Source organism: Streptomyces sp. NPDC047525, from assembly GCF_040643025.1.
Classification (GTDB): Bacteria; Actinomycetota; Actinomycetes; order Streptomycetales; family Streptomycetaceae; genus Streptomyces; species Streptomyces durmitorensis.
In genome coordinates, this window is the sequence record NZ_JBEYTL010000021.1 from 1 (window position 1) to 57,671 (window position 57,671).

The window sequence follows — 57,671 nt, forward strand, 5'->3', positions numbered from 1 at the left end:
ACTCTATCAGACTCTTTCGTGTCCGATTTTCCTCGGTGCCTTTCAGGTTTCCGCTCCGGCCTTTCGGCTTTCGCGTTTCCCTTTCCGGCGGTTCCAAACTCTATCAGGACTTTCTCGGCTCCCTGACCACTCGACTGCGAGCACGCAGAAGCGGACCCAGGGATTAGGATCTGACTTGATAGATGCCGCCGAGTCCGGACGCTTGATCGCGTCGCTTGCCTCAGGCAGGAGTCCGACTGTACATGGGGCGTTGGGCGGGCGCAAATCGTTTGTGCAGTGCCCCTACTCAGTCATCCGGGACCTCTCGCGCGGAACCGGGACTTTTTATGACTTACTCTTCAGAACAGTGCGTCGTCCAGGACAGGCAGTGACGGCGGCTACGAATCTCCACCCCCTGGGAGGCTTGCCATGACCAGCGTGACGTCCCCGCTTGCCGGACGCGCCATTGGGCTCTCTGCAGTACCGGACCCCGTCTTCTCCGGCGCGATGGTCGGACCGGGCACCGCCATCGACCCCGTGCGCGAGCCCTCCGAGGCTATCGCCCCCGTCGACGGCATCGTCGTCTCGCTCCATCCCCATGCCTTTGTGGTCGTCGACGACCAGGGGCACGGCGTGCTGACGCACCTGGGCATCGACACCGTCCAGCTCAACGGCGAGGGCTTCGAGCTGCTCGTCAACAAGGGGGACACCGTTCAGCGCGGTCAGGCCATCGTGCGCTGGGACCCCGCGGCCGTCGAGGCGGCCGGCAAGTCTCCGGTCTGTCCGATCGTGGCACTCGAGGCCACTGCCGAGTCCCTCTCCGGCCTCGTGGAGGATGGCGACGTAAAGGCTGGGGACTCTCTCTTCAGCTGGAAGTGACGTCATCGCCGTCCCTGACGGCAGCTAGGACATCCACCGCGGCGGCTGGGCCCGTCGCTCTATCGGAGACGGGTGAAATGGAGACAACGCTGCGAGGCGTCGGCGTGAGCCACGGGGTGGCGATCGGCGAAGTTCGGCACATGGGGACGGCGGTGCTCGAGCCGCCTGCCAAGCAGATTCCCGCGGAGGAAGCGGAGCGCGAACAGGGGCGCGCCCGCCAGGCGGTGGAAGCTGTGGCTGCCGATCTCAATGCGCGCGGCAATCTGGCCGGTGGCGAGGCACAGCATGTGCTCGAGGCGCAGGCCATGATCGCCCAGGACCCCGAGCTCATGGCCGACGTCGACCGGCGCGTCACCGTCGGCAGCTCGGCGGAGCGCGCGATCTACGACGCGTTCTCCCACTACCGCGAGCTGCTCGCGGGCGCCGGCGAGTACATGGCCGGTCGCGTCGCTGACCTCGACGACGTGCGGAATCGTATCGTCGCCCGGCTTCTCGGGGTTCCGATGCCCGGTGTGCCGGACAGCGACGAGCCCTACGTCCTGATCGCGCGCGACCTCGCGCCTGCGGACACGGCTCTGCTCGACCCCGCGCTGGTGCTCGGCTTCGTCACCGAGGAGGGTGGGCCGACCAGTCACAGCGCGATTCTCGCGCGGGCGCTCGGTGTGCCCGCGATTGTCGCTCTGCCGGGTGCCGGTGAGCTGGCCGAGGGCACCGTGGTCGCCGTGGACGGCAGCACCGGTGAGATCTTCGTCGAGCCGAGCGCGGAGAAGCGCAGCCAGCTCGAGGCCTCGGCCGCCGAGCGCAAGGCCGCGCTCGCCGCTTCGACCGGTCCCGGTGCGACGTCCGACGGGCACAAGGTGCCGCTGCTCGCCAACGTCGGCGGTCCCGCGGACGTGCCGGCCGCGGTGGAGGCCGGGGCCGAGGGTGTCGGTCTCTTCCGGACCGAGTTCCTCTTCCTCGACGACAGCACCAAGGCGCCGTCGGAGGAGAAGCAGGTCGACGCGTACCGCAAGGTGCTCGAGGCCTTCCCCGAGGGGCGCGTCGTCGTACGTGTCCTGGACGCGGGTGCCGACAAGCCGCTCGACTTCCTGACGCCCGGCGATGAGCCGAACCCGGCGCTCGGCGTGCGTGGGCTGCGGTCGCTGCTGGAGCACCCCGACGTGCTGCGTACACAGCTGACGGCGCTGGCCAAGGCCGTGGAAGGGCTGCCGGTCTACCTCGAGGTCATGGCGCCGATGGTCGCCGACCGCATCGACGCCAAGGCGTTCGCCGACGCGTGCCGCGAGGCGGGGCTGCAGGCGAAGTTCGGTGCCATGGTGGAGATTCCGTCGGCCGCGCTGCGGGCGCGCTCGATTCTCCAGGAGGTCGAGTTCCTCTCGCTCGGCACCAACGACCTCGCGCAGTACGCCTTCGCGGCCGACCGTCAGGTGGGCGCCGTGTCCCGGCTGCAGGACCCGTGGCAGCCCGCGCTGCTCGACCTGGTCGCGCTGTCCGCCGATGCGGCACGGGCCGAGGGCAAGAGCTGTGGTGTCTGTGGCGAGGCTGCGTCCGACCCGCTGCTCGCGTGTGTGCTGACCGGTCTCGGCGTCACCTCCCTGTCGATGGGTGCGGCGTCCATTCCTTACGTGCGGGCGACGCTGGGCAAGTACACGCTGGCTCAGTGCGAGCGTGCGGCGGCCGCGGCGCGTGCCGCGGACAGCGCCGAGGAAGCGCGGAAGGCCGCGCAGGCGGTGCTGTCCGGCGAGTAGCAGGAATCAGGTGTGTGAGGGGCGCTCCATCCGGCATGGGTGGGGCGCCCCTCGGCGTTCAGTGCCGGTGCCCTCCGTCGGGTGCGTCGTCCCCGATGGGTGGTGCGGCGCAGTAGTCGACGCCGGATTCCGGGGCGACGAGGTCTCCTGAGACCGCGTCGGTGCAGTAGGCGTCGAAGACCTCGGCGGCGGTGAGGGGCAGCAGTCGCTCGCCGTGCAGGCGCCAGCCCTGGACGCGGTCGGGCCTGCCGTCCGCGGTGGTGCGCATGACCAGGCCCGCGGCGCTGTGGGTGGCGATCCCGACGGCGAGGACCGTGGTGAACTCCAGGGCTTCGGTCTCGTCGAGCTCGGCGTTGCCCTCGGTGTCCTGCGCGGCGTGCAGTGCGGCGAGGAGTGTCTCCGGGGTGGCGGGCACGCTGCAGACGAGGTGGCGGGTGCCGGGTCCTGAGGTGTCGAGCAGTTGGACGAGCAGGTCCGCGGCCCGGCCGAAGGCGGCTCGGCCGATGTCCTCGCCGCAGACGGCGCAGGTGCCAAGGCGGGCCAGGAGCATCGTCGCGTACTCCCAGGTGGCCTGGCGGACCGCCTCGTCGACGAGGTCGGGGAGGAGAGCGGAGAGGGGCTGGCCGTCGTACGGCACGGTGGGTCCGATGGCGGCGAGCTCCGCGGTGAAGCGGGTGCGGCTTGCCGGGGCGTCCGGGTCCAGGCCGGCCTCGGCGCAGTATTCCTCGTACTCCTCCGGGTCGAAGAGCGCGATGGCGGTGTGCCCGCCCTCGGAGGCGAGTGACCTGAGGAGGCCTTCGGCCTGCCGGAGGTAGGTCTTGTGGTCGTCGAAGGTGAAGGTGCGGTAGCGGCGCATCGCCGCGAAGTCGTCCTCGTCGGCCAACAGGCCGATGGTTCCGGCGACTTCGCGGCGCAGTGCGCGTCGCATGGTGGTGTGTTGGGTGCGAGCCATGATTCCCCCTGCGATCCGTCGATCAATGCTCACTCAGAGTAATGGGGAGCACTGACAACGGCCGCTGGGCGGGGAATCAGGAGCGCTTGCGGGCCAGTTCCTCGTAGAAGCGGAGCAGGTCGAGGTTGTCCACCGAGCCGGGGTTGACCGCCTTGTCCAGTGCGGTGCCCTGGAGCAGCCGCTTGACCGGGACCTCGATGCGCTTGCCGGTGAGGGTGTGCGGGATGCCGGGGACTTCGATGACCTCGTCGGGGACGTGGCGCGGGGAGAGCTGTGCGCGGATCGTCTGCTTGATGCGTTCGCGGAGGCCGTCGTCGAGGGTGGCGCCGGGGGCGAGGTGGATGAAGAGGGGCATCCAGTAGCCGCCGTCGGGCTGTTCGACGCCGATGACGAGGGATTCGCGGATCTCCGGGAGGCGTTCGACGGCTTCGTAGATGTCGGCCGAGCCCATGCGTACGCCTTGGCGGTTGAGCGTGGAGTCGGAGCGGCCGTGGATGACGACCGAGCCGTGCGAGGTCACGGTGATCCAGTCGCCGTGGCGCCAGACGCCGGGGTAGGTGTCGAAGTAGCTGTCGTGGTAGCGGCTGCCGTCCGGGTCGTTCCAGAAGTGGATCGGCATGGACGGCATCGGGTTGGTGACCACGAGCTCGCCGACCTCGCCGATCAGGGGCTTGCCCTGGGGGTCCCAGGCCTGCAGGTCCGTGCCGAGGCCGGGGGCCTGGAGCTCGCCGATGTGGACGGGCAGGGTCGGTACGGCTCCGGCGAAGCAGGAGCAGACGTCCGTGCCACCGCTGACCGAGGCCATCCAGAGGCCGCCGGGGGTGTCCTCGAACTCGTCGTGCAGCCAGCGGAATCCGTCGGGCGGCAGCGGGGAGCCCGTGGTGGCGACGCACTGGATGCTGGAGAGGTCGAAGTCGCGGGCCGGGTGCACGCCCGCCTTGCGGCAGGCCATGACGTACGCCGCCGATGTGCCGAAGAGGGTGGCCTTCGTGCGTTCGGCGATGCGCCATTGTGCGCCGGTGTCGGGATAGCCGGGGCTGCCGTCGTAGAGGACGATCGTGGTGCCGGTGAGGAGGCCGGAGACGAGGAAGTTCCACATCATCCAGCCGGTGGACGTGTACCAGAAGAAGCGGTCGTCGGGGCCCAGGTCGCAGTGCAGGCCCAGCTGCTTGAGGTGTTCGACCAGGATGCCGCCCTGGGACTGGACGATGGCCTTGGGCAGGCCCGTCGTGCCGGACGAGTAGAGCACCCACAGGGGGTGGTCGAACGGGACCGGTTCGAAGACGGGGGCCGTGTCCGATGCGGTGAGGGCGGCCCATTCCAGGGCGCCTTCGGGGGCTTCGGTGCCAAGGAGCGGGATGTGGACGACGGCGCGCAGGGTGGGCAGTTCGCGGCGCAGCTCGGCGACGGCGTCGCGGCGGTCGTGCTCCTTGCCGCCGTAGCGGTAGCCGTCGACGGTGAACAGGACGACCGGTTCGACCTGCTGGAAGCGGTCGAGGACGCTGCGTGCGCCGAAGTCCGGGGCGCAGGAGGTCCAGACGGCGCCGACGGCCGCGGTGGCCAGGAGGGCGACGACGGCCTGGGGGATGTTGGGGACGTAGCCGCTGACGCGGTCTCCGGGGCGCACGCCGAGTCCGCGCAGCTCCGCAGCCAGGGAGCCGACTTGGCGGCGCAGCTCACCCCAGGTCACGGTGGCCGGCTCATGGGTCTCGTCAACATGCAGGAGGGCCGGGTCGCTCATGCGCGTGGGGTCTTCGGCGGCGCGCAGTGCGTGTTCGGCGTAGTTGAGCGTGGCTCCGGGGAACCACTCGGCGCCCGGCATCGAGCGGTCGCCGAGTACGCGCGCGTAGGGCGTGGAGAACCGCACGTCGAACCAGTCGGTGACCGCTTTCCAGAACGTGTCCAGTTCATCCACGGACCAGCGGTGCAGTGCCGCGTAGCCGCCGTCGGCGGGTGCTCCGTGGTGTTCGGCGGCCCAGGCCTGGAAGCGCGTGACCTGCGCGGCGGCGATCCGTTCCTGGTCGGGCTGCCAGAGCGGCGAGGGGTTCGCTGAGGACATTGGGGCGGCTCCCGGGCTGTACGCGTCGTATGCGTGTGTGGTGCGCGCGTGCTGGATTGTGCGCGCGACACGGCTGACAGGGACGATGCCACGTGATCGATTTCGACACCAGGGTGTGCCTCACACAGTCGGCGTGGCGACTATGTGCCGTCACCCCAGGTGAACGGCAGTTGAACGATCCACACGCGCGGCTTCTTCGGTGGCAGGGTGAGCAGCATGAACGGTCGTGACCTGGTGCGTTCGATGAAGGCTGTCAGCTTGGTCGGTACGGCGCAGGGGTTGCGTGCGGTGCGGTCATCTTGGCGCAGGCGGCGGGCGGACGCGGTCGGGCTCGCCCCCCGGGGTGTCGAGCGCGCGCGGATGCCCGGCCCGGTGACGGGTGTGGAGCCGGGGCCCGGTGGCGGGGTGGTGCGGTTCGCCCGTTCCGAGCTGCGGGTGCGGGTCACGACGGGCGGGGCCATCTTCTGGGGCTGGGACGGTGCGGAGCCCGATCCTTCGTACGCGCTCGTCAGCGGGAGTCCCGAGGCGGACCCGCGGGCCGTCCTCGAACCCGACAAGGAGGGCGGCTGGCGGGTGGTGTCGGAGCGGGCGACGGTGGTCGTCTCGCGGCTCGGCGCCGTGGAGCTGCGCACGCCCGGTGGTCTGATGCTGCGCCGTGATCTGCCGCCGCGCTGGTGGGAGCCGGTCGACGGGGGCGCGGGGCACTGGTCGCAGCGCTCGCAAGTGGCGGCGGACGCGCGGTTCTTCGGGCTGGGGGGCCGCGCGCGGGGGCCGCGGCTGCCGAACGGGACGTACCGCATGTGGAACACCGATCCGGGGGGTTCGTTCGGGCCGGGTGACGGTCCCTTGTACATCACCATGCCCGTGCAGCTCGTGGTGGCCGACGTCGGCTGTCATCTGGTGTTCCACGACAACACGTGGGACGGCTCCGTGACGGTGCGCGAGGGCGAGGAGGGCGCCGGTTCCGGGCACGACAGGGCGGGCGCGTGCGAGGTGCGCATGGACGGGGGGCCGCTGCGGTGCTGGGTCATCGTGGGCACCCCCGCGCGCGTGCTGCACACCTGGGCCTCGCTCACCGGTCCGCCCGCGCTGCCTCCCACGTGGGCGCTCGGGCACCATCACGCGCGGTGGGGCTTCGGCGGTGAGCAGGAGGTGCGGCGGATCGTCGCGGGATATCGGGAGCGGGGGCTGCCGCTGGACGCCGTCCATCTGGACATCGATCACTACGAAGCGCACCAGGTGTTCACCGTCGACAAGGAGACCTATCCCCATCTGCCGCAGCTGGCCGACGAGTTGCTCGCCGACGGCGTGCGCCTGGTGTCGATCGTGGACCCCGCGGTGAAGGCCGAGCCGGGCAATGAGGTCTACGACAGCGGCAGGGCGACGGACGCCTTCGTGCGGGACGCCGCGGGGCGGACGGTGCACGGGGTCGTCTGGCCGGGCCAGGCGGTGTATCCGGACTTCACGGACGCGCGGGTGCGGGCGTGGTGGGGCGGCCTCTACAAGGAGCGGCTGGCCCAGGGGTTCGCGGGTTTCTGGCACGACATGAACGAGCCGGTGTCCTTCGCCGCCTTCGGGGAGCCGACGCTGCCCCGCTCGGCCCGGCACGCCCTGGAGGGGCGCGGCGGCGACCACCGTGAGGCGCACAACGTGTACGGCCTGGGCATGGCCCGTGCCGGGTACGAGGGGCTGTGCGAACTGCATCCCCAGGAGCGGCCGTTCGTCTTCTCGCGCTCCGGGTGGGCGGGAATGCAGCGCTACGGAGGGACGTGGTCCGGGGATGTGGCCACGGGGTGGCCGGGGTTGCGTGCGTCCCTGTCGCTGGTGCTCGGCCTGGGGCTGTGCGGCGTGCCGTACTCGGGTCCTGATGTGGGCGGGTTCGACGGGAGCCCGTCGCCGGAGCTGTATCTGCGGTGGTTCCAGCTCGGTTCGTGTCTGCCGCTGTTCCGTACGCATGCCGCGCTGCGGGCCGGGCGCAGGGAGCCCTGGGAGTTCGGTCCCGATGTGCTCGAGCACGCGCGCGTGGCGCTCGTCGAACGCAGGCGGCTGCTGCCGTACTTCGTGACGCTCGCGCATCTGGCGCGGCGTACGGGTACGCCGTACGTGCGGCCCTTGTGGTGGGGCAATCCTGAGGACCGTGCGCTGCGTGACTGCGAGGACGCGTTCCTGCTGGGGGACTGTCTGCTGGTGGCGCCGGTGTTCGAGCCGGGGGCCGTTCGCCGTACGGTGCGGCTGCCACCGGGACGTTGGTACGACACGGCGACCGGCCAGGCGTACGAGGGCCCCGCCCATGTGCTCCTGGAGGCGCCGCTGTCCCGGATCCCGGTGCTCGCGCGGGCCGGCGCGGTGCTGCCGGTGCGGGGAACCGACGGCGGGATCGAGCTGGAGGTGTGGGCGCCCGCCCCGGGGCGTACGGGCGGCGGCCTGGTGGTCGCGGACGCGGGTGACGGCTGGGAGGAGCCGGAGATCGAGCGGTTCACCGCGCGGTGGGTCGGCGGTCGCGTGGTGGTCGAGCGGGACGGCCGGGACGGCGAGGAGGCCGCGGGTGAGGTCGGGCTGCCGGTGACGGTGCGGGGGCTGCCGCAGCCTCAGATGTAGCGCCCTTCGAACCAGGCGCGCACCACCGACGTGTGCAGCGGGAAGGCCAGTTCGGCCGGGCGGTGCAGCAGGTGCCAGCCTTCGGTCTCGTCCGTCGGGGCGGGGTCCGGCAGCTCGGCCACCGGGCGCTCGGGCAGGACCCCGAAGAGCAGCAGGTATCCGTCGGGTGCGCTGAGCGCCTCCGCGAGGCGGACGTCGCGGCTCGCCGCGCTGATGCCGGTCTCCTCCTTGAGCTCGCGGACGACGGCGTCCCGCCAGTCCTCCCGGTCGTCGATGAACCCTCCGGGCAGGACCACTCCCCCGCGCGCGGGGGCGATGGTCCGGGTCACGACGACGAGGGCGGTGCCCTTGGTGTCGTACACGGGCTGCACGGCCACCGCTACGGGCAGCGGATTGCGGTAGGCCACCGTTCCGCAGGCCGCGCAGGTGCGGGGCCAGGCGGAAACGTGCTCCCCGTAGGGCGTCCCGCAGCTCGAACAGTGGGAGCCCGGGGCGGGGTCGGCGTGGTGCTGTGATGCGGACACGCCGCGGACTGTATCCGATCACCCGTCCGATCACTCCGGTGACGGTCTTTCCCTCCGGGGCCGGATCCTGATAAATGCAGGGTTCATGACAGGACTTGCCCCCGCCCTGCGGAATCTCGCCGTCACCGCCACCGCCCTCGTGGCCGTGGCCGCCGCCCCCGCGCCCGCCCACGCCAAGCCCGAGCCCAAGGCGCCGGATGAGTACGTCGCGTTGCGCGACGTCGACCCGACGATCATCCAGGAGATGCGCTACGTCACGCCGCACAACTTCGTGGGCGAGCCCATCGACGGCTACAAGAAGCCGATGTGCATCCTCACGGAGCCCGCGGCGAAGGCACTGCACAAGGCTCAGCGCACGCTGCTGCGCAAGGGCTACTCCCTGAAGGTGTACGACTGTTACCGGCCGCAGCGGGCAGTGGACCAGTTCGTGCGCTGGGCCGAGGATCTCGGCGACGTACGCATGAAGGCCGAGTTCTATCTCCATGTCGACAAGTCGCGGTTGTTCGAGGACGGCTACATCGCGGCGAAGTCCGGGCACAGCCGCGGCTCGACGCTCGATCTGACGGTCGTGAAGCTGCCCGCCCTGCCGACACGTCCGTACGTTCCCGGCGAGGAACTCAAGCCCTGCTTCGGGCCCAAGGCCGAGCGGTTCCCGGACAACTCCGTGGACATGGGGACGGGCTTCGACTGTTTCGACACCCTCTCCCACACGGACGCCCCCCGGATCACCGGGAAGCAGCGCGCCAACCGCGATCTGCTGCGGGGCGCGCTGACCAAGGTCGGCTTCGCGAACCTTCCTGAGGAGTGGTGGCACTTCACGTACAAGCCCGAGCTCTTCCCCGACACCTACTTCGACTTTCCCGTGACGCGCCGCTCGCTGGGCGGGAAGTAGCGAGTGCCGCACTACTGACGCGATCCGGTTGCCCGTGGCACACTTCTGACGTTCCGTCAGATCCAGTGTCGTGGAGGAGCCTTGTCGCGTACGCGTACTCCCGTGGTGGCCGACTGGTTCGCCGGGGAGGGAGACAACTTCCGCCTTCTGGGCACACGCTGCTCGGCCTGCGCCAGTGTCTTCTTCCCCCGCGAGGACGGCTTCTGCCGCAATCCCGGCTGCTCGGGCGGTGACCTCGACGAGGTGCCGCTCTCCCCGCGCGGCCGCGTCTGGTCGTACACGGACAGCCGCTACCGGCCGCCCGCGCCCTACGCCTCCGATCCGGAACTTCCCTGGCAGCCCTACGCGTTGATCGCAGTGGAGCTGGAGGCGGAGCGCATGGTGGTGCTCGGCCAGGCGGTTCCGGGGGTCACCACCGCCGATCTGGAGGTCGGCATGGAGGTGGAGGTCGTCCCCGGCGTGCTCGAAGAGGCCGATGAGGCCGACGGGGACTCAGCGACGACCTGGACGACGTGGCACTGGCGGCCTGTGGGGGTGGGCGCATGACCGGCGAGGTGGCGGTGCTCGGCGCGGGCATGCACCCGTGGGGCAAGTGGGGCCGGAGCTTCATCGAGTACGGGACCGCGGCGGCCCGCGCGGCGCTCGCCGACGCCGGGGTCGAGTGGCGCGACGTGGGCTCGATCGTCGGCGCGGACACGGTGCGCGGCGGCTATCCCGGATATGTCGCCGGGGCGACCTTCGCCAAGGCGCTCGGCTGGCAGGGCGCGCGGGTCACGAGCGTGTACGCGGCGTGCGCGTCCGGGGCCCAGGCGATCAACACGGCACGTACGCAGATCCTCGCGGGCCTCGCCGACGTCGTCCTGGTGGTCGGGGCCGACGCCGCGCCCAAGGGGTTCTTCCGGCCCGCGGGAGGTGACCGGCACGACGACCCCGACTGGTTGCGGTTCCGCGTCCTGGGCGCCACCAACCCCACGTACTTCGGCCTGTACGCCCGCCGCAGGATGGCGGTGCACGGCGACACGCTGGAGGACTTCGCCCAGGTCAAGGTGAAGAACGCGGCGTCGGGGGCGCTCAATCCGAACGCGCGCTACCGAAAGACCGTCACCGCCGATGACGTGGCCGCATCGGCCGTCGTCGCCGACCCCTTGCGGCTGCTCGACATCTGCGCGACCTCCGACGGCGCCGCGGCGCTCGTGCTCTCCAGCATGGAGTTCGCGCGGCGCCGCGGCGCGACCAGCCCCGTGCGCATCCGGGCCGTGTCCACGGTGACGCCGACGTATCCGACCACCGTCCTCGACCTGCCGGACATCGCGACGGACTCCGCGGCCGCCGTGGACCCGGCCGACGGGACGTTCCGCGCCTCCATCGCACGCGCGGCGTACGAAGAAGCGGGCATCGGGCCCGACGAACTCTCCTTCGCGGAGGTCTACGACCTGTCGACGGCGCTCGAACTGCAGTGGTACGAGGACCTGGGCCTCTGCGGTGAGGGAGAGGGGGCCAAGCTGCTGCGGGAGGGCGCGACCGCTCCCGGCGGGCGCATACCGGTCAACCCCAGTGGCGGGCTCGCCTCCTTCGGAGAGGCCGTTCCGGCTCAGGCCATTGCCCAAGTCTGCGAACTGACCTGGCAGTTGAGGGGCACGGCAGGGTCGCGTCAGGTGGCGGGGGCGCGCGCGGGCATCACCGCGAATCAAGGTCTCTTCGGGCACGGTTCCTCGGTCGTCGCCGTGCGCTGAGTGCTGTCACCGGTCCTGTACGGCTTGTCACGGGGGAAGACCGGGGGTGTGTCGTGGGGGAAGCGCTCACGCCGGTTAACCGTTGCCGTCCGCGACCTTGACGCTCCATCACCACCGGTGAACACTTCCGGTGTCAGTCGGCATCGCCGCACTTCGGCTCCGCGCCATTCAGGGCCCCTGTACGCGCGAAGGGTCTGCACGAAGGGCCTGTTCAGCGGGTCATCCCCCTCTGGGCGATTCGACTGCGACGGCACGCTCGCCATGGAAGCCGGGCGGGGCGCGGGACACCCCTGCCTTCGGCTGAAGTCACCGGGCACGGCCAGGCAGTAGTCGTGGAACGCACCCAGCACGGAGTAGCCGGGGCCACCCGCCCCGGGCGAGGCCCTAGGAGCCGCCATGTACTCGAATGGGGACATCTTCGTCGGTGAGATCATCGGCACCGCGATCCTGATTCTCTTCGGCGCCGGCGTATGTGCCGCCGTCACCTTGAACTATTCGAAGGCCAAGGCCTCCGGATGGATCGTCATCGCTTTCGGATGGGGCTTCGGCGTGATGGCGGGCGCGTACACCGCCGCGCCGCTCTCCGGCGGTCACCTCAACCCCGCCGTCACGCTCGGCATCGCCGTCGACACGGGCGAGTGGGGCAAGGTCTGGGTCTACGTGCTCGGGCAGATGATCGGGGCCATGCTCGGCGCCGCACTCGCGTATCTCGTCTATTTCGCGCAGTTCAACGCCAACGTCCCGCGCGGCAAGACGAACGACGGCCGGAGCGTGGACCAGCCGACGCCCACCCTCGGCATCTTCTCGACCATCCCCGAGATCCGTAACCCGGTCGCCAACCTCCTCACCGAGGTCATCGGGACCATCGCCCTGGTGCTTCCGCTGCTCGCCTTCGGCCTCAACAAGGGCCTCGGCGAGTCCGGCACGCTCGTGCTGATCGTGGCGTTCCTGGTGGTCGGCATCGGCCTCTCGCTCGGCGGGCCCACCGGCTATGCCATCAACCCTGCCCGTGACCTGGGCCCGCGCATCGTGCACACGTTCCTGCCGATCCCGAACAAGGGCACGTCCGACTGGAGTTACGCCTGGATCCCCGTGGCCGGGCCCCTGGTCGGCGGAGCGCTCGCAGGCCTCATCTACCACGTAGCCTTCTGACTCAAGGGGTAGCCATGCCGGACAACTCCGAGAAGTTCGTCGCCGCCATCGACCAGGGCACCACCTCAAGCCGCTGCATCATCTTCAATCACGCGGGCGAGATCGTCGCCGTCGACCAGCGCGAACACCGCCAGATCTTCCCGAAGCCGGGGTGGGTGGAGCACGACGCCACCGAGATCTGGTCCAAGGTGCAGGCCGTGGTCGCGGGAGCGATCGCCAAGGCCGGGCTCCGCGCCGACCAGGTCAGCGCGCTCGGCATCACCAACCAGCGCGAGACGACGGTCCTGTGGGACCGCGCCACGGGCAAGCCCGTGCACAACGCCATCGTCTGGCAGGACACGCGGACGTCGGCGCTCTGCAACGAACTGGGCGGCGCGGACGGCCAGGACAGGTTCCGGGAGCAGACAGGGCTGCCCCTCGCCAGCTACTTCTCCGGGCCCAAGGCGGCCTGGCTGCTCGACAACGTGCCCGGTCTGCGGGCCCGCGCCGAGCGCGGCGAGATAGCCTTCGGCACGATCGACTCCTGGCTGATCTGGAACCTCACCGGCGGCACGGAAGGCGGCGTGCACGTCACGGACGTCACCAACGCCGGGCGCACCATGCTGATGAATCTGGCCACCCTCCAGTGGGACCAGTCGATCCTGGCCGCGATGAACGTCCCCGAGGCGATCCTGCCGGAGATCAGGTCATCGGCCGAGGTCTACGGCACGGCGGTGGGGCAGCTCTCCGGAGTGCCGGTCGCCTCCGCCCTCGGCGACCAGCAGGCGGCCATCTTCGGGCAGGCCTGCTACGAGACGGGGACGGCCAAGAACACGTACGGAACCGGCAGCTTCTTGTTGCTCAACACCGGCAACCGGCCCGTCCCCTCGAAGAACGGGCTGCTCACCACCATGGGCTACAAGATCGGCTCCGATGCGCCCGTCTACTGCCTGGAAGGCGCGATCGCCATCACCGGCGCCCTGGTGCAGTGGTTCCGCGACCAGCTCGGCATCATCCGCAGCGCCGACGAGATCGAGCCCCTGGCGGCGAGCGTGGACGACAACGGCGGCGCGTACATCGTGCCGGCGTTCTCCGGCCTCTTCGCGCCCTACTGGCGCTCCGACGCGCGCGGGGTCGTCACCGGGCTCACCCGGTACGTGACCAAGGCGCATCTGGCGCGTGCCGTCCTGGAGGCGACCAGCTGGCAGACCCGTGAGGTCGTCGACGCCATGTACCAGGACTCCGGGGTGCAGCTGCGGACCCTGAAGGTGGACGGCGGCATGACCAAGAACAATCTGCTGATGCAGCATCAGGCGGACGTCCTCGGGGTGCCGGTGATCCGGCCGAAGGTCTCCGAGACGACATGTCTGGGCGCCGCGTACGCCGCCGGTCTTGCGACCGGCGTGTGGAACGACCTGGACGAGCTGAAGGCGCACTGGCAGCAGGACGTCGAGTGGACGCCCGCGATGGACACGGAGTCCCGCGAGCGCGAGTACCACAACTGGCACAAGGCGGTGGAGCGGAGCTTCGGCTGGCACGAGGACGGCGCGAGCTGAGCCGAGGGCCTGGCCGAGGATGACCACGGCCCGTACCCCGGTCGGCGGGGGTACGGGCCGTGGTTTTTCAGGTGTTCACGCACTCAGGTGTTCACGCGCTCGGGTGTTCACGCTCTCAGGTGTTCACGCTCTCAGGTGCACGCGCTCAGGCGCTCACGTGGTCGCGGGCTCCCTGGCCGCGGCGGCGGTCGCCATCGCGTGCTGGACCACTCCGATGAGCACTTCCTTGACGGACTGCCGCTCGCGCGCGTCGCACATCACCACGGGGACGCCGGGGTCGAGGTCGAGCGCCTGGCGCACGGCGTCGGCGGGGTAACGGGACGCGCCCTCGAAGCAGTTGACGCCCACGACGAAGGGTATGGAGCGGCGCTCGAAGTAGTCGACGGCCGCGAAGCAGTCCTCCAGGCGGCGGGTGTCGGCGAGGACCACGGCGCCGAGCGCTCCGGTGGCCAGCTCGTCCCAGAGGAACCAGAAGCGGTCCTGGCCCGGGGTGCCGAAGACGTAGAGGACCAGGTCCTCGCGGAGCGTGATCCGGCCGAAGTCCATGGCGACGGTGGTGGTGTGCTTGCCCGAGACGCCGCTGGTGTCGTCGACCGGGCGGCCCGCCTCGCTGAGCAGCTCCTCGGTGCGCAGCGGCTTGATCTCGCTGACGGCGCCGACGAGGGTCGTCTTGCCCACGCCGAAGCCGCCCGCCACCAGGATCTTCAGCGTGACCGGCTCGACGGGGGCTTTGCCGCGCTCAGAACGCTTGAAGATCATCGCTCGCTTCTCCTGGATCGGTTGCGTCAGTGGTGTCGCTGGTTGCCGGGGTGTCGCGCGGGGCCGGACCGTATCCGCCGCCGCCCGGGGTTTCGATCACGAGTACGTCGCCGGGGCCCGCGTCCGCGAAGTCGCTGCCGTCCAGCGCCTGGACGCTGCCGTCGGCGCGCTCCACGCGGCCTGTGCCGAGCGCTCCGGGGCCGCCGCCCGCCATGCCGTACGGCGCCACCCTGCGGTGCTGCGAGAGCGTGGACACCGTCATCGACTCACGGAAGCGGATGCGGCGCACCGCTCCGTCCCCGCCGTGCCACGTACCGGTGCCTCCGCTGCCCCGGCGCACCGAGAACTCTTCGAGCAGCACCGGCAGGCGGAATTCGAGCACTTCGGGGTCGGTGAGCCGGGAGTTGGTCATGTGGGTCTGGACGACGGACGCCCCGTCGAAGCCGTCGCCCGCCCCGGATCCCGAGGCCACCGTCTCGTAGTACTGGTGGCGGTCGTTGCCGAAAGTGACGTTGTTCATCGTCCCCGAGCCCTCGGCCTGGACGCCCAGGGCGCCGTACAGGGCGCCGGTGATGGCCTGTGAGGTCTCGACGTTCCCCGCGACGACGGCCGCAGGCGGCTCGGGGGCGAGCAGGGAGCCCGGCGGCACGACGATGCGCAGCGGGCGCAGACAGCCGTCGTTGAGCGGGATGTCCTCGGCCACCAGGGTGCGGAAGACGTACAGGACGGCGGCGTTGACCACCGCGAAGGGCGCGTTGAAGTTCGTGGGGAGCTGCGGGGACGTACCGGTGAAGTCGACGGTCGCCGAACGGGCCTCGCGGTCCACCGACACACGGACCCGGATGACGGCTCCCGAGTCGGTCGGATAGGCGAACTCGCCTTCTTCCAGGGCGTCGATGACGCGCCGCACCGCTTCTTCGGCGTTGTCCTGTACGTGCCTCATGTACGCCTGGACGACGTCGAGCCCGAAGTTCTCGATCATGCGGGCGACTTCGTCGACGCCCTTCTGGTTGGCGGCGATCTGGGCGCGCAGGTCGGCGAGGTTGGTGGCCGGGTTGCGGGAGGGGTACGGGGCGTCGGTGAGCAGGCTCAGGGTCTCGGCCTCGCGGAAGCGGCCGCCCTCCACGAGCAGCCAGTTGTCGAAGAGGATGCCTTCCTCCTCGATGGTGCGGCTGTTCGCCGGCATGGAGCCGGGGGCGATGCCGCCGATCTCGGCGTGGTGCCCGCGCGAAGCCACGTAGAAGAGGATCTCCTCCCGCGAGGGATCCTGCTTCCCCGGGGTGTCCTGCTCCCCCGAGGTGTCCTGCTCCCCCGGGGTGCCGAAGACCGGCGTGATGACGGTGACGTCCGGGAGGTGGGTTCCGCCGTGGTAGGGGTCGTTGACCGCGTAGGTGTCCCCGGGGCGCATGCCGCTGCCGCGGCGCTGGATCACCTCCTTCACGCTGGTGCCCATCGAGCCCAGGTGCACGGGGATGTGCGGGGCGTTGGCGACGAGGTTGCCGTCCGGGTCGAAGAGCGCGCAGGAGAAGTCGAGCCGCTCCTTGATGTTCACCGACTGGGCGGTGGACTCCAGGCGGGCGCCCATCTGTTCGGCGATCGACATGAAGAGGTTGTTGAAGACTTCCAGGAGGACGGGGTCGGCAGCGGTGCTCGCCTCGGAACCCTCCGGCACCGCCACGCGTTCCATGACCAGGTGTCCCTCGCGTGTCATGGCCGCCTGCCAGCCGTCGTCCACGACCGTCGTGGCGCCTGCCTCGGTGATGATCGCGGGACCGTCGACGGTCTCGCCGGGCGGCAGCTCGTCGCGGCGGTGCAGGAGCACGTCGCGCCAGGCGCCGCCCGTGTGCAGGCTGACGGTCTGCGGATCGCCTCGGCGCGTGGCACCGGCGAGCACGGAGAGGTCGGGCTGCTCGGTCAGACCGGTGGCCTCCACGGAGAGGGCTTCGACGACGACAGGGCGGTCCAGGGTGAAGGAGTAGGTGCTGCGGTGCCGTTCCTCGAAGACGCGGGTCATGCCGTCCGGCTCCGTGAGCTCCACGGTGAGCGTGGTGTCGGTGCCGTCGTAGCGCAGCTGGGCACGGCGTGTGACGCGGATGCGGTCCTCGGGCACGTCCTCGGCCAGGAGTTCGGCGCGGGCCGCTTCCTCCAGGTCGTCGGCGGTCTTCAGGACGCGGTCCATCGCGGAGGGTTCGAGGCGGGCCTCCACGGACTGCTCGCGCATCGCGGTGGTGTCGGCGAGGCCGATGCCGAGCGCGGAGAGCACCCCCGCCATCGGCGGTACGAGGACGGTGCGGATGCCCAGCGAGTCGGCGACCATGCAGGCGTGCTGGCCGCCCGCGCCGCCGAACGTCGTGAGGGCGTAGCGGGTGACGTCGTGGCCCTTCTGGACCGAGATGCGCTTGACGGCGGCCGCGATGTTGGCGACGGCGATCTGCAGATAGCCCTCGGCGACCTGCTCCGGAGTGCGGTCGTCGCCGGTGTGCTCCCTGATGTCGCGGGCCAGCGCGGCGAAGCGGTCGCGCACGAGCTCCCCGTCGAGCGGCTGGTCGCCGTCCGGACCGAACACCCGGGGGAAGTGGGCGGGTTGGATGCGCCCGAGGGCGACGTTGGCGTCGGTGACGGTGAGCGGTCCGCCCCCTCCGTAGCTCGCCGGGCCCGGAGTGGCGCCCGCCGAGTCGGGGCCCACGCGGTAGCGGCTGCCGTCGAAGTGCAGCACGGAGCCGCCGCCCGCCGCGACGGTGTGGATGTCCAGCATCGGCGCACGCAGCCGCACGCCCGCGAGCTGCGTGGTGAACACCCGCTCGTACTCGCCCGCGTAGTGCGACACGTCCGTGGACGTGCCGCCCATGTCGAAGCCGATGACACGGTCGAAGCCCGCGCGGTGCGACATGCGGGCCATGCCGACGATGCCGCCCGCGGGCCCGGACAGGATCGCGTCCTTGCCGCGGAACGTGCCCGCTTCGGTGAGGCCGCCGTTCGACTGCATGAACATCAGCCGCACGCCCCGGAGTTCGTCCGCGACGTGCTGCACATAGCGGTGCAGGACGGGTGACAGGTAGGCGTCGACGACCGCCGTGTCGCCGCGCGGGACCAGCTTCATCAGCGGGCTGACCTCGCTGGAGAGCGAGACCTGCGGGAAGCCGGTGCGCTCGGCGAGCTCGGCGACCGCCCGCTCATGGGCGGGGTGCAGATGGCTGTGCATGCAGACCACCGCGACGGCCCGGATGCCGTCTTCGTAGGCCTGGCGCAGCGGCCCGGCGAGCTGTTCCCGGTCGGGTGCCCGCAGGACCTCGCCCTCCGCGGTGACGCGTTCGTCCACCTCGATGACCCGGTCGTACAGGAGCTCCGGCAGGACGATCTCGCGGGCGAAGATGTGCGGACGGTTCTGGTAGGCGATACGCAGGGCGTCGCCGAAGCCGCGGGTGATCACCAGGGCGGTGGGCTCGCCCTTGCGCTCCAGGAGGGCGTTGGTGGCGACGGTGGTGCCCATGCGGACGGAGTCGACGGGGACGTCCGCCGTGTCGCCCGGGACACCGGGGGCGGCGCCCAGGAGTTCGCGGATGCCCGCGACGGCCGCGTCGGCGTAGCGGGACGGGTTGTCCGACAGGAGTTTGTGCGTGAGCAGCCGCCCGTCGGGACGCCGCGCGACGATGTCCGTGAAGGTGCCGCCCCTGTCGACCCAGAACTGCCAGCCAGCCACGTCTCTCCCCGCTTCCGCGCTGTTCAGAGCGCCCGGAGGCCGTTGATCACGTCGCGCAGAATACTCTCGTCCGGCAGTTCCGCGGGGGGTACGGGACGTGTCACGTGCACCAGTTCGTCGTCGACGAGATCGCCGATGAGCACGCGGATCACGCCGATGGGGAGGTCCAGCTCGGCCGCCAGTTCGGCGACCGACTGGGGGCTGTCACGGCAGAGCCCGACGATGTCCACGTGCTCCGGGGACAGCGTCCGGTCCGCCTCGGGGTCACCGGCACGGGCCTCCGCGATGACCACCGCGATCAGGTCGAGGCGGTGCTGGGCCGGACTGGTGGTCCGGCCGCGCGTCATGGCATACGGCCGCACCACGGGCCCGGCGTCGTCGTCGAACCAGCGATGCGTCCCCTGTGTCCCTTGCCCGTCTTCGCTCATACCCTCCCGCTACCCTCCCGTGGCCAGGTCGGTGCGCGGCGCCGTACCCAGATGCACACCCACCCTCTTGACCAGCAGCGTCATTTCGTAGGCGACCAGACCTACGTCGGAGTCCGCGTCCGAGAGGACGGCGAGACAGCTGCCGTCACCCGCGGCCGTGACGAACAGGAAGGCGTCGTCGAGCTCGACCACGGTCTGGCGGACCCTGCCCGCCTCGAAGTGGCGTCCGACGCCCTTGGCGAGGCTGTGGAAGCCGGAGGCGACAGCCGCGAGGTGTTCGCTGTCCTCCCTGGTCAGATCCTGCGATACGCCGGTGGGCAGGCCGTCGCCGGAGAGCACGAGCGCCTTGCGGATGCTGGCGACCCGCTGCACCAGGTCGTCGAGGAGCCAGTTCAGCTCTCCCGTTGCCCCGGATGCGGCGGTACGTGCGTCGGCCTTCGGTGCGGTCATCGACCGTCCCCCTCAGATGTCGTTCCTGGTGCTGTGCCGTCCTGGGCGTCTTCGCCCGCGGCGTTCTCTTCACGGCCGCGCCGCCAGCCACGCTGGAGCGAAGCCATCCGGCTGCGGACCTCGTCGGCGTCGCGCTCCTCCGGCCTGGTCGTGGCCGGGGCCGAGTCGCGTTCCGTGCGTTGGTCCGGCCCGTCCTTCAACTGTGGGGCGAGATTGGCCTGGCGGACGCGCCGGGGCAGTCCGCCGGGGGCGGTGGTGGGCGCCGGCGCCTGGGCGGCGCGGGGCTCGGTCTCCGTACGAGGAGCGTCCGTACGCGTGGACTCCGTACGCCGGCTGCGCCTCGGCAGGTCCGGCGGGGCGTCGGCGGCGGTGACGTCGCGGTGCGGCGGGGAGAGGTCGGGCCAGGCGGACTGCGGCTCGGGGCGGCGCGGCAGGTCGATGGGCTCGGCCGCGGTGCCGCGGTCCCGGTCCACGGCGCCGCCCTGAGGGCGTCCCGCGGGGGCCTGGGAGCGCGCGGGGCGCTCGGGGCGCTCCGGTGCCGCGTCGTCGTCCTCCGCAGCGCCTCGCGGCCTGTTGTGCGTCACGGGGCGACCGTGCGAGGAGACCAGCTTCGGGGTCCTGCGGCGGGGCAGCTCGACGGGGTCCGCGGGGGGCGCGTCGTCGACGGGGTCGCCGAAGCCTCGGCCGTTGCCATTGCCGTTGCCGCCGGCGCTGCTGATGCCGCTGCCACTGCTTCGCGAGGGCAGGTCGCCGGGGCGGGTGGGCTCGCGCTCGCCCGTCTCCCGCTCGTCGCGGGCCTGCTGGTGCTGTTCGTCGCCCTGGACGCCGGCCGTGCGGCGGCGCGGGCGGAAGAGTCCGCCGCGTTCGCTGTCGTCGTCGCCGAGGTCGCCGAGTGCGCCCGGGAAGGGGTCGAGGCCCGCCATGCCGACCGGTGCCTCCAGCTCGACGGGACCGTCGAGGAGGGACGCGGGAAGACCCGGCAGCTGCACGGGCACCTGGCCGAGCGCGGCCTGCTTGTCGCCCGCGGCGTCGCGGCCCAGGGCCTCCTTGGGCTGGGGCCGGTCGAGACGGAACCCGATGCCGTTCGTGTCCGGTACGTCGTCCGTGAGCAGCGTCTCGGGGATGAACACGACGGCGGTGGTCCCGCCGTACGGGGAGGGCTGCAAGGAGACACGCACGCGCTGGCGCTGGGCGAGGCGGCTCACCACGAAGAGGCCCAGGCGGTCAGTGTCGGAGAGCTCGAACTCCGGGGTCTCCGCGAGGCGGAGGTTGGCGTCGAGGAGCGCGTCGGCCGCCATGCCGAGGCCCCGGTCGTGGATCTCCAGGGTGAAGCCGTTGGCGACGTGCTCACCGAGGACCTGCACCGCGGTGTGCGGGGGCGAGAACACCGTGGCGTTCTCCAGGAGTTCGGCCATCAGGTGGGTGAGGTCGGCGACCGCGGGCCCGGTGACGGCGATGCGCGGCAGGCGGCGCACCTCGATGCGTTCGTAGTCCTCGACCTCGGCCACGGCCGCGCGGACGACGTCCATGAGCTGGACGGGCTTGCGCCACTGCCGGGAGGGGGCGGCGCCGGAGAGGATCACGAGGCCCTCGGCGTGCCGCCGCATGCGCGTGGTGAGGTGGTCGAGGCGGAAGAGGTCGGCGAGTTCGTCGGTGTCCTCGGTCCTGCGCTCCATCGTGTCGAGCAGGGTGAGCTGCTTGTGCAGGAGGACCTGGCTGCGCCGTGCGAGGTTGACGAACACCTCGGAGACGCCGCGGCGCAGGTCGGCCTGTTTGACGGTGGCCTCGACCGCGGCGCGCTGCAGGGTGTTGAGCGCCTGGCCGACCTGGCCGATCTCGTCCTTCTCGTACGTCAGACGCGGTGCCTCGGTCTCCACGTCGACCTGTTCGCCCGCCGCCAGGCGGCGCAGCACGCCGGGCAGCCGGACGCCGGACGCCTCGTGGGCCTCCAGGCGCATGCGGCGCAGGTCACGGATGAGGCTGCTGCCGATCCGTACGGACATGAAGACCGAGAACAGCAGGGCGAGCAGACCGAACACGCCCGCCACGGCGACGCGCACGATGACGCCGACGGCCACCGGCTCGACGCGGTCCTGGAAGCGGTCGCCCGCCGCCTTGTCGCGCTCGGCGAGGTCCTTGAGCGCCTTGCCCGAAGCGGCGTCCCAGCGTGCCGACGTGATGGCGCGCGGGGTGCCGGGCGAGGACTCGACGACGGCCTTCTCGGCGGCCCTCAGCTCGGTCGTCTGCGCACCGTTCCAGTAGCGCTCGTAGCCGGCGCGTTCGTCCTCGGGCAGCTGCGCGAGGTTGACCTCGTACAGCAGCGTGCGCTGGGCCCTGAGATCGGATATCTCCCGGATCTCGGTCTTGGTGAGCCGGCGCGCGACGAGTGCGGAACCGAGCAACGCGTCCTCGCGGGAGAGCAGTTCACGCGCGCGGGTCACGCCGACGAGCGCCCGGCCCTGCTGGTCCATCGTCACGTCGTCGAGACCGTGGAGGGTCATCAGGAAGCCGTAGCAGGGGTCGATCAGCTTCGTGTACATCTTCAGCGCGCCGGCGCGGGTGATCGTGCCTTCCTCGACCGTGCGGCGCAGCGACTCGATGCCCTCGAAGGAGTCGAGGAGGGAGGCGAGGCGGTCCGCCGACTGTCCGGTGACCTCGTCCCGCACGTCCGGGTGCGCGGCGTTCTCCACGACCTTGGCGACCATGTCATCGGTGGCCGTGCGGCTGCGGCGCAGGGCCGCGAGCGCGTCGGAGGCGCGGGGGTCGGCGAGATAGACGAGGGTCTGGCGGCGTTCCTGCTGGACGACCCGGGCGGTGTCCTCGATCGGGTACCCGATCTTGTCGACGACATTGGAGACGTCGATGAGGTCCTTGGCCGACTGACCTGTGAGGTAGGTGGCAAAACCCCACATCGCGGTCAGGGAAATGAGCGGCACCAGCAGCAATGCCACGATCTTCCGGCGGATGGACTTCCCGCGAAAGCGCATGGCCTCCCCCAGATCGGCCCCCTGCGGCCGCGCTATGGCCAGGGGCACACATGTGCGTCAACAAACGGCGTGAGCCTACTACTGACCCAGGAGCAACTCGAAGGCACGTCCGGATGGATTTCAGCCGTGACGCAAAAGGGACGTCCCCAGTTGTCCCTCCAATTCGGGAGATTGCATCCCGCGTGTGGCACATGCCACTCGGCACATTCCTCCTTGCCCATCCCCCCAGTTGGCCGGATCTCTTCGCTATTCCGAACCGGGCGGGAATCTTCCGGGCCTCTCGTACGTCCTTCAGTACGGGAGTTGGGGACAGCGGACGCCAGGGGACCGCATGCCGTACCCAGGTGACATAAAGCCGCGTATACCGGGCAGCCACTGGGGAGTCGGGTCCGCCGACATCTCATCGAACGGCCCGTGGGGCACCGGGGGAGTGACGAGTTGATGGGCACGGCAGAGCGCCGGAGGACGACCGGGGATGAGCACGAGACATCCAGGCGTCAGTCCGGCGAGGACCGCAGGGAGTTGTGGGTCGAGGAGCCGGCGCGCAGGCGGCGCCTGCCCGATCCGGTGCGTACGGCCGCGGTGCGAGCCGTGATCATCGTGGCGCTGACCCTGATGCAGGCGATGACGGCGTTCCTGTGTGCGCTGGCCGGATCCTGGCTGTCCTTCCCGATGGTGCTGAGCAGCGTGGCCAGCACCGTGGTCGCCACCTGGGGCGTTCTCGACGTCTGGGTGACCCGCCAGGTGTGGAACCAGCGGCATGGCGTGGTGTCGGTGCCGAGCAGCACGGCGCGTCAGCTGCGGCGCGAGCGGCGCCGGGCCCGTCGGCAGGCCCGGACGGCGGAACGGAGCGAGGAACGCATACGGCGGCGTGGCGGAGCCGGCCAGTTGTCGCACTCCTAGGGGCACTCGACTGTCGCACCCCTAAGGGCACTCGGCCCGCCGGGAGCACACCGGCGCGGACACCCGCACCGGCGGACACCCGCGCCGGGAGTCAGGCCGCGACAGGCACCGCCGCCAGCAGCCCGCGCCGCATCCGCGTGAACGGGCGCGGCCGGTCCACCGCGAGAACCGCCGTGGTGTGCCCCTCCCTCTCGTACGCGGCGAGGAAACTGCCTTCCTCCGGTGAGCCTTCGATGAGGCGCACGGAGTCGTCGGCGCGCCGCCGCCCCGCGAACTGGATGCGGGAGCCGTACTGATCGGACCAGAAGTACGGCAGCGGGCGCACGGTCTCGGCGGTGTGGCCGGCCAGCAAGTTGCGTACGGCGACGCGGGGTTGCTCCGTGGCGCTGGTCCAGTGTTCGGCGCGTGCGGCGCCCACGCGGGCGACATCGCCCACGGCGACCACGTGCGGAATGGCGGTGACGCAGCCGTCGTCGCAGAGCACGCCGTCGTCCAGGGCGAGGGTCGAGCCCGCGAGCCAGCCGGTGTTGGGGGTGGCGCCGATCCCGACGACGACCACGTCGGCGGGGAGCATGCGGCCGTCGGCGAGCTCCACCGCGCGCACGGTCGCGTCGCCGTGCAGCGCGGCGACGCCTGTGCCCGTCACGAGCTCCGCTCCCCCGCGCGCGTGCAGTCCGGCGCACACCGCCGCCATGTCCGCGCCCAGTTGCGGGAGCAGCGGCAGCGGGGCGGCCTCGACGACCGTCACGTCGTGCCCGAGCGCCACGCACGAGGACGCGGTCTCGGCGCCGATGAAGCCGCCGCCGATCACGACGACCCGCTGCGGCCACGCGGCGAGGTCCGCGCGCAGGGCGCGGGCGTCGTCCAGGGTGCGCAGGGTGTGCACCCCCGCCAGGGACGGGCCCGGCAGGCGGCGCGCGGAGGCCCCGGTCGCGATGACCACCCCGTCGCTCGCGACGGTCCTGCCGTCCTCCAGGAGCACGGTGCGGCCCCGCGCGTCCAGGGCGCGGGCACGCACCCCGAGCAGCCATTCGGCGGCGAGTTCGTCCGTCTCCTCGGCGTCGGACAGGGCGAGTTGGTCCTCGTCCGCCTTGCCGGTGAGGAAGTCCTTGGACAGCGGCGGCCTGTCGTACGGTTGGTGCGGCTCGTCGCCGATGATCACGAGCCGTCCGTCGTATCCCTGGGAGCGCAGCTCGCGCGCCGCGTAGAGCCCGGCGAGCGAGGCGCCCACCACGGTGATGGTCCTCATGCGGCGGAACCCTCCTCGGCCACGAGGTGGACGTGGATCGTGCCGTCGTCGACGCTCACCCGGTGGGTGCGCACGGCGCGGCGGGCGGGCAGACAGGTCGGCCGCCCGGTACGGAGATCGAATGAGGCGGCGTGGAGCGGGCATTCGACCAGACAGCCCTCGAGCCACCCCTCGGAGAGAGAGGCGTCCTGGTGGCTGCAGGTGTCGTCGATGGCGTAGATCTCGCCGTCGGCGTTGAACACCGCGATGGGCGGTGTGGTGTCGACACGGACGGATTCGCCCGCGGGGAGGTCTTCAAGGCGGCAGACGGGAATCATTGGGCCCCCCTCTTGATCTCTCTCGGCCCGGTCCTGACACCTTCTCGGCCCAGGACCCTTCGGTAACATGATGTTTCGCATGGCGCACGAGGGAGCGCTATGCGCAACAGAATCCGGTCGGGAAGCCCACCGCGTCAAGGGCTTCCCGAAGATGCGGCTTCAACAGGCCGCGAGGTGGTGAGAGTTGAGATATGACCGGCACGCGGAAACAGCCTGATCAGAACGAGGATCCGCGCGAGGACCGACCCGAGGACCAGCCCGATTCGCGCGAGAAGCAGCCGAAGGCGGCCCCGGGATCTGTCCAGTCCGTGGACCGCGCGGTCAGCGTCCTGGAGATACTCGCCCGGCTCGGCGAGGCCGGGGTCACCGAGATCGCCGATGAGTTGGGGGTGCACAAGTCGACGGCCTTCCGGCTGCTCGGCGTCCTGGAGAACCGGGGCCTGGTGGGCCAGGCCAAGGACCGCGGGAAGTACTTCCTGGGGGCCGGCGTACTGCGCCTCGCGGGGGCGGCGGCAGTGCGTCTGGACATCTCCCAGGAGGGCGGCCCGGTCTGCCGCGACCTCGCCGACGAGCTGGGCGAGACGGTCAACATCGCGATCCTGGACGACGACGCCGCGGTCAACATCATGCAGGCCCGCGGCCCCGCGTCCGTGACCGCGCAGAACTGGCTGGGCAGACGCACCCCGCTGCACGCCACGTCGAGCGGCAAGATCCTGCTGGCCCATCTGCCGACGACGCTGCGCGAGGGCCTGGTCGCGCGGACACTGCCGCGCCTGACCGAGCACACGGTGACCGGGACGGTGGCACTGCGCGGCGAACTGGAGGCCGTGGTCGAGCAGGGGTTCGCCATCGCCGTGGAGGAGCTGGAGGTGGGTCTTGCCGCCGTCGCCGCGCCGGTGCGCGCGCACGACGGCAAGGTGATCGGGGCGCTCAGCGCGTCGGGGCCCGTGTACCGGCTGACCGAGGACCGGCTCACCGAGCTCGCCAAGCGCACGGTCGCCGCGGCCGTGGAGCTGTCGCGGCGGATGGGCTACGGCTTCTGACGGGGCGCCACCAGACGCCTGACACGAGGGCGGAGCCAGGGATTCCTGGCTCCGCCCTCGTCGCGTTTCCGTCTGCGCCCCCGGTCGTGTGTCGATCGCGTTTCGCTGTGCCCAGGCGATTTGCCAAGGGTTAACTCCCACCCCTTGACGGCCTCTTGATGGCGTTCCCACTATGTCTCTCATAGCGCAACCCGTCGTGCAGTGCGCAACAGAAGGAGTCTGGCCGTGCCACACGAGGTCCGTGCCGTCGTCGCCATGAAGAAGGGCGCACCCGTCGAGGTGCAGACGATCGTCGTGCCAGATCCCGGACCGGGAGAGGTACTTGTCTCCGTGCAGGCCTGCGGGGTCTGCCACACGGATCTGCACTACCGGGAAGGCGCGATCAACGACGACTTCCCGTTCCTGCTCGGCCACGAGGCCGCGGGCACCATCGAGGCCATCGGCGCCGACGTCACCGATCTCGCCCCCGGCGACTATGTGGTCCTCGCCTGGCGCGCCCCCTGCGGAGCCTGCCGCTCCTGTCTGCGCGGCCGCCCGTGGTACTGCTTCGACTCACGCAACGCCGCCCGGCCCATGACCCTCCTGGACGGCACCCCCCTGAGCCCCGCCCTCGGTATCGGCGCCTTCGCCGAGAAGACCCTGGTCGCCGCGGGGCAGGCCGTGAAGGTCGACCCGGCGGCCCGCCCCGAGGCCGCCGGGCTCATCGGCTGCGGCGTGATGGCCGGCTACGGAGCCGCCGTGAACACCGGCCGGGTCGGCCGCGGCGACACCGTGGCCGTCATCGGCTGCGGCGGCGTCGGCAACGCCGCGATCGCCGGGGCGTCGCTCGCGGGCGCGCGCCGCGTCATCGCCGTCGACATCGACGAGGCCAAGCTCGACGGGGCGACCCGGTTCGGCGCCACGCACACCGTCAACTCCCGTGGCACGGACCCGGTCGACGCGGTCCGGGAACTCACCGGCGGTTTCGGGGTCGACGTCGCGATCGACGCGGTCGGCACCCCGTCGACGTACAAACAGGCCTTCTACATGCGCGATCACGCGGGTGTGCTGGTCCAAGTGGGCGTGCCCGACCCCGAGATGACGATCGATCTGCCGCTGATCGACCTGTTCTCGCGGGGCGGCGCCCTCAAATCGTCCTGGTACGGCGACTGTCTGCCGACCCGCGACTTCCCGATCCTCGTCGACCAGTACCTCAGCCGCAGGCTCGACCTCGGCGCATTCGTCTCCGAGACGATCACGCTCGACCGGGTCGAGGAGGCGTTCGGCAGGATGCACCGCGGTGAGGTCCTGCGTTCGGTGGTGGTCCTGTGAGCGGCCACGCGCCCGCACCCGAGCCCGACGCACCCGCATACGAGCCCACACCCGAGCCCGCCGCCCCCGCACCCCGCGTCGTCGTCATCGGCGCCGGCATCGTCGGCTGCTCCCTCGCGGACGAGCTGACCGCCCGCGGCTGGACCGACGTCACGGTCCTCGAACAGGGTCCGCTCCCCGCCCCCGGCGGCTCCACGTCGCACGCCCCCGGCCTGGTCTTCCAGACCGGACCGTCCAAGACCCTGACCGCCTTCGCGACGTACACGGTGGAGAAGTTCGGGGCCCTGGAAGTGGACGGCCTGTCCTGCTTCAACCCGGTCGGCGGCCTCGAACTCGCCACCACGCCCGAGCGCTGGGCCGACCTGCACCGCAAGGCCGGGTACGCCGCGTCCTGGGGCATCCGCGCGGAGCTGGTCGGCCCCGCCCGGTGCAAGGAGATGTGGCCGCTCGTCGACGAGAGCAAGATCCTCGGCGGCCTGTACACCCCCGACGACGGACTGGCCCGCGCCGTGCTCGCCTGCCGGGCGCAGATCGAGCGAGCACGCGCGCGTGGCGCGCGTTTCCTCGACCGGCACACGGTCACCGGCATAGAGCAGGAGGCGGGGCACGTCACGGGCGTCGTCACCGACCGGGGCACGTTCCCCGCCGATCACGTCGTGTCGGCGGCCGGCTTCTGGGGTCCGGTGATCGGGCGCATGGCCGGCGTGGACATCCCCCTCCTCCCGCTCGCCCACCAGTACGCGAAGACCGGGCCGCTGCCCGAGCTCGCGGGCGTCAACGACCCGCGCACGGAGGCTTCGAAGCCGATCCTCCGCTTCCAGGACCGTGATCTGTACTTCCGTGAGCACACCGACCGCATCGGCATCGGCTCGTACGCCCATCGTCCGCTGCCCGTGGACGCGTTCACGGTCCCGGCGTACGACGAATCCGCGGAGATGCCGTCCTCGTACCCCTTCACCGAGGGGGATTTCGCGCCGAGTTGGGAGGACTGCGGCTGGCTGCTGCCCTCCTTGCGCGGCACCGACGTGGCGGAGGGCTTCAACGGCGTCTTCTCCTTCACCCCGGACGGGATGCCGGTCCTCGGCGAGTCCCGTGCGCTGCGCGGCTTCTGGCTGGCCGAGGCGGTGTGGGTGACGCACTCCGCGGGCGTGGCCAAGGCGGTCGCCGAGTGGATGGTCGACGGGCGGCCCTCCGTCGACGTGCACGACTGCGACCTCACCCGCTTCGAGGACGCCCAGCGCTCCCCCGCGTACGTCGCCGAACGCGGCGCCCAGCAGTTCGTGGAGGTCTACGACGTCCTGCACCCCCTGCAGCCCATGGAGCAGCCGCGGCCCCTGCGGGTCAGCCCCTTCTACGCCCGGCAGCAGGAGTTGGGGGCCGTCTTCCTGGAGGGCGGCGGCTGGGAGCGTCCGCACTGGTACGAGGCGAACGCCCCGCTCCTCGCGGACGTCGAGGTCCCCGGACGCGACGCCTGGTCGGCCCGCCACTGGTCGCCCATCGCGGCGGCGGAGGCGAGGGCGACCCGCGAGAAGGTCGCCCTCTACGACATGACTCCCCTGCGCCGCCTGGAGGTGTCGGGCCCCGGTGCGCTCGCCTTCCTGCAGCGCATGACCTCCAACAACCTGGCCAAGAAGCCCGGTGCGGTGACGTACACCCTCCTCCTGGACGAGGCGGGCGGCATCCGCTCCGACCTCACGGTGGCCCGGCTCGCCCCGGACCGTTTCCAGGTCGGCGCCAACAGCCCGGCCGACCTGGACTGGCTCCTTCGCCACGCCCCCGACGACGTGCATCTGCGCGACACCACGTCGGGCACCTGCTGCATCGGTGTCTGGGGCCCCCTCGCCCGCGACCTCGTCCAGCCGCTCACGCGCGACGACTTCTCGCACGAGGCGTTCGGCTACTTCAGGGCCAAGGAGACCTACATCGGCCAGGTACCGGTGACGGCGATGCGCCTGAGTTACGTCGGTGAGCTGGGCTGGGAGCTCTACACGAGCGCCGACACCGGTCTTCGGCTCTGGGACACGCTCTGGGATGCGGGGCAGCGGCACGGCGTGATCGCGGCCGGGAGGTCGGCGTTCAACAGCCTGCGCCTGGAGAAGGGGTACCGCGCGTGGGGCCATGACATGACCGCCGAGCACAACCCGTACGAGGCGGGTGTCGGCTTCGCCGTCCGCATGGACCGGGGCGACTTCGTGGGCCGTGCCGCGCTCGAACGGCTCGGCTCGCCCACGCGGAAGCTCACCGCGCTGCTGCTCGACGATCCGGCCGCCGTGGTCCTCGGCAAGGAACCCGTCTACGTCGACGGTGTCCCTGCCGGGTACGTCACCAGCGCCTCGTACGGCTACACGCTGGGCCGCTGTGTCGCCTACGCGTGGCTGCCGCCCCTGGAGGCGGGCACGGGCGTGCACATCGAGTACTTCGGCGAGAAGGTCTCCGCGACGGTCGCCGAAGAACCGCTGTTCGACCCGAAGATGACCCGCATCCGCCGCTGAAGCCGCTTGAGGAGTACGCCACCGTGACGACGACCCCTGAGGCCCCGTCAGCCGCCAGCCTGATGACCACGCTGCCGGGCCACTTCTACACCGACCCGGAGATCTTCCGCCAGGAACAGGAGCGCGTCTTCGAGTCGCTCTGGTTCTGCGCGGTGCGCGCCGCCGACCTCGACAAACCCGGCGCCTTCCGCACCGTCCAGATCGGCCGCGAGAGCGTCCTTGTCACCCGCTCCCGCTCCGGAGAGCTGCGCGCGTTCCTCAACATCTGCCGCCACCGCGGCGCCCGGCTGTGCACACAGGAGTCGGGCGAGGTACGCCGCGCCCTCCAATGCCCGTACCACGCCTGGACGTACGACCTCGACGGCAAGCTGATCGCCGCGCCGAACCTGGTGAAGATGCCCGACGTCGACCGCACCGCGTACGGCCTGGTCAAGGTCGCCCTGCGGGAGTGGCTCGGCTACGCCTGGGTGTGTCTGTCCGACGAACCGCCCTCCTTCGAAGAGAGCGTCATCGGTGCGGCCGTGGAGCGTCTGGGCGACACGGCATCCATCGAGCACTACGGAACCGAAGGACTCGCCCTCGGCAAGCGCGTCACGTACGACGTGCGCGCCAACTGGAAGCTGATCGTCGAGAACTTCATGGAGTGCTACCACTGCGCGACCATCCACCCCGAACTGACCGACGTCCTGCCGGAGTTCGCCGACGGGTTCGCCGCCCAGTACTACGTGGGGCACGGCGCCTCGTTCGGCGAGGAGGTCAGCGGCTTCACCGTCGACGGCAGCGCGGGCTTCGACCGCCTCCCCGAGGTAGCCGATGACCAGGACCGCCGCTACTACGCGATCACGATCAAACCCACCGTCTTCATCAACCTCGTCCCCGACCACGTGATCCTGCACCGGATGTTCCCGCTGGCCGAGGACCGCACGGTCGTCGAGTGCGACTGGCTGTACGCACCTGAGGTCGTCGCGTCCGGCGTCGACCTCACCAAGTCGGTGGAGCTCTTCCACCGGGTCAACGAGCAGGACTTCGAGGCCTGCGAGCGCACCCAGCCCGCGATGGCGTCACGCGCCTATCGCGGGGGCGGGGTGCTCGTGCCGACCGAGCACCACATCGGGCAGTTCCATGAGTGGCTGACCGCCCGGCTGGGCCATGAGTGACCGCGGGGCGGCTCAAGAGGTGGCGGTGGAGGCGGCAGGGCGCTTGTACATGCGCGTCGCCGTGATCTCCCCGTGCACCGTCTCCTCGGCCGGGTCCTGCTGCGGCAGGCCCGGCCGCAGGTGCTCCTCGACGCTGATGTACTTCAGGCCCGCGCGCAGGTCCGCGTCGTTCCGCAGGCGGATGACCAGCGGGAACTCCGCCAGCGCCGTCGTGTCGAACAGGCCGGTGGTGTACAGCAGCTGCACGCCGAGCGCGTCCGACACGGCCCGCTGGAGCTCCAGGAGATACGTGGCGTTGGCGCGCCCGATGGGGTTGTCGAGGAAGAGCGTGCCGGCGTGCCGGTGCTTGTCGCGGCCCCGGTCGTTGCTGCGCAGGGCGGCCATCGTGCAGTACAGCGCGATGGCGGCGGTGAGCAGCTGACCGCCGGAGAAGACGTCGCCCATCTGGCCGACCGGCACCCGCTCGGCGCGCAGCACGGCGTCCGGCTTGAGGATCTCCACGGCGATGCCGCGCGGCTCCAGGGCGGCTTGAACTCCGCGCAGCAGCAGGGACATCCCGTCCCGCCGCATGTCGGAGTTCTTCTTGACCGCGGCCCGCGTGGCCTCGTCGATGACCTCGCCGAGGCGCTCCGTCAGGGTCGCCTGGTCGGGTTCGTCGAAGCGGACGCGCAGGAACTCCTGGCCCGACCACTCCCCCAGGCCCTCGGGCAGCTGCGACAGGCGCTGGGCGGAGCGGAGCGTGGCGAGCGAGGACTCCACGAGCCCGCGCAGGCGGTCCACGATGCTGTCGCGGTTGCGCTCGAGCTGCTCCAGCTCGTCGGTGAGCACGCGCAGCCTGGGCGCGAAGGCGTCGGCCCACTTCTTGGCGTGCTCCGGCAGCGCGGACGCGGGCAGTTCGCGGATCTGCTGGCGTGCGGGGGTGCGCACCTGCTCGTAGCGGGTGGAGTTCGCGTGGCGTACGAGGATGTCGCTGGCCTCGCGGACGGCGGCCTCGGCTGCGGAGAGGTCGGCCGCGCAGCCCCGCAGGGAGCGCCGGGCCTCGGAGGCGGACTGGCGGGCCTCTTCGAGGGTGCCGGGGTAGGGCTCGGGCTCCTCGGCCGCCGCGGCGCCCTCGGTGTCCTGGTGCTGATCACGCAGCAGGTCACGCAGGAGGGCCGCCGTCTCGTCGAAGCCGCCAGCGGCGTCCTCGGTGGCACGGTGAGCCTGGAGGAGAGTGGCGTGCGCTTCCTTGGCCTGGCTCAACGCATCGGTGTGGGCGGCCAGTTCGGTGGTCGCGGTGCGCAGCAGGGTCTGCGCCTGCTCGGCGTCGGCGGGGACGAGGTCTTCGGGGAGCTCGGTGTGCGCGTCGCCGTCCTGCGGTGCAAGGCGCTCGGCCTCGCCGCGCAGCCGTCCGAGCTGCTCGCTCGCGGTGGAGGCGCGGGTCTCGATGAGCTGGACCTGGGCCTCCGCGCGCGCGGACGCGGCCTGCCGGGACGGGCCGTCGGAGCCGTCCGTGCCCTCAAGGAGCAGGGCGGCGCGGGTGCGGACCTTGTTGCTGAGCCGGTCGAGCTCGGCGAGTGCGCCGCTCTCGTCGCTCTCGGCGCGGGCCTGTTCGGCGCGCAGATCGGCGCCGACGCCGACCTTTTCGTAGAGCTGGGACGCGGCGCGGTAGGCCTCGCGGAGGGCGGGCAGCGAGGTCTTGGGGGCGCCTGTGTCCTCGGGCAGGTCCTCGGGAGCGCCCGCGATCTCGGCGCGCTCGGCACGCAGGGCACGCGCGGTGCGGCGGGCGTCGTCGGCGGCGCGCTGGGCGGCGCGGCGGTCCTCGTCGGCGGCGCGGGCGCGGTCAAGGCAAGTCTGGGCGCGGGCCTCGGACTCGACGGCGTCGTCGGCGAGTTCGCGCAGCTTGGTCTGCCAGCCCGCGCGCTCGCGCAGGCGGAAGGCGAGGCCCGCGAGGGCGTCGGCGACGCGACGCGCGCGCTGGGCGGCCTCCTGCCGCTCGTCACGCGCACGTGCCGCTTCGGCCGCAGCCTCGTCGGCCTCGGCACGGACCGTGCGGGCCTCGGCGAGCTCGGCCTCGGCCTCTTCGGCGAAGGCGCGGGCGTTGCGTGCGGCGACGGCGAGCTCTTCGATGCGCCCGGCCGGGCAGCCGCCGCGCCAGGAGGCGAGCCGCGCGGCGAGCTCGCGGTCCTTGGCGAGGCGGACGGCGAGCGCCCTGATCTCCTCGTCGCGCTGGGCCGCCCGCGCGCGGAGCGTCGTCCGCTCCTCGTCGGCGGCGTGCTCGTCGTGCATGGCGGGGTTCGGCGGTACGAGGAAGACGTCCTCGCCTTGCGCGTCCGTACCGGGGGTCGGCGCGAGGAGGGCGGCCGCGGTGCCGACGGCGACCGCGGAGCGGGGCAGCAGGGCGGCGCCCGCGAGGGCTTCGCGGGCCCGTGCGTGGGTGGCGGGGTCAGTGATGACCACGCCGTCGACCAGCTCGGGCCTGGCGGCGAGCACGCGCGCGTGGTCGGTGGGGTCGACGGCCTGCGCGAGGTAGCGCCAGCCGGGCAGTGCGGGGATGCCGTGCTCACCGAGGAACTCGACGGTGGCCAGGACGTCGGGTCCCGGCGGAAGGAGGCCGCCGTCACCGAGGGCGCCAAGGATCCGGGAGTCGTCGGCGGCTGCGGTGCGCAGTTCGAAGAGCTGACGCTCGGCGGAGGCGACCCCGTCCTCGAGGAGCGTGCGCAGGTCGTCGGCGCTGCGGTCCAGCTCGACGAGGGAGAGGGGGCCTTCGCCGAGGGGGCGGGTGGTGGTGCCGGTCTCCCCGTCCGCGCCGGAGGCCGCGGGGCCGCGGGTGTCCGGGTCCGCACCGGCCGGAGCCGCGCTGTTCCTGGGCAGCGGCACCCCGCCCAGGGAGCTCGCTCCCGGCAGGCCGAGCAGCTCGGCGAGGCGCTCGTCCTCGGCGATCGACTCAGCGGCGCGGCGTTCCGCGTCGTACGCGTGCTCGGCGGCGTCCGCCGCGTCCGAGGCGCGGGCCGCGGTGAGCTCGGCGCGGGCCTCGGCCGCGGCCGCCTCCTTGGCGTGCTCGGAGGCGCGCAGGGACGTCTCGCGGGCGGTGTCCCAGGCGGTCACCGTGGTCTTCTCGGCATCGCTCGCGGCCAGCGCCGCGCGCGCCGGGTCGGCGTCCGGCGCGGTGTCGTCCAGCCAGCCCGCGCGGACCGCCTCCGTGGTCTCCTGCTCGACCTCGGCGAGGCGCTGGCGCAGGTGTCCGGCCTCGCTGCGGGCGCGCTGTGCCTCCGTCGCGGCGACGGTGGCGTCGCGGTGGGCGGCCTCGCCGGTCTCCTGGAGCGCGGCGGAGCGCTCCTCCTCTTCGTTCGCGAGGGACTCGGCGCCTTCGGCCGCGGTGTGCAGGACCCGGACGAGATCGCCCGCCGCCTTGGAGCGTGCGGCAAGGGCGGGCGCCGCGTCCCGCTCGGCCTCCAGGATCGCGGAGGCCACGCGCGCGGAGCGGTCGGCTGCGGCGCGGTGGCGCAGGACGGCTTCGGCCGCCTGCCAGGCGGAGTGCAGCTGGCGTGCGTCCGCGAGCTCGCGGCGCTGCGCGGCGGCGGCCTTCTCGGCGACGGTGAGCGCCAACGAGGCGTGCCGGAAGGCGAGTTCCGCGGAGATCAGCGCGGACCTGCCGCGCGCCTCCTCAGCCGTGGTGACGGTGTGCGCGGCGGCGGTGACCCGCTCGGAGAGCTCCCCGGCGCGGCCCCGCTCGGCGACGCCTCGCGCGGTGAGGCGGCGGGCGAGCGTCCGGGTGCGCCGCTCGGCTCCCGCGTGCACGTCACGCGCGCGTGAGCGTGTGTCGGCGGCGTCGACGATCCGCCCGAGCAGATCGACGGAGCCCGCGGTGAACTCCCGCTCGGCGATGAGTTCGGAGCGGCGGCCCAGCTTGTTGCCGAAGCCGTGCACGAGGTCGGCGAGGCCGTCCGTGTCCCGTGTGTCCGTGACGGCGCGCAGCAGCAGGTCGGTGAAGTCGGAGTCCTTCTTGACCGCGAAGAGGCCGGCGGCCTCGCCCTCGTCGGCGTTCATCTCCCGCTGGTAGCGGAAGAGTTCGGGGTCGAGGCCCAGGTCGCCGAGGTGCTCGATCCAGCGGTCGTGGATCTCCTCCCAGTGCACTTCGAGGTGGGGGTACGCCTTGCCCGCCTCGGTCAGCGCGTCCCGGAAGCCCTTCATGGTGCGCCGACGGCCCTGCGCGCCCGACACGCCCTCCACGGACGGCCGTACGGCGGTGGACTCGGCGACCGGCAGCGAGTCCAGGCTCATCCCGGGGCCTGGCCGGAAGGAGTACCACGCCTCGGCGAACTTCCGCGGGTCGTTGGAGACCTGCCGCCCGCGCCATTCGCTGACCTTGCCGACGACGACGCACTCACCGGTCAGCGTGTGCTGCCACTCCAGGGCGACGTGCCCGCAGTCGTCCGCGAGCAGGAACTTCCGCAGCACTCCGGAGCTCGCGCCGCCCAGCGTGTTCCGGTGGCCCGGCAGCATCACCGAGAAGATCAGCTTGAGCAGGACGGACTTGCCGCCGCCGTTCTCCAGGAAGAGCACGCCCGCGGGTGCCGGGCGGCGCGGCGGCCCGGTCGGCTCCTCCTCGAAGAACTCCGCCTGGGCGGGCGCGGGGTCGGGGACCTCCGCGCCGACGCCGCGCAGGTCAAGCACGGTGTCGGCGTAGCGCGCACCGGCGGGGCCGATGGAGTAGAGGCGGACCCGGGACAGCTCGTACATGGCGGCGGACTCTCGTCGTAAGTCGTGCGGAACAACAGGAAGTTGCGGGTGACGCCGGGGCGTCGGGGGTGGGTCGGGACCTCAGGAGTGGAAGGGCAGGCCCGCGTCGGCGGCCAGCTCCAGATCGTCGGTCTCGTCGGGGGGCAACAGGGTCGCGGACCCGTCCGTGACGGGCACGACGCCGAGCTCCAGGAGCTCGGCCATGGCGGCGCCGCCCGCCATGTCGCGCACCTGCAACTGATAGCGGGCGGTGGTGCGGTACGTGCCCCCGGAGTCGTCGCCCGTGCGCTGCAGGAACCCGGAGTCGGTGAGGAACCCGACGGCCTTGCCGATGATCCCGGTGGTCGACCCGGCGAGGCGGCGGGCGTCCTTGGTGGCGCCCGTCGAGCTGCGCCGTGCCCAGATCCGCCAGGCGGCTTCGAGGCCGGGGGTTTCGGTCTGCGGGTCGGTGTTCTCGCCCTGCTCCTCGGCGCGTTCCTCCAGGCGGTGGCAGGCCTGGCGCACGAAGGCGTCCACGCCGTTGACCGTGACCCGGCCGATGTACCCGTCGTCGGCGAGGTCCTCGGGGCGCGGGAACGCCAGGGCGGCTACGGCGAGATGGGCGAGGCCGTGCAGGAAGCGGTCGGTGGAGTCGGCGGCGGTCCTGCGCGCGTAGTCGCCCATGCGGACGGCGAACACCGAGTCCTCGGCGGCCGTCACGGCCATCCCCGCGCGCGGGGACACCTCGAGGACGACGAGGCCGAGCCCGGCGGCGACGGCGTCGGCGAGCCGCGCGAACGGCGGGTCCTCGCGGTACCGGCGCAGCAGCTCGGCGTACTCCTGGTCGCGGGCGGGCTGGAGCTTGGGCTGGAGCCCGAAGGAGACGAGGCGCGCGGCGTCGGCGGCGTCGGCCGGGGTGACGGCGGCGGGCGCGGCGGGCGCCGCCGATGCCTCCGGCTCGACCCACGCGGTGTGCTCTGCGGGGTGCTCGGTCACGGCTTGTGCTCCTTGCGGCGGTCGTGCTGGTGAGTCCTGAGAGGGGCGGGAGTGTTCACGCGGCCTCCGTCCGGCCGGCCGCCATGCCGGCGGCGTCGAGCAGTGCCGTGCCCACGATGAGGTCGGCGCCGCCGAATTCCGGGTCGTCGAGTTCGGTGCCGTCGTCCACGGCGAACAGGAGCTTCTCCTCGCCCTGGCGGTAGGCGGTGCCGACCGGCGGGCTGGCGGCGTGCACGGCGAGCAGGGCGACCAGGTAGGGCAGTTCGGTGTCGCGTCGGCGGGCGTCGGCGAGCAGTCCGGACAGGCGCCGTGGCGCGTCGGCCGGCAGGTCGAGCAGCTCCATGGCACCGGCGAGCTGCTCCTCGCTGAAGCGGCTGTCGTCCGGCGTGGCGATGAGGTCGGGCTCGGGCATCTCCACGCCGAGGTGCTCGCGCTCCTGCGGCGGCGTGAGCAGTATGTCGACGAGGTCTCCGACGCGGACGGAGACGGGGGTGCGCAGTCCCGTGCCGCGCGCGAAGAACGCGTTCGTCACGCGGCTGGCCTGCTCGACCGGGAGCGGCAGGAGCGGCGCGAGCAGCTGGCCGTACAGATCGAGTCCGGTCTGCGAGGTGGGCGCGGCGAAGGCCTGGCGGTCCTGCTCGGCACGGAACAGGGGCCCCGCGTCCAGGAGCCGGGACTGGAGCTGCGTGTGGCGGCGGATGCAGTCCTTGACGATGTCGACCAGCTCGGCGGCGCGGCGCTTCTGCTCGGGGTCCTCGGACTCGTCGCGTGCCTTGCGGATGTTCGTCAGGATCGCGTTCTCGTGGCGATAGCGGTCGGCCACGTGGTCGAGCGCCTCCGCGATCATGTCGGGGACGGCCTGGAGCCAGTCCACCGCGCGGACGTTGCGCCGGGTGGCGTCCAGGGCTCTGCGGAGCGTCTCCGAATACTGCACCGTCCGATACCGCGCCTGCTCGGCGGCGAGCTGGGCGTCGGCGAGGCGGCCGCGGCTGATGAGCACCTCGAGCTTCACCTCGGCGGCGATCTGGGCGCTCGTGACGTCCGTGTCGAGGGCGCCCACGAGGACGTTGACCGCCTCGTCCGTCGTACGGAGGTAGACGCTCCCCCCGTACCCGGGGACCTCTTCGATCAGCTTGAAGTCGTAGTCCCTGCGCACATAGGTGCCGTCGGGCGCGAACGTGCCGTACACCGCGCGGAAGCCGCGGTCGACGCTGCCGACGTTGATCAGGTTCTCCAGGACCCAGCGGGCGACGCGTTCGTGCTCGGCCACGGGGCGCCGGGGTGCCTGGGCTCCGACGCGCGGGAGCAGTCTGGCCACTATCTGCTCGTGGTCGGCGCCGGTGTCGAAGTCCATGTTCAGTGTGACGAGGTCGATGGCGGAGAGGGCCACTTCCGCCATCGCGTACACCGAATACTCGCCCGCGAGGTTGGCCTTGCGCACGTCCAGGTCGTGCAGCGGGGCCGTGCAGGCGAGCGCGCGGAGCCGCCGCGCCAGGCCCTCGTCGGCGGCCGGGCCCAGGGCGGGCCTCGGCCCCGCGCTGAGCTGGGGCGGAGCGGTGTCCGAAACGGCAGGCGAAGTCACGGTGCACAGACTAGATCCTCGGTCTGACAACGGTCGAAACGGCGCAGATCTGACAGCGCCGGCCGAGGCCCGCCCGGGGCTCAGGAGCCCGCCCGCTCGCCCTCCGCCACGCGCTGGCCGTAGGCCTCGACGAGGCCGCGCCGCGAGTCGTCCAGGTAGACCGCGAGGAGCTGCTCGGCCTGCGCGGCGTCGCCCTCCTGGAGGGTCTGCAGGATCTGCCGGTTGCGCACGAGGTACGGCTCGTGCAGCCGGCGCGGATCGTCCACCACGTGGAAGGCCAGGCGCAGTTCGGCGAAGACGCTGCGCATCACCTCGTCGGTGCGGGCACTTCCCGCGAGGGCGACCAGTTCCCGGTGGAAGTGGATGTTGGCGGTGGAGACGCCCTTCCACTTCCGCTCGCGCGCGGCCTTCGTGCCGTCGGCGACGGCGCTCGCGAGACCGTCGAGCGCGAAGGGCGGATCCCCGAGTCCGCGGACGACCGCGCATTCGACGAGACGCCGGGTGCGGTAGATGTCCTCCACGTCCTCAATCGTGAGAACTCGGACAAATACCCCACGGTTGAGCTGATGGACGAGCAGCCGTTCGTGCGTGAGGAGGCGGAAGGCCTCGCGCAGCGTGTTGCGCGAGACACCGAGCGCACCGCCGATGCTGTCCTCCGACAGGCGCACGCCGGGCGGGAAATAGCCCTCCGCGATGCGGCTCCGGAGGATGTCGGAGACCCGCTCCGCGGTGCTGGTGCGCCCCAGGAGCGCACGGTCGTCGGCCAGTCCGCGCGCGTCAGCCATTCCCTCAGCCATGCCCGGATTCAATCGCAGATGCAAGAACGAAACAACATGGGTATTGAGGGATCGTTCAACGATCCTCTACCTTGTCGGGCACGGCACTGTCCCCGCCCGTGCCGAACGCCCTGCCCGCACCGCACCACCCCTGCCCGCTCCGCACCCTCCGTCCCCCCTCTTGCGAGGTGCCCATGAGCACTCCCCCTCCGCCCCAGGCCCTTTCGACCGACACGCCTCCCGTGGACGGCGAACCCCCCAACGACGACGGCGCGTTCGGCTGGCTGCGCGCCCTCGGCCCGCGCGGCCGCCGCGCCTTCGGCGGCGCTTTCGGCGGCTACGCCCTCGACTCCTACGACTACTTCACGCTGCCTCTGAGCATGGTCGTGATCGCCGCGTACTTCGGCCTGGACAGCGGCCAGACCGGCCTGCTCACCACGGTCACGCTGGTCGTCTCCGCGATAGGCGGCGCGATCGCCGGGGTGGTGGCGGACCGGATCGGCCGGGTCAAGGCACTGATGATCACGGTCGTCACGTACGCCGTCTTCACCGTCGCCTGCGGCTTCGCGCCCAACTACGAGACCCTGCTGGTCTTCCGCGCCCTCCAGGGCCTCGGTTTCGGCGGCGAGTGGGCGGTCGGCGCGATCCTGGTCGCCGAGTACGCCACCGCCAAGAACCGCGGCCGCACGCTCGGCGCGATCCAGAGCGCCTGGGCGATCGGCTGGGCGCTCGCGGTGATCGTCTACACCGTGGTGTTCCAGTTCGTCGACGAGGACCTCGCCTGGCGCGTGATGTTCTGGACCGGCGCGCTGCCCGCCCTGCTCGTCGTCTACGTACGACGCAATGTGCACGACGCCCCCGACGCGGCCGAGGAGCGCAAGAAGAGCGCGAACAAGGGGTCGTTCACCGCGATCTTCAAGCCCGGTCTCCTGCGCATCACGCTCTTCGCGGTCCTGCTGTCCACCGGCGTACAGGGCGGCTACTACACCCTGGCCACCTGGGTGCCCACGTACCTGAAGACCGAGCGCGGCCTCACCGTGGTCGGCACGGGCGGGTACCTCACGTTCCTGATCTCCGGGGCCTTCATCGGCTACCTGGCAGGCGGCTATCTCACCGACATCCTCGGCCGCAAGCGGAACATCACGCTCTTCGCGTTCCTCTCCGCGGCCAGCATCCTGGCGTACACGAACATCCCGGACGGGGCCAACGGCCTTCTCCTTGTGCTCGGTTTCCCGCTCGGCTTCTGCATGTCGGCCATTTTCAGCGGCTTCGGCTCGTTCCTCAGCGAGCTCTATCCGGCGGCCGTGCGCGGCACCGGGCAGGGCTTCACCTACAACACCGGGCGGGCCGTCGGCGCCGTCTTCCCCACGATGGTCGGGTTCCTGGCCGACAGCTGGGGCGTGGGCGGCGCACTGATCTTCGGGGCGATCGGCTACGCGCTCGCCGTGATCGCCCTCCTCGGGCTGCCCGAGACACGCGGGAAGGAGCTGGTGTGAGCTCCATGACCACGGCGCTGCACAGCCCCGAGAAGGCCCGCGCGCTCTTCCGTTCGGGCGCGAGCGGGACCACCGCGGGCTGGGCCGCCGGCCACACCCAGGCCAATCTGATCGCCGTGCCCGCCGACTGGGCGTACGACATGCTCCTGTTCTGCCAGCGCAACCCGAAGCCCTGCCCGGTGCTCGACGTCACGGACGCGGGCTCCTGGACCACGCCCCTGGCGCCCGGCGCCGATCTGCGGACGGATCTGCCGCGCTACCGGGTGTGGGAGGACGGCGAGTTGGCCGACGAGCCCACCGACGTGGTCGACCGGTGGCGCGGCGACCTGGTGTCCTTCCTCATCGGCTGCAGCTTCACCTTCGAGTGGGCGCTGTCGGAGTCCGGCGTCCCCATGCGCCACGTCGAGCAGGGCCGCAACGTCTCCATGTACGTGACCGCACGCCCCTGCCGCCCGGCGGGACGGCTGCGCGGCCCCATGGTGGTCTCCATGCGCCATGTGCCGCCCGAGCACCTCTCGGCGGCGATCAGGGAGACCTCCCTGCTGCCCGCGGTGCACGGAAGTCCGGTGCACTGCGGCGACCCGGCGGGGCTCGGCATCGACGATCTGGACCGGCCCGACTTCGGTGATCCGGTGGCCGCCGAGCCCGGTGACATCCCGGTGTTCTGGGCGTGCGGAGTGACGCCGCAGGCCGCCGTGATGGCGTCGCGGCCGCCATTCGCGATCACGCACGCGCCGGGCCAGATGTTCATCACCGACGCACGTGACGAGCAGTACCGGGTGGCCTGAGCGGGCCACCCGGACGGAAACAGGAGAACCACCCGCATGACCGATGCCGTGATCGATCTCAACGCCGACCTCGGTGAGGGCTTCGGCCGCTGGCGCCTGACCGACGACGAGGAGCTGCTCTCCGTCGTCACCAGCGCCAATGTGGCCTGCGGCTTCCACGCGGGGGACGCGGCCACCATGCGCCGGGTGTGCGAGCAGGCCGCCGCGCGCGGCGTGCGGATCGGCGCCCAGGTCTCGTACCGCGATCTGGCGGGCTTCGGACGCCGCTCCATGGACGTACCGGCCGACGAGCTGGCGGCCGAAGTGGCCTACCAGATAGGCGCCCTGGAGGTCTTCGCGCGGGCGGCCGGCACGCGCGTGTCGTACGTGAAGCCGCACGGCGCGCTCTACAACCGCGTCGTCCGCGACGAGGAGCAGGCGCACGCCGTCGTCGAAGGCGTCCTGCTCGCGGACCACACGCTGCCCGTCCTCGGGCTGCCCGGATCACGCTTCCTGGAGGTGGCCGACAAGGCAGGACTTCCCGTCGTCACCGAGGCGTTCGCGGACCGCGCGTACACCCCGCAGGGCACCCTCGTGCCGCGCGGCAGCGACGGCGCCGTCATCACGGAGGCGGACGCCGTCGTCGAACGCTCCGTGGGCATGGCCCGGTCCGGGACCGTCACCGCCCTGGACGGACAGCGCATCGACGTCCGCGCGCGCTCGCTGTGCCTGCACGGCGACACCCCGGGGGCGGTGGCCCTCGCCCGGCAGGTCCGGGCGCGCCTCGCGACGGCGGGCGTCCGGGTGGAGGCCTTCGCGTGAGGGTGCTCCCGGTCGGCGACCTGGCGCTGCTCGTCGAACTCGCCGACGGCGACGAGGCGCAGGCGCTCCACGCCGAGCTGCTGCGCCGCAGGGCCGCGGGCCTGATCCGCGTACGGGAGATCGTGCCCGCGGCCCGCACGGTGCTCCTGGACGGCCTCGACGACCCGGGCCGCGTCGGCGCGGAGCTCGCCGCCCTGGAGATCCCGCCGCTGTCGGCGCGCGACGAGGACGTGCGCGAGATCCCGGTCCGCTACGACGGGCCCGACCTGGCGGACGTGGCGGCGCACTGGGGTGTGCCGGTGACGGAGGTCGCGCGGATCCACTCGGCGGCCGAATTCCGGGTCGCCTTCTGCGGGTTCGCACCCGGCTTCGGCTATCTCACCGGGCTGCCGGAGCACTACGAAGTGCCCCGTCGGGCCACCCCGCGTACGAGCGTCCCGCCCGGCAGCGTCGCTCTGGCGGGGCCGTACACGGGCGTCTATCCGCGCTCCTCACCCGGCGGCTGGCAGCTGATCGGCACGACGGACGCCGTCCTGTGGGACCACGCGCGCGTGCCTGCCGCGCTGCTCACCCCGGGTGTGCGGGTGCGCTTCGTTCCCATGCCGTCCGCGCCCACGCACTCCGCGCCCCTGTCGGAGGCACGATGACCGACCGTGCCTTCGCCGTCGTGCGGGCCGGGGCGCTGACCACGGTGCAGGACCAGGGCCGCCCCGGGCACGCGCACCTCGGAGTGCCACGCTCGGGAGCCCTCGACCCGGCCGCGGCGCGCCTCGCCAACCGCCTCGTCGGCAACCCCTCCGACGCCGCCGTCCTGGAGACCACCCTCAACGGCTGCTCGGTGCGGCCCCGTTGCGCGGTGACGGTGGCCGTCGTGGGCGCGCCCTGCCCGGTGACGGTCGACGGCCGCCCGGTGGCGTGGGGTGCGCCCGTGCGGGTGCCGGCCGGTGCGCTGCTCGACGTCGGAGCGGCCGTCTCCGGAGTACGTTGCTACGTCGCGTTCGGCGGCGGAGTGAGTGTCGACCCGGTGCTCGCCAGCCGCTCCACGGACCTGCTCTCCGGGCTCGGCCCGCCGCCCCTCGCGGACGGAACCGTGATCCCTCTGGGGCACGCTGCCGCGCCCCACACGCGCGTGGACACCGTCCCGCACCCGGCGCCACCGCGTGAACTGATCCTGAGGGTGACGTCCGGGCCCCGCGCCGACTGGTTCACCGCATCGGCCGTGCGCACGCTGACCACGCGCGCGTACCGGGTGTCCTCGGCGAGCAACCGCATCGGTCTGCGCACCGAAGGGCCCTCCCTGGAGCGGGCGTTCACCGATGAACTCCCCAGCGAGGGCATGGTCCTCGGCGCCGTCCAGGTCCCGCCGGACGGCCGGCCCGTGGTCTTCCTCGCCGACCACCCGACGACCGGGGGCTATCCGGTGATCGCGGTGGTCAGGGAGGCGGATCTGGCCGGGGCCGCGCAGGCGGTGCCGGGCACGCCGGTGCGCTTCGTCCCGGCGGGACGGCGCTGAGGCCGCCCACGGACTCCTACGCCGCGCCCGGCTGCTCGGCCGCGCTGAGGGCGGCGAGCGCCGCCGTCACCGCGTGGGTGGCGCTCAGGTCGAGCCGGGCGCTGCTGCCCCGCACCTGGTGACGTACCTCGTCGGCCGCGAGGGTGAGCAGCTGGGGCAGCAGATCGGTGCACCGGCGCGCCACCCAGCCGGTCCCCGCGGTGGCCAGCCACAGCAGGCTCGCCGACCGGGTGGGCGACGGCAGTTGGGGCTCGCACGAGGGCGGGCTGCCCGCCGCCAGGCCACGCGCCGCGAGCAGCGCGTGGAAGCGGGCGGCGACGAGACGGTGGCCCCGCTCGCCCGGATGCAGCCGGTCCGCGCTCCACAGGGTGCGGTCGGTGACCCACTCGTCCTCCGCGAGGTGCAGGTGGACGGCGCCGTACCGCTCGGACAGGGCGTGCACGACGGCGTTGACCGCCCGTTGCCGCCGGGCGAGGGGGCGGGCCAGCGCGCTGGGGAGGCCGAGCATGGCCCCCGGGTCCGGGAGGCAGGCGGTGAGCAGGTGGGCGCCGTGCCGCGCGGCGGCGGCGTAGACCTCGTCGAGGCGTGCCGCCACGGCCCGGATGTCGAAGGTGCAGCGGAGGGTGTCGTTGACGCCGACGATGACGGAGACCAGGTCGGGCCGCAGCTTCAGCGCCTCGGGGAGCTGCCGGTCCAGCACGTCCGCGCTCTGGGAACCGCTGACGGCGAGGTTGTGGAACTCGACGGCCCCGCAGGACGGGGCGAGCAGCGCGGCCCAGCCTCGCCACCCCTCCCCCACGGGGTCCCCGATGCCCTCGGTGAGGGAGTCACCCATGGCCACGAACCTCAGCGGCTTCACGAGGCACGTCCCTCGTGCGGCGCCACCCCGTGGACCCCTCCGCCCGGCACATCAGTACCCCGCACCAGGGTTGGGCCCACCCTTCCCCCAAGCTCTCGGCTCCGCTCGAGCAGGGGAGGCCCCATCGCCCTGCGGGACGCCTGCCCACGACTGAGGCCACCGGATCCCGCCGCATCATGGGCCCCCAAGAACGCCCCCACCGCCCCCTCCCACCCAAAGCACTCCGCACGCGCGCGTGCCGCTTCCCTGCGTGGGCGTTCGGGGCGCGCGAGCAAGGTCTGCACGGCCGTCGCGAAGGCCTCGGCGCTGTCCGTCGCCGCCGCGCCCGCACCGCCCACGATCTCCGGCAGCGCCGACGACGCGCTGGCCACCACCGGCGTACCGCACGCCAGCGCCTCCAGGGCCGCGAGCCCGAACGTCTCGCAGGGCCCCGGTGCCAGGCAGACGTCGGCCGTGGCCTGCAGCGCCCCCAGGGCCGCACGGTCCGCGACGTGCCCCAGGAACGTCACCGGCAACCGCCGCTCGCGCGCCCGCAGTTCCAGGCGCGTACGCAGCGGGCCGTCCCCCGCCACCACGAGCACCGCGGACACGCCCCGGCCACGGAGCACCTCCAGGGCGTCCAGTGCCATGCCCGGCCGCTTCTCCACGGAGAGCCGGGAGCACAGCACAAGAAGCACCTCGCTCCCTCCCGCGAAGCGGGCACGCACGCGTGGATCACGCAGCCCCGGACGGCTGGCCGCCAGGTCGACCCCGAGTGGCGCACGGACGACGTTGCGCGCCCCGATGCGGACGAACTCGCGCTCGGCCCACTCCGTGGTGCACACGACCCGCGCGTACGCGTGCGCGGTACGGGAGTTGAGCGCGTCGGCCGCACGCAGGGCGGCCTCCTGGGGCACGCCCCAGGACCTGAGGACGCCGTCCGCCGTCTCGTGGGAGACCATCACGGCAGGGATCCTGCGGTGCCGGGCCCACGCGCCGGTCCAGCGCAGAGTCGTGCGGTCGGACACCTCGATGCGGTCGGGCGCGAGGCGTTCGAGGAGCCGGGCCACCCTGCGGCGGTCCGTGAGGACGCGGTAGCCACCGGTGCCGGGCAGCAGCGTGCCCGGCAGGGTCACGACACGGCCCTGGTCGGTGTCGCGGACCCCGGACCGTTCGCCGGGCACGATCAGCACGGGCTCGTGCCCTGCCGCGAGGTAGCCGCGCCCCAACTCCCGCAGCGCGGTGCGCAGTCCGCCCGACGAGGGGGCGACGAAGTTGGCGAGCCGCACGATCCGAAGGGACGCGGAACGCGGCCCACCGGGCCGCACCGTGGTCTCCCTGTACCGGGCCGCCCTCATGCCGCCACCGCCGTCCGCGCGGCCAGCACCTGGCCGTAGTGGTCGACGAGCTGCTCGCCCACCGCCTCCCAGGTCCGCCCCTCGACGGCCGCGCGCCCGGCCCTCCCGTACGCGGCGCGCAGCCCCGGATCGGCGGCGAGCGCCCAGACCGCGTCACGCACCGCGAGGGCGTCCTGGGGCGCCACCAGGACTCCGGTGCGGCCGGGGACGACGAGGTCCAGCGGTCCTCCTGCGGCGGGCGCGACGACCGGCACACCGCTGGCCATGGCCTCCTGCACGGTCTGGCAGAACGTCTCGTACGGCCCGGTGTGCACGAAGAGGTCCAACGAGGCGAAGATCCGGGCCAGTTCGTCCCCGGTGCGGCGTCCCAGCATGACCGCGCCGGGCAGTGCCGCCCGCACGGAACCCTCGCTGGGCCCGTCACCGACGACGACGAGGCGTACGCCCTCCAGGGAGCACACCCCGGCAAGGAGTTCGACCTGCTTCTCGGGAGCGAGACGCCCCACGTAGCCGACGATCAGCTCACCGTTCGGCGCGAGTTCACGGCGTACGGCCTCGTCCCGGAGGGCGGGCCCGAACCGGGCGGTGTCCACACCCCGCGGCCACAGCCGCACCCGTGGCACGCCGTGCGTCACGAGATCGCGCAGGGCGGCCGACGACGGGGCGAGGGTGCGGTCGGCCGCGGCGTGGACGGCGCGGATGCGCCGCCAGGCGGTGGACTCCCCCATCCCCATGTACGTACGCGCGTAGCCGCCCAGATCCGTCTGGTAGACGGCGACGGCGGGAAGGCCCCGGCGCGCGGCGGCTGCCATGCCGCGCACACCGAGGACGAACGGGCTGGCCAGATGGACGATGTGGGCCCGGTGCGCGCTCAGCGCCGCCGACAGGCGCCGACTGGGCAGTGCCACCCTGACCTGCGGATATCCGGGGAGCGGCAGGGAGGGGACACGGATGACGGGACAGGGCGCACTGGCATCGGCGGCGGCGTCCGCCCCGGCCGCGGGGGCCGGGGCGATGACCAGGGGGTCGTGACCGTGCGCGGCGAGCTGCCGGGCGGTCTGCAGGGCGCAGTGCGCCACGCCGTTGACGTCGGGAGGGAAGGATTCGGTGACGATGACGACACGCATACCCGTGTTGTCGTCGTGCGGGGCGTGGTCACGTCAACGTGGATCTTTCCTCGCGAGGAACGTCCCATGAGCGTTCCGCTCCGCGCGCGCCCGCCACGGGGCGCATCCAGCCGTTCCGCCGCCGCGTCGACGGCGCGCCCGGCTACACCTCGGCCGCGTCGGGGCCGATCCTGCTCCGTACCGCGGTCTGTACCTCGTCCTCCTCGGCGGGGTCCGCGGCGAGCCTTCTGAGCTGGGTGACCACGCGGGCGTCGCCGGTCTCGGCGTGCCGTGCGGCGACCTCGCGGGTGGACTCCTCGCAGTCCCACAGGCATTCGACGGCGAATCCGGCGGCGAAGGAGGGGTCGGTGGCGGCGAGGGCGCGGGCGGCGCGGCCGCGCAGGTGGGAGGAGGCGGTCTCGCGGTAGACGTGGCGAAGGACGGGGGCCGCGCATGCGATGCCGAGGCGCCCGGCGCCGTCGACGAGGGTCCAGAGGGTCGGTGCGTCCGGGCCTTCGCCGCGGACGGCTTCGCGGAGGGCGGCGAGGACGAGCTTGCTGTCCTGGGCCCCGCCCCTGCAGGCGAGCACCCGTCCGGCGGCGGCGCCGAGCGCGTCGGGCCGCAGGGCCCAGCGGCGGGCCCGCTCCACGGCGGCGACGCTGCGCATCCGCTCGAAGGACTCGGCCGCGGCGTCCACGACGGCCCGTGACGGGCTCTGGACGGCGTACTCGATCAGGTCGAACACATCGGGATCATGGGCGTCCGCGAGGTAGCGCAGGGCCGTGCCGCGCGCCCCGTCGGAGCCGGTGCGGGCGGCTTCGAGGATCTCGGCGCGGTCTTCGGGCCCGGCGACAGCGCTCAGGCAGCGGGCCGCGGGCACATGCAGGACGGCGCCGCGTTCGAGCCCTTCCTGCGCCCAGTCGAAGACGGCCTGGACGCTCCATCCCGGGCGTGGGCCCGACGGCCGCATCTGGCGCTGCCATCGGTCGAAGGAGCCCTGCTCCCGGGCGGTCCGCACGCGGGCACCGACGGCCTCGCGGGGGTCCTCCTCCCACAGCCGCCAGGGCCGGGGTTCGTAGGCGTCGCGCACGGCGGCGGCCAGTTCGGCCTCGCCCTCGGCGTCCGAGGGGAATCTGGCGAGCACGGGCACGGCGAGGGCGCGCAGGCCCGCGTCGTCGTCCCGCAGCGCCAGTTCGTCCAGGGCCCAGGCCCAGTTGGTGCCGAAGGCCGCGTACCTGCGCAGCAGTTCGAGGGCGTCGTGCCTGCCGTACGAGGCGAGGTGCCCCAGGACGGCGAGCGCGAGGCCGGTGCGTGAGTCGTCCGTGTCCAGGACGTCCTCGGGGTCGAAGAGGTGCCGCTCGATCTCCTCGATCCCGCCGCGGAGATCGAGGTAGAGCCGGGCGTAGTAGAGGGAGCGGTTCTCCACCTGCCAGTCGTGGCGTGGGTCGTGGAGCACGCAGGTCTCGAGGGCGGCGAGCGCCTCGGAGCGGGGGGCGGTGAGTGCGTGCAGCGTGCCGTCGCCGCGGCCCCGCTGCAGCAGGCCGAGCAGCGTACCGCTGGGCGCTATGACCGGATCGAACATGGGAAACAGCCTCACATCAAGCGTCGACGCAACCGGGAATCGTGAATTACCTGGCCGTGCGCCAACACGTCGGGCCGCCCGCCGTCTCTTGCTTGCTGTAGACCATCTTCCTCTGCCTCTCGTCGGTGGCCCGCAGGGATCCCGGACGGGAGGTCCGGGGGCGGGCCGCTCACGGTCCGCGCGGTGCGGCAACTCCTGCCCCGCCGTCGCGTCCGTGAATCACGTCGTCATGATGACCCAGCGGTTCAGCCCGCCGCGACCACATTTCCAGCGCCCCCGTTGTTGCTGGTCAGCTACCCCGCTCAGGCCGCCCCGAACAGCTCGACCAGCTCCGTCTTGGCGAACATCTTGGCGGTGTCCACCGCCGACGGCGTGCCCGCGGCCGGATCCGCGCCGGCGTCGAGCAGCGCCCTGATCACCGCGTCCTCGCCCTTGAAGACGGCTCCGGCGAGCGGCGTCTGCCCCCGGTCGTTGGCACGGTTGGCATCACCGCCCCGCTCCAGGAGGGCCCGGACCGCGTCCGCGTGGCCGTGGTAGGCGGCGAGCATCACGAGGGAGTCGCCGCTGTCGTTGGTGAGGTTGGCCGGAACACCTGCGTCCACGTACGCGACGAGGGCCGCGGTGTCGCCCTGGCGCGCCAGATCGAAGATCTTGGTCGCCAGCTCCACGACTTCCGGGTCGGGGGCTTCGCTCATGGATCTGACCGCCTTTCGAGTGCGGGGTGACATGCGGGGTCGTACGCCGCCCAGTGCGGCCGTACGAGTGAATCGACAGGGTACTGCCCGTCCGGGCACATGACGGGGCGCGCCCGCGGCAAAGATCACGAAGGGCCCAGGACACCCTCCGAACCCCCGCTCGGGCGGCCCAGCAGAGCTCCGCCATTCGAGGGAAATTCCTGAAAATTCCCCCATTTGCACCTTTTATCGTATGGATACATGCTGTGAACCTGGAACAACTCATGGTGACTGTCCCCACCAACCAGGAGAACCCTCATGATCCTGTCCATCTCCGGCGTCGTGCTGCTCGGAATCATCGTCTTCCTGTTCTTCCGCAAGGACGGCCTCAAGGCGTCCCACGCTCTGGTCTGCGCGCTCTTCGGCTTCTTCATGGCGGGCACCGCCATCGCCCCGAGCATCAAGGCCGGCAGCGCGAGCCTGGCGAGCCTCCTCGGCGGGATCAAGTTCTGATGTCCCCTGCTCCCTGCCCCCGGTAGCAACTTCGTTCGCACCATCTGGAGACTGACGTGGCCCGGCGCCCCCTCCCCCGCATCCTGAGCAACGGCACCGCCTCGATCGCCCGGAGCCGGGAGTTCGCACGGTCGGCCGCCGACAGCGCCACCGACGTCCTCCACCCGCTGATCACGATCACTCGTGGACTGCGCCGGCTGGCAGCGGCCGGGCGGCGCAAGTGGGCCGACACCCCCAAGGACCGGCGCGGACCGCTGCTGTTCCTGGTGGCTTCGGTCGTCCTGGTCGTGGCCCTCATTCCGTACGGTCCGCTGCTCGCCGCCATCTGCCTGATGGCGGCCGCCGCGTGGACCGGCAGGGAACGCACGGCTCCGGCGCCCACCGGTCCCGACGAGGCGCAGACCCAGCGGCTGCAGTCCCTCTACGAAGCGCTCGTCCCGTACTTCTCCGTCCCCGAGGATCCGGCGCCGCTCTTCGCGCACGGCGGCGAGTGGGACAAGGCCCTCACGTCGTACGAGTTCGACGAGAACGGACGTGTGTGCCATCTGGTGGTGCGCTACCCCGCGTACTTCACCGACGGCGAGGCCGACTCACGCGCACGGATCGAACAGCTGCTGCACGCGAAGGCGGGCCGCGGCCGCGAGTACCACTTCGAGTGGGACGAGGAGGGCAACCAGCTCACGGTGAACGTGCTGCCCCCGCTGCCCACCGACATCGCCGCCCAGCGGTTCGTCACGTCCCCCGGCGAGACCGTCCTCGGCTTCACCGACCCCACCGGCGTCCAGCGCACCCTTCCCGTGCAGGACGGCGGCGAGCAGCGCGACGTTCCGCCGGTCGTCTGGCGCACCGGCCCCCGCTCCACCGAGCCGCACCTCCTGGTGGTCGGCGAGCCCGGCAGCGGCACCACGACCCTGCTGCGCTCCATCGCCCTGCAGGCCCTGGTGCACGGAGACGTCCTCATCGTCGAGGGCAGCGGCATCGGCGACTACGCCTGTCTGACCGGACGCGACGGCGTCCTGGCCATCGAGTGCGGGCTCGCAGGAGCCCTGGCGAGCCTGGAGTGGGCCGCGCACGAGACGGAGCGGCGCCTGATCTCCGCCAACCGCGCCCGGCAGGCGGGCCACCCCGCCCCGGACGACACCAAGCGCCCCCTGTGGATCCTCCTGGACCGCCCCAGCGTGCTCGGTCACCTGGCAGCCGCCGACGGACGCAAGGACCCGCAGTCGCTGCTCCAGGTGCCGCTGCGGCACGGCAGGGCGGCCCATGTCACGGTGGTCGTGGCCGACCAGTTCGACAGCCTGGACGCACTGAGCGACCCGGTGCGCCAGCACACCCGCGCGCGCGTGGTCCTCGGCCCCACGACGCTCGACCAGGTCGAGGACATCCTCGGGGTGCCGCCCCGCACGACGCCCACGTCCGACGTCCCGCCCGGACGCGGGTACGCCCGGCTCGGCACGGGTCCGGTGCACCGGCTCCAGGTGCCCGCGACGCCCGATCCGTACGACGACGCGACGAGCGAGTCACACCGGCAGGCGGTGATGGAACTGCTGCCCGCACGGAGCACCCCTGCCGACGGCGGCACCGGCACCGGCACCGAGGCGGACTCCGAGGCCGACACCGTGGCGACGGAACCCGACGCGACACCGGAGCCCGTGCCCGCCGAGAAGTGACGCGCAGGAACAGCTGACGCTCAGGCCACGAAGGCCCGCGGCGCCTCCACGCCCGCGCCCGCCCCTGTCTCCACCAGGCGCGCGGCCGCCGCGAGGCGCACCGCCGCCTCGTCCGCCACCGCGCCTCCCACGGTGAACGGCAGCCGCACATACCCCTCGAAGGCTCCGTCCACGCCGAAGCGCGGCCCTGACGGGACCCTGACCCCCACCCGCTCGCCCACCTCGGCGAGGCGGGAGCCGGAGAGCCCTCCGGCGCGTGCCCACAGGGTGAGGCCACCGGCCGGTACCGCGAACTCCCATTCGGGCAGCTCGCGGCGGACGGCGGCGACCAGGGCGTCGCGGTTCTCGCGGGCCTGGTCCCTGCGCACCTGCACGGCCGACTCCCAGCCGCCGGTGCTCAGGAGCCAGTTCACGGCCAGCTGTTCGAGGACAGGGGTGCCCATGTCGGCGTACGCACGTGCCGAGACCAGGCTCCGGATCACGTCGGGCGCGGCCCGCACCCAGCCGATGCGCATACCCGCCCAGAAGGCCTTGCTCGCCGAGCCGACGGTGATGACGGTCGAGCCCGCCGGGTCGAAGCCGCAGACGGGGCGCGGCATCGTCGCGTCGTCGTCGAGCTGCAGCTCGATCATGGTCTCGTCGACGACGAGGACCGTTCCCGCGGAGCGCGCGGCGTCGACCAGCTTGCGCCGCTGGTCCTCGTCGGCGAGCGCTCCCGTGGGGTTGTGGAAGTCCGCGACCACATAGGCGAGGCGGGGTGCGGCGTCCCGCAGCACCTGCCGCCAGCGGTACATGTCCCACCCTTCGAGCCCCTCGGACATGGCGACGGGAACCAGGCGGGCGCCCGTCTCGCGCATGAGCTGGAGGATGTTCGCGTACGACGGGGACTCGACGGCGATGCGTTCGCCGCGCGGCGCGAACAGATGGCAGATCGCGTCGATGGCGCCCATCGCCCCGGTCGTGACCATGATCTGTTCGGGCATCGTCGGGATGCCGCGCGCGGTGTAGCGCTCGGCGAGCATCTGACGCAGCGCCGGCAGACCGGCGGGGAAGTCTCCGTGCGTGTGCGCGTACGGGGGGAGTTCCCCCAGGGCTCCCTGCACGGCGCGGGTGAGCCAGGGCTCCGGCGCGGGCAGCGCCGCGCAGCCCAGGTCGATCATGGAGCCGAGCGCCTCGGGCGGCAGGGGTTCGAGCCCGCGTGCGGGCAGCGGGTTCCCGGCCGGGACGGCGGTCCAACTGCCCGCTCCCCTGCGGGACTCCAGGAAGCCTTCGGTGCGCAGCGCCTCGTACGCGGCCGCGACCGTGGTCCGGCTGACGGCGAGGGAGACGGCGAGCTCGCGCTCGGCGGGCAGGCGCGCGGCGACCGGGACGCGGCCTTCGAGGACGAGCATGCGGATGCCGTCGGCGAGGGCGCGGTAGGCGGGCGGGCGGCGCGTGCCGGGGCCCGCGGGGCGCGTCTGCTGGGAGGTGAGCAGCCGGGCGAGCTGTGTGGCGCCCACCGCCGAAGTCCACTGAGCCATGATTCCCAGTCCACCTTCCTGGAATTGGCCATGGTTGGCATCCCTTTACGAGCCACAGAGTGTCATGTGTCAGGCCACTACCACCAGCAGGGGGGCATCTCTTGTCCACGACGAAGCCACCGACGACCGGCCGGTCCGGGCAGCCGGGGCAGTCCGTGCAGCCACAGCCGGTGAAACCGCACCTCGCGCGTCGGCTCATGCAGTTGTACGTCGGTCTGGCCCTGTACGGCGCGAGCTCCGCGCTCCTGGTGGTGTCCGGTCTCGGCCTCGAACCGTGGAACGTGCTGCACCAGGGTCTGGCCGAACTGACGGGGATGTCCATCGGCGTCGTCTCGATCTTCATCGGGGCCGCGGTGCTCCTCCTGTGGATCCCGCTGCGGCAGCGCCCCGGCCTGGGCACGGTGTCCAACGTCTTCGTCGTCGGCCTCGCGATGGACGGCACCCTCGCCCTGATGCCGGACGCGCACGGGCTCGGCGCCCGCATACCGCTCCTCGTGGCGGGGATCGTCCTGAACGGCCTGGCGACCGGGCTCTACATCGCCGCCACGTTCGGTCCTGGACCGCGGGACGGCCTGATGACGGGCCTGCACCAGCGCACGGGCCGCTCGATCCGGCTGATGCGGACACTCGTCGAGGTGGCGGTGGTCGCCACCGGCTTCGCCTTCGGCGGCACGGTGGGCATCGGAACGGTCCTGTACGCGCTGGCGATCGGTCCGCTGGCCCAGTTCTTCCTGCGCTTCTTCGCCGTCCCCGCTCCATCCCGGGGAGGCCCGGCGGCAGCCGGCGGTCCATCGGAGCAGGCGATACTGCAGCGGTGACCACGCGCGTACGCCATCCCTATCTCGACCACCCCGGCCCGCTGCCCTTCGCCCACCGCGGCGGGGCGGCGGACGGCCTGGAGAACACCGCCGTCGCGTTCCGGCGCGCGGTGGACCTGGGGTACCGCTACATCGAGACGGATGTGCACGCCACAGCGGACGGCCGTCTTGTGGCCTTCCACGACGCGACGCTCGACCGCGTGACGGACGCGGCCGGGCGGATCGCCGACCTCCCGTGGAGCGACGTGCGCCACGCGCGCGTGGCGGGCAGCGAGCCGGTGCCCCTCTTCGAAGAGCTCCTGGAGGCCTTCCCCGACGTCCGCTGGAACGTGGACGTCAAGGCCGAGCCCGCCCTGCTCCCGCTCCTGGGGCTGCTGCGCCGCACCGACGCCTGGGACCGCGTGTGCGTCGGCTCGTTCTCCGAGTCCCGCGTGGCACGGGCCCAACGGCTCGCGGGGCCACGCCTCGCCACCTCGTTCGGTACGCGCGGCGTGGCGGGCCTGCGGCTCGGTTCGTACGGCGTCCCCGCCCCCGTGCGCCGCTCCGCGGTGTGCGCGCAGGTGCCCGAGACGCACGCCGGGATCCGGGTGGTGGACCGCCGCTTCCTGCGCGCGGCCCACGCGCGCGGGCTGCAGGTGCACGTCTGGACGGTCAATGACGCGGAACGTATGGCCGCCCTTCTCGACCTCGGCGTGGATGGCATCATCACTGATCACATCGAGACGCTGCGCGACGTGCTGAAGGACCGGGGAGCCTGGACCTGACCGCCTCGCGAGCGGCGGACCACGGGGATCAGCGAGGGGGCACGGGTGGGCACCGACACCGTGCGAGCGGCACCACCGGCCGACGAGGGCGCCGCCGGGCGGCGGCGCGAGCAGCGCGGCTGGTACTTCTACGACTGGGCGTGCTCGGTCTACTCGACGAGCGTCCTGACCGTGTTCCTCGGCCCGTACCTGACGGAGATCGCCAAGTCGGCCGCCGACGGCGACGGATACGTCCACCCGCTGGGCATCCCGGTCAGCGCCGGGGCCTTCTTCGCGTACGCGGTGTCGGCATCGGTGATCGTCTCGGTCCTCGTCATGCCGCTCGCGGGCGCCGCGGCCGACCGCACGGGCCGCAAGAAGCCGCTGCTCGCCGTGGCCGCCTACGTGGGGGCCGCGTCGACGGCAGGCATGTTCTTCCTGGACGGCGACCGCTATCTCCTCGGCGGCTTCCTGCTGATCGTCTCCAACGCCGCGCTCGCCGTCTCGATGGTGGTCTACAACTCCTATCTGCCGCAGATCGCGCCTCCCCAGGAGCGTGACGCGGTCTCCTCGCGCGGCTGGGCGTTCGGTTACGCGGCGGGCGCGCTCGTCCTGGTGGCGAATCTGGTCCTGTTCCTGGCCCACGACACCTTCGGCGTCTCGGAGTCGACGGCCGTGCGCATCTGCCTGGCGTCGGCGGGCGTGTGGTGGGGCGCCTTCACGCTCGTACCGCTGCGGCGGCTCCGTGACCGCAAGGTGCCGCCTTCGGAGGCGTCGGCACGCGGCTGGCGGCAGCTGGCGTCGACCGTGCGCGACATGCGCCGCCACCCGCACACCCTGTCCTTCCTGCTCGCCTACCTCGTCTACAACGACGGCGTGCAGACGGTGATCTCCCAGGCGTCCGTCTACGGCTCCGAGGAGCTTGGCCTCGGCCAGTCCACGCTGATCGTGGCGGTCCTGCTCGTGCAGGTGCTCGCGGTGGCGGGGGCGCTCGCCATGGGGCGCCTGGCACGGACGTACGGCGCCAAGCGCACCATCCTCGGCTCGCTCGTCGCGTGGACGGTGACGATCGGGGCCGGGTTCTTCCTGCCGGCGGGCGCGCCCGTGTGGTTCTTCGCGCTCGCGGCGGGGATCGGCCTGGTGCTCGGGGGTTCGCAGGCGCTCTCGCGGTCCCTGTTCTCGCATCTGGTGCCGGCGGGCAAGGAGGCCGAGTACTTCTCCGCGTACGAGATCAGCGACCGCGGCATGGCCTGGCTCGGGCCGCTGATCTTCGGCCTGACGTACCAGCTCACGGGGAGCTACCGGGACGCGATCGTCTCGCTGGTGGCCTTCTTCGTGATCGGTTTCGTCCTGCTCGCGCGGGTACCCGTACGGCGCGCGATCCGCGACGCGGGAAATCCCGTACCCGACAGGATTTAGCAACTGAAGCCAAAGGGCGGTAGTGTACGCGTTTGGCTTACCAGGCGGACCGTTACTGCGCGCTCAAGATTGAGAAACGCAGGGTGACATCCTCTGTCAGATGTGACATACCGGGCGCTGGTGGGTACAACAAGGGGCGGCATACGACGGCGACGCATGACCCTTAACGGGAATCTTTACCGCCGACCGGACGTTGACCGGATGACGACGACAGCGACACCTGTCCTGTGGGCGACAAGCCCGGGAGGCACGATTCATGAGTGAGCGAGCTCTTCGCGGCACGCGCCTCGTGGTGACCAGCTACGAGACCGACCGCGGCATCGACTTGGCTCCGCGCCAGGCCGTGGAGTACGCATGCCAGAACGGACATCGATTTGAGATGCCGTTCTCGGTAGAGGCAGAAATCCCGCCGGAGTGGGAGTGCAAGGTCTGCGGGGTCCAGGCACTCCTTGTAGACGGCGACGGACCCGAGGAGAAGAAGGGCAAGCCTGCGCGAACGCACTGGGACATGCTCATGGAGCGCCGGACTCGAGAAGAACTCGAGGAGGTCCTGGAGGAGCGCCTCGCGGTTCTCCGTTCAGGAGCCATGAACATCGCGGTGCATCCGCGGGACAGCCGCAAGTCCGCCTGACGGCGAACTGAGGAACACCGCACAACACCGCACACGAAGGCCGGGGCCACTGCTCAGCAGTGGCCCCGGCCTTCGTGCTGTCCGCAGCCGCCCGCGCGGGCGGCTGCGCCGCTCAGCGGGGCGGCAGCTGCGGGTCGTCCGGGTGCGGGCCGCGGGCCGGCCGCTCGTCGTCCCTGATGACCTCGCCCTGGACGACCTTGCCGTCCGGACGGTGCATGCGCGCCTGCTGGAACGCGTCGCCCAGGCCGCCCTGCGCGGTGGCCTCGCGGACCTTGCGCTCGAAAGTCTTCTCCGCCGTACGACTGACGGCCTTCTGGACGGGCGGCACAAGGAGGAGCAGTCCCAGGGCGTCGGAGATCAGCCCCGGCAGGATGATCAGCAGGCCGCCCAGCATCGTCAGGGCGTTGCCACCGCCCCGCTCGGAGGGGTGCGGCGCCAGACCGCCCTGCTGCTGCTGTTGCAGCGCCTCGCTCAGCTCGCGGAAGGCCCGGCGCCCTGCACGCTTGATGACCATGCCGCCGAGCACCACACCGGCCACGAGCAGCAGGAACACCGTGAGCCCGCCGGCGGCGCCCGCCACCACGGTGAGCAGCCAGATCTCCAGGACCAGCCACGCGGCGATGCCGAGCGGCAAAAACCTCAGGACGCGGGAGCGCCGGGGCCGGGCGGGTCGGGTGGGCGGTACGCCAGTCGTCATGGGTCCAGTGTGCCTGGACCCGGCTCAGACCGGCATAAGGGGGATGATCGACGAGCGACCGCGGGACGAGCGGTGATCAGGGGTCCTTGCGGCCGTTACCGGGCTCCTGGGGTCCCTGGGTTCCCCCGGTGTCCTTGCGGCCCAGCGCGCGGCCCACGCGGCCGACGCGCTCCCCCACGCCCCACGCCGTGACGCGCCACAGCGCCTCGGCGACGATGTCCTGGCTCATCTTGCTGTCGCCGAGCTCTCGCTCGATGAAGGTGATCGGCACCTCGACCACGTGATAGCCCGCCTTGATCGCCCGGCGCGCCAGGTCGACCTGGAAGCAGTACCCCTGCGAGGCGACCTCGTCGAGGCCGATGCCTTCGAGGGTCTCGCGGCGGAAGGCGCGATAGCCACCGGTGACGTCGCGGATCGGCACGTCGAGCATCAGCCGGGAGTACGTGCTGCCGCCGCGGGAGATGTACTGGCGGTACTTGGGCCAGTTCACGATCCGCCCGCCCGGCACCCAGCGCGAGCCGAGGACGAGGTCGGCGCCCTTGAGCGCGGTGAGCAGCCGGGGCAGCTCCTCGGGCTGGTGGGAGCCGTCGGCGTCCATCTCG

General features: G+C 72.1%; 46 protein-coding genes (1 of these 46 running past the window's edge). 24 read left to right on the plus strand and 22 right to left on the minus strand.

Going from position 1 to position 57,671, the window contains the following annotated elements:
* Positions 1 to 408 precede the first annotated feature (408 nt).
* On the plus strand, positions 409 to 858 hold the full coding sequence (locus ABZ833_RS39035; RefSeq protein WP_361057591.1) for a PTS glucose transporter subunit IIA: 450 nt from the start codon (positions 409 to 411) through the stop codon (positions 856 to 858).
* 77 nt (positions 859 to 935) lie between these two features.
* Positions 936 to 2,606 carry a phosphoenolpyruvate--protein phosphotransferase gene (gene ptsP, locus ABZ833_RS39040; protein ID WP_249591225.1) on the plus strand — a complete coding sequence of 557 codons (1,671 nt, stop codon included), beginning with the start codon at positions 936 to 938 and terminating at the stop codon, positions 2,604 to 2,606.
* Between the two features lie 58 nt (positions 2,607 to 2,664).
* Here the strand turns inward: ptsP and ABZ833_RS39045 are convergent, their stop codons facing one another.
* A complete protein-coding gene (locus tag ABZ833_RS39045) occupies positions 2,665 to 3,558 on the minus strand; it encodes a hypothetical protein (RefSeq protein WP_361057593.1) in 894 nt (297 codons plus the stop codon).
* Between the two features lie 76 nt (positions 3,559 to 3,634).
* Complete coding sequence (locus tag ABZ833_RS39050) at positions 3,635 to 5,617, minus strand: acetoacetate--CoA ligase (protein ID WP_361057595.1); 1,983 nt, start codon at positions 5,615 to 5,617, stop codon at positions 3,635 to 3,637.
* Positions 5,618 to 5,833: 216 nt separating this feature from the next.
* Between ABZ833_RS39050 and ABZ833_RS39055 the strand changes: the two genes are divergently transcribed.
* Complete coding sequence (locus ABZ833_RS39055) at positions 5,834 to 8,215, plus strand: TIM-barrel domain-containing protein (protein ID WP_361057597.1); 2,382 nt, start codon at positions 5,834 to 5,836, stop codon at positions 8,213 to 8,215.
* Here ABZ833_RS39055 and ABZ833_RS39060 read toward each other — a convergent pair.
* Entirely contained in the window at positions 8,206 to 8,739 is a 534-nt protein-coding gene (locus tag ABZ833_RS39060) for an NUDIX domain-containing protein (RefSeq protein WP_361057599.1), read from the minus strand. The genes ABZ833_RS39055 and ABZ833_RS39060 overlap by 10 nt on opposite strands.
* Before the next feature lie 85 nt (positions 8,740 to 8,824).
* Between ABZ833_RS39060 and ABZ833_RS39065 the strand changes: the two genes are divergently transcribed.
* The 5 genes from ABZ833_RS39065 (at position 8,825) to glpK (ending at position 14,051) form a co-directional block, all read left to right on the plus strand.
* Complete coding sequence (locus ABZ833_RS39065; protein WP_361057601.1) at positions 8,825 to 9,631, plus strand: M15 family metallopeptidase; 807 nt, start codon at positions 8,825 to 8,827, stop codon at positions 9,629 to 9,631.
* Positions 9,632 to 9,733: 102 nt separating this feature from the next.
* Positions 9,734 to 10,177 carry a zinc ribbon domain-containing protein gene (locus tag ABZ833_RS39070; RefSeq protein ID WP_361057787.1) on the plus strand — a complete coding sequence of 148 codons (444 nt, stop codon included), beginning with the start codon at positions 9,734 to 9,736 and terminating at the stop codon, positions 10,175 to 10,177.
* Complete coding sequence (locus tag ABZ833_RS39075; RefSeq protein WP_361057603.1) at positions 10,174 to 11,364, plus strand: lipid-transfer protein; 1,191 nt, start codon at positions 10,174 to 10,176, stop codon at positions 11,362 to 11,364. Before ABZ833_RS39070 ends, ABZ833_RS39075 begins: the two co-directional genes overlap by 4 nt.
* 396 nt (positions 11,365 to 11,760) lie before the next feature.
* Complete coding sequence (locus ABZ833_RS39080) at positions 11,761 to 12,516, plus strand: MIP/aquaporin family protein (protein WP_361057605.1); 756 nt, start codon at positions 11,761 to 11,763, stop codon at positions 12,514 to 12,516.
* Between the two features lie 14 nt (positions 12,517 to 12,530).
* Positions 12,531 to 14,051: a glycerol kinase GlpK gene (gene glpK, locus ABZ833_RS39085; protein WP_361057607.1), complete on the plus strand. Its 1,521-nt coding sequence runs from the start codon at positions 12,531 to 12,533 to the stop codon at positions 14,049 to 14,051.
* A gap of 153 nt (positions 14,052 to 14,204) precedes the next feature.
* On the opposite strand, the gene ABZ833_RS39090 is transcribed toward glpK, so the two are convergent.
* Genes ABZ833_RS39090 through ABZ833_RS39110 form a run of 5 tightly spaced genes read right to left on the minus strand, consistent with a single transcriptional unit; the run spans position 14,205 to position 22,375 of the window.
* On the minus strand, positions 14,205 to 14,810 hold the full coding sequence (locus tag ABZ833_RS39090) for an ATP/GTP-binding protein (RefSeq protein WP_351168855.1): 606 nt from the start codon (positions 14,808 to 14,810) through the stop codon (positions 14,205 to 14,207).
* Entirely contained in the window at positions 14,791 to 18,510 is a 3,720-nt protein-coding gene (locus ABZ833_RS39095) for a hydantoinase B/oxoprolinase family protein (protein WP_361057609.1), read from the minus strand. The genes ABZ833_RS39090 and ABZ833_RS39095 overlap by 20 nt, the downstream gene beginning before the upstream one ends.
* Before the next feature lie 23 nt (positions 18,511 to 18,533).
* On the minus strand, positions 18,534 to 18,938 hold the full coding sequence (locus ABZ833_RS39100) for a DUF742 domain-containing protein (protein WP_190084953.1): 405 nt from the start codon (positions 18,936 to 18,938) through the stop codon (positions 18,534 to 18,536).
* 9 nt (positions 18,939 to 18,947) lie between these two features.
* On the minus strand, positions 18,948 to 19,388 hold the full coding sequence (locus tag ABZ833_RS39105) for a roadblock/LC7 domain-containing protein (protein WP_361057611.1): 441 nt from the start codon (positions 19,386 to 19,388) through the stop codon (positions 18,948 to 18,950).
* Positions 19,385 to 22,375, minus strand: coding sequence for a nitrate- and nitrite sensing domain-containing protein (locus tag ABZ833_RS39110; protein ID WP_361057613.1), 2,991 nt, complete (start codon positions 22,373 to 22,375; stop codon positions 19,385 to 19,387). The genes ABZ833_RS39105 and ABZ833_RS39110 overlap by 4 nt, the downstream gene beginning before the upstream one ends.
* A 441-nt stretch (positions 22,376 to 22,816) precedes the next feature.
* Between ABZ833_RS39110 and ABZ833_RS39115 the strand changes: the two genes are divergently transcribed.
* Complete coding sequence (locus ABZ833_RS39115) at positions 22,817 to 23,278, plus strand: hypothetical protein (protein WP_361057615.1); 462 nt, start codon at positions 22,817 to 22,819, stop codon at positions 23,276 to 23,278.
* Between the two features lie 91 nt (positions 23,279 to 23,369).
* Here the strand turns inward: ABZ833_RS39115 and ABZ833_RS39120 are convergent, their stop codons facing one another.
* A complete protein-coding gene (locus ABZ833_RS39120) occupies positions 23,370 to 24,527 on the minus strand; it encodes an FAD-dependent oxidoreductase (protein WP_361057617.1) in 1,158 nt (385 codons plus the stop codon).
* The gene (locus ABZ833_RS39125; protein WP_160503688.1) at positions 24,524 to 24,844 is read right to left on the minus strand and encodes a bifunctional 3-phenylpropionate/cinnamic acid dioxygenase ferredoxin subunit; all 321 of its coding nucleotides are present in this window, start codon (positions 24,842 to 24,844) and stop codon (positions 24,524 to 24,526) included. Before ABZ833_RS39125 ends, ABZ833_RS39120 begins: the two co-directional genes overlap by 4 nt.
* Positions 24,845 to 25,035: 191 nt before the next feature.
* Between ABZ833_RS39125 and ABZ833_RS39130 the strand changes: the two genes are divergently transcribed.
* The 4 genes from ABZ833_RS39130 (at position 25,036) to ABZ833_RS39145 (ending at position 30,847) form a co-directional block, all read left to right on the plus strand.
* Entirely contained in the window at positions 25,036 to 25,887 is an 852-nt protein-coding gene (locus tag ABZ833_RS39130) for an IclR family transcriptional regulator (protein WP_361057620.1), read from the plus strand.
* A 225-nt stretch (positions 25,888 to 26,112) separates the two neighbouring features.
* Positions 26,113 to 27,198 carry an S-(hydroxymethyl)mycothiol dehydrogenase gene (locus ABZ833_RS39135; RefSeq protein ID WP_361057622.1) on the plus strand — a complete coding sequence of 362 codons (1,086 nt, stop codon included), beginning with the start codon at positions 26,113 to 26,115 and terminating at the stop codon, positions 27,196 to 27,198.
* 86 nt (positions 27,199 to 27,284) lie between these two features.
* On the plus strand, positions 27,285 to 29,690 hold the full coding sequence (locus ABZ833_RS39140; RefSeq protein ID WP_361057789.1) for an FAD-dependent oxidoreductase: 2,406 nt from the start codon (positions 27,285 to 27,287) through the stop codon (positions 29,688 to 29,690).
* 23 nt (positions 29,691 to 29,713) lie between these two features.
* Positions 29,714 to 30,847 carry an aromatic ring-hydroxylating dioxygenase subunit alpha gene (locus ABZ833_RS39145; protein WP_361057624.1) on the plus strand — a complete coding sequence of 378 codons (1,134 nt, stop codon included), beginning with the start codon at positions 29,714 to 29,716 and terminating at the stop codon, positions 30,845 to 30,847.
* Between the two features lie 12 nt (positions 30,848 to 30,859).
* On the opposite strand, the gene ABZ833_RS39150 is transcribed toward ABZ833_RS39145, so the two are convergent.
* The 4 genes from ABZ833_RS39150 to ABZ833_RS39165 form a co-directional block, all read right to left on the minus strand.
* A complete protein-coding gene (locus tag ABZ833_RS39150) occupies positions 30,860 to 35,569 on the minus strand; it encodes a hypothetical protein (RefSeq protein ID WP_361057626.1) in 4,710 nt (1,569 codons plus the stop codon).
* A gap of 81 nt (positions 35,570 to 35,650) precedes the next feature.
* Positions 35,651 to 36,544, minus strand: coding sequence for a hypothetical protein (locus tag ABZ833_RS39155; RefSeq protein ID WP_361057628.1), 894 nt, complete (start codon positions 36,542 to 36,544; stop codon positions 35,651 to 35,653).
* Positions 36,545 to 36,599: 55 nt separating this feature from the next.
* Positions 36,600 to 38,126: a hypothetical protein gene (locus ABZ833_RS39160; RefSeq protein ID WP_249591204.1), complete on the minus strand. Its 1,527-nt coding sequence runs from the start codon at positions 38,124 to 38,126 to the stop codon at positions 36,600 to 36,602.
* Positions 38,127 to 38,206: 80 nt separating this feature from the next.
* A complete protein-coding gene (locus ABZ833_RS39165; RefSeq protein WP_361057630.1) occupies positions 38,207 to 38,923 on the minus strand; it encodes a GntR family transcriptional regulator in 717 nt (238 codons plus the stop codon).
* A gap of 173 nt (positions 38,924 to 39,096) precedes the next feature.
* Here ABZ833_RS39165 and ABZ833_RS39170 point away from each other — a divergent pair, with 173 nt between their 5' ends.
* The 5 genes from ABZ833_RS39170 to ABZ833_RS39190 are packed head-to-tail and all read left to right on the plus strand — an operon-like array spanning position 39,097 to position 43,500.
* On the plus strand, positions 39,097 to 40,398 hold the full coding sequence (locus tag ABZ833_RS39170) for an MFS transporter (RefSeq protein WP_361057632.1): 1,302 nt from the start codon (positions 39,097 to 39,099) through the stop codon (positions 40,396 to 40,398).
* Between the two features lie 5 nt (positions 40,399 to 40,403).
* Positions 40,404 to 41,186: a putative hydro-lyase gene (locus tag ABZ833_RS39175; protein ID WP_361057791.1), complete on the plus strand. Its 783-nt coding sequence runs from the start codon at positions 40,404 to 40,406 to the stop codon at positions 41,184 to 41,186.
* 36 nt (positions 41,187 to 41,222) lie between these two features.
* Positions 41,223 to 41,987: a 5-oxoprolinase subunit PxpA gene (locus tag ABZ833_RS39180; RefSeq protein WP_361057634.1), complete on the plus strand. Its 765-nt coding sequence runs from the start codon at positions 41,223 to 41,225 to the stop codon at positions 41,985 to 41,987.
* Positions 41,984 to 42,634 carry an allophanate hydrolase subunit 1 gene (locus ABZ833_RS39185; protein WP_361057636.1) on the plus strand — a complete coding sequence of 217 codons (651 nt, stop codon included), beginning with the start codon at positions 41,984 to 41,986 and terminating at the stop codon, positions 42,632 to 42,634. The genes ABZ833_RS39180 and ABZ833_RS39185 overlap by 4 nt, the downstream gene beginning before the upstream one ends.
* Complete coding sequence (locus ABZ833_RS39190; RefSeq protein ID WP_361057638.1) at positions 42,631 to 43,500, plus strand: biotin-dependent carboxyltransferase family protein; 870 nt, start codon at positions 42,631 to 42,633, stop codon at positions 43,498 to 43,500. Before ABZ833_RS39185 ends, ABZ833_RS39190 begins: the two co-directional genes overlap by 4 nt.
* 16 nt (positions 43,501 to 43,516) lie before the next feature.
* Here ABZ833_RS39190 and ABZ833_RS39195 read toward each other — a convergent pair whose 3' ends face one another.
* The 5 genes from ABZ833_RS39195 to ABZ833_RS39215 all read right to left on the minus strand — a co-directional run bounded on the left by ABZ833_RS39195 (position 43,517) and on the right by ABZ833_RS39215 (position 49,079).
* Entirely contained in the window at positions 43,517 to 44,359 is an 843-nt protein-coding gene (locus tag ABZ833_RS39195; RefSeq protein ID WP_361057640.1) for an SGNH/GDSL hydrolase family protein, read from the minus strand.
* On the minus strand, positions 44,356 to 45,696 hold the full coding sequence (locus tag ABZ833_RS39200; RefSeq protein WP_361057642.1) for a glycosyltransferase: 1,341 nt from the start codon (positions 45,694 to 45,696) through the stop codon (positions 44,356 to 44,358). Before ABZ833_RS39200 ends, ABZ833_RS39195 begins: the two co-directional genes overlap by 4 nt.
* Positions 45,693 to 46,823, minus strand: coding sequence for a glycosyltransferase family 1 protein (locus tag ABZ833_RS39205; protein WP_361057644.1), 1,131 nt, complete (start codon positions 46,821 to 46,823; stop codon positions 45,693 to 45,695). Before ABZ833_RS39205 ends, ABZ833_RS39200 begins: the two co-directional genes overlap by 4 nt.
* Before the next feature lie 142 nt (positions 46,824 to 46,965).
* Positions 46,966 to 48,384, minus strand: coding sequence for a HEAT repeat domain-containing protein (locus tag ABZ833_RS39210; RefSeq protein ID WP_361057646.1), 1,419 nt, complete (start codon positions 48,382 to 48,384; stop codon positions 46,966 to 46,968).
* A 302-nt stretch (positions 48,385 to 48,686) separates the two neighbouring features.
* Positions 48,687 to 49,079, minus strand: coding sequence for an ankyrin repeat domain-containing protein (locus tag ABZ833_RS39215; RefSeq protein WP_361057648.1), 393 nt, complete (start codon positions 49,077 to 49,079; stop codon positions 48,687 to 48,689).
* A 297-nt stretch (positions 49,080 to 49,376) separates the two neighbouring features.
* Between ABZ833_RS39215 and ABZ833_RS39220 the strand changes: the two genes are divergently transcribed.
* Positions 49,377 to 49,571: a hypothetical protein gene (locus ABZ833_RS39220; protein ID WP_249591193.1), complete on the plus strand. Its 195-nt coding sequence runs from the start codon at positions 49,377 to 49,379 to the stop codon at positions 49,569 to 49,571.
* A 56-nt stretch (positions 49,572 to 49,627) separates the two neighbouring features.
* Positions 49,628 to 51,241 carry an ATP-binding protein gene (locus ABZ833_RS39225; RefSeq protein ID WP_361057650.1) on the plus strand — a complete coding sequence of 538 codons (1,614 nt, stop codon included), beginning with the start codon at positions 49,628 to 49,630 and terminating at the stop codon, positions 51,239 to 51,241.
* Positions 51,242 to 51,261: 20 nt separating this feature from the next.
* On the opposite strand, the gene ABZ833_RS39230 is transcribed toward ABZ833_RS39225, so the two are convergent.
* On the minus strand, positions 51,262 to 52,761 hold the full coding sequence (locus tag ABZ833_RS39230) for a PLP-dependent aminotransferase family protein (protein ID WP_361057652.1): 1,500 nt from the start codon (positions 52,759 to 52,761) through the stop codon (positions 51,262 to 51,264).
* Positions 52,762 to 52,958: 197 nt separating this feature from the next.
* Between ABZ833_RS39230 and ABZ833_RS39235 the strand changes: the two genes are divergently transcribed.
* The 4 genes from ABZ833_RS39235 to ABZ833_RS39250 all read left to right on the plus strand — a co-directional run bounded on the left by ABZ833_RS39235 (position 52,959) and on the right by ABZ833_RS39250 (position 56,372).
* Positions 52,959 to 53,579 carry a hypothetical protein gene (locus ABZ833_RS39235; protein ID WP_361057793.1) on the plus strand — a complete coding sequence of 207 codons (621 nt, stop codon included), beginning with the start codon at positions 52,959 to 52,961 and terminating at the stop codon, positions 53,577 to 53,579.
* The gene (locus ABZ833_RS39240) at positions 53,576 to 54,343 is read left to right on the plus strand and encodes a glycerophosphodiester phosphodiesterase (RefSeq protein ID WP_361057654.1); all 768 of its coding nucleotides are present in this window, start codon (positions 53,576 to 53,578) and stop codon (positions 54,341 to 54,343) included. Before ABZ833_RS39235 ends, ABZ833_RS39240 begins: the two co-directional genes overlap by 4 nt.
* Before the next feature lie 45 nt (positions 54,344 to 54,388).
* Entirely contained in the window at positions 54,389 to 55,741 is a 1,353-nt protein-coding gene (locus tag ABZ833_RS39245) for an MFS transporter (protein WP_361057656.1), read from the plus strand.
* A gap of 256 nt (positions 55,742 to 55,997) precedes the next feature.
* Positions 55,998 to 56,372: an RNA polymerase-binding protein RbpA gene (locus tag ABZ833_RS39250; RefSeq protein WP_249591189.1), complete on the plus strand. Its 375-nt coding sequence runs from the start codon at positions 55,998 to 56,000 to the stop codon at positions 56,370 to 56,372.
* 112 nt (positions 56,373 to 56,484) lie between these two features.
* On the opposite strand, the gene fxsA is transcribed toward ABZ833_RS39250, so the two are convergent.
* Both fxsA and ABZ833_RS39260 read right to left on the minus strand, forming a co-directional pair.
* The gene (gene fxsA, locus ABZ833_RS39255; RefSeq protein WP_361057659.1) at positions 56,485 to 57,069 is read right to left on the minus strand and encodes an FxsA family membrane protein; all 585 of its coding nucleotides are present in this window, start codon (positions 57,067 to 57,069) and stop codon (positions 56,485 to 56,487) included.
* Between the two features lie 76 nt (positions 57,070 to 57,145).
* Positions 57,146 to 57,671, minus strand: the 3' portion of a protein-coding gene (locus ABZ833_RS39260) for a polyprenol monophosphomannose synthase (protein ID WP_361057661.1). It continues 323 nt past the right edge of the window; 526 of the gene's 849 nt are visible here — the last part of the coding sequence; the start codon falls outside the window, past its right edge; it ends in the stop codon at positions 57,146 to 57,148.

Coding starts and splice junctions, on each gene's coding strand:
- ABZ833_RS39125 (WP_160503688.1), bottom strand. CDS start 24,844: ATGATTCCCGTCTGCCGCCTTGAAGACCTCCCCGCGGGCGAATCCGTC.
- ABZ833_RS39050 (WP_361057595.1), bottom strand. CDS start 5,617: ATGTCCTCAGCGAACCCCTCGCCGCTCTGGCAGCCCGACCAGGAACGG.
- ABZ833_RS39235 (WP_361057793.1), top strand. CDS start 52,959: ATGCAGTTGTACGTCGGTCTGGCCCTGTACGGCGCGAGCTCCGCGCTC.
- ABZ833_RS39190 (WP_361057638.1), top strand. CDS start 42,631: ATGACCGACCGTGCCTTCGCCGTCGTGCGGGCCGGGGCGCTGACCACG.
- ABZ833_RS39170 (WP_361057632.1), top strand. CDS start 39,097: ATGAGCACTCCCCCTCCGCCCCAGGCCCTTTCGACCGACACGCCTCCC.
- ABZ833_RS39090 (WP_351168855.1), bottom strand. CDS start 14,810: ATGATCTTCAAGCGTTCTGAGCGCGGCAAAGCCCCCGTCGAGCCGGTC.
- ABZ833_RS39100 (WP_190084953.1), bottom strand. CDS start 18,938: ATGAGCGAAGACGGGCAAGGGACACAGGGGACGCATCGCTGGTTCGAC.
- ABZ833_RS39250 (WP_249591189.1), top strand. CDS start 55,998: ATGAGTGAGCGAGCTCTTCGCGGCACGCGCCTCGTGGTGACCAGCTAC.
- ABZ833_RS39215 (WP_361057648.1), bottom strand. CDS start 49,079: ATGAGCGAAGCCCCCGACCCGGAAGTCGTGGAGCTGGCGACCAAGATC.
- ptsP (WP_249591225.1), top strand. CDS start 936: ATGGAGACAACGCTGCGAGGCGTCGGCGTGAGCCACGGGGTGGCGATC.
- ABZ833_RS39180 (WP_361057634.1), top strand. CDS start 41,223: ATGACCGATGCCGTGATCGATCTCAACGCCGACCTCGGTGAGGGCTTC.
- ABZ833_RS39150 (WP_361057626.1), bottom strand. CDS start 35,569: ATGTACGAGCTGTCCCGGGTCCGCCTCTACTCCATCGGCCCCGCCGGT.
- ABZ833_RS39165 (WP_361057630.1), bottom strand. CDS start 38,923: ATGGCTGAGGGAATGGCTGACGCGCGCGGACTGGCCGACGACCGTGCG.
- ABZ833_RS39115 (WP_361057615.1), top strand. CDS start 22,817: ATGGGCACGGCAGAGCGCCGGAGGACGACCGGGGATGAGCACGAGACA.
- ABZ833_RS39205 (WP_361057644.1), bottom strand. CDS start 46,823: ATGCGTGTCGTCATCGTCACCGAATCCTTCCCTCCCGACGTCAACGGC.
- ABZ833_RS39230 (WP_361057652.1), bottom strand. CDS start 52,761: ATGGCTCAGTGGACTTCGGCGGTGGGCGCCACACAGCTCGCCCGGCTG.
- ABZ833_RS39200 (WP_361057642.1), bottom strand. CDS start 45,696: ATGAGGGCGGCCCGGTACAGGGAGACCACGGTGCGGCCCGGTGGGCCG.
- glpK (WP_361057607.1), top strand. CDS start 12,531: ATGCCGGACAACTCCGAGAAGTTCGTCGCCGCCATCGACCAGGGCACC.
- ABZ833_RS39055 (WP_361057597.1), top strand. CDS start 5,834: ATGAACGGTCGTGACCTGGTGCGTTCGATGAAGGCTGTCAGCTTGGTC.
- ABZ833_RS39075 (WP_361057603.1), top strand. CDS start 10,174: ATGACCGGCGAGGTGGCGGTGCTCGGCGCGGGCATGCACCCGTGGGGC.
- ABZ833_RS39220 (WP_249591193.1), top strand. CDS start 49,377: ATGATCCTGTCCATCTCCGGCGTCGTGCTGCTCGGAATCATCGTCTTC.
- ABZ833_RS39120 (WP_361057617.1), bottom strand. CDS start 24,527: ATGAGGACCATCACCGTGGTGGGCGCCTCGCTCGCCGGGCTCTACGCG.
- ABZ833_RS39105 (WP_361057611.1), bottom strand. CDS start 19,388: ATGACCGCACCGAAGGCCGACGCACGTACCGCCGCATCCGGGGCAACG.
- ABZ833_RS39175 (WP_361057791.1), top strand. CDS start 40,404: ATGACCACGGCGCTGCACAGCCCCGAGAAGGCCCGCGCGCTCTTCCGT.
- ABZ833_RS39065 (WP_361057601.1), top strand. CDS start 8,825: ATGACAGGACTTGCCCCCGCCCTGCGGAATCTCGCCGTCACCGCCACC.
- ABZ833_RS39130 (WP_361057620.1), top strand. CDS start 25,036: ATGACCGGCACGCGGAAACAGCCTGATCAGAACGAGGATCCGCGCGAG.
- ABZ833_RS39080 (WP_361057605.1), top strand. CDS start 11,761: ATGTACTCGAATGGGGACATCTTCGTCGGTGAGATCATCGGCACCGCG.
- ABZ833_RS39110 (WP_361057613.1), bottom strand. CDS start 22,375: ATGCGCTTTCGCGGGAAGTCCATCCGCCGGAAGATCGTGGCATTGCTG.
- ABZ833_RS39035 (WP_361057591.1), top strand. CDS start 409: ATGACCAGCGTGACGTCCCCGCTTGCCGGACGCGCCATTGGGCTCTCT.
- ABZ833_RS39210 (WP_361057646.1), bottom strand. CDS start 48,384: ATGTTCGATCCGGTCATAGCGCCCAGCGGTACGCTGCTCGGCCTGCTG.
- ABZ833_RS39045 (WP_361057593.1), bottom strand. CDS start 3,558: ATGGCTCGCACCCAACACACCACCATGCGACGCGCACTGCGCCGCGAA.
- fxsA (WP_361057659.1), bottom strand. CDS start 57,069: ATGACGACTGGCGTACCGCCCACCCGACCCGCCCGGCCCCGGCGCTCC.